Source organism: Pseudomonas sp. 2hn, from assembly GCF_019646095.1.
GTDB classification, from domain to species: domain Bacteria; phylum Pseudomonadota; class Gammaproteobacteria; order Pseudomonadales; family Pseudomonadaceae; genus Aquipseudomonas; species Aquipseudomonas peradeniyensis.
Genome location: NZ_CP081016.1, coordinates 2151747 through 2208912, shown reverse-complemented (window position 1 = coordinate 2208912; position 57166 = coordinate 2151747). Strand labels below are relative to the sequence as shown.

Here is a 57166-nt window from a genome sequence, read left to right as displayed (position 1 = left end):
CTTGAGCAACAGGGCTGCCGCGGTCATGACCTCGACACCGCCCGGTACCCAGGACATGAACAGTGCGAGGAAGGGCTTGCCGGTGAGCTGGGCGGCAAGCGCGGCCACCAGCAAGGTGGTGCAGAACGTCAGCGTGGTCACCACCAGACCCGCACGCACGTATCGCAGCACGTCCCCCAAGGTGATGTCGCGCAGGCGGATGCCGATCAAGCCGCCCAGCAGGATCAACGCCACCATCGCCACCGGGTCGGGTACATGCAGGTTGAACTGGGGCATGCCGATGTTCACCGCGGCGGCGCACACCAGCCCGGTCAGCATGTAGGGCGCGGGCACATCCAGACGCTCCAGCAGGTAGCCGGCAACCACCGCGACGAGCGCGACCGGCACGATGCGCAGGTAGTCGCCCAGGGTTCCCGCCGCATGCGCCGCGCTGTCGCCATGGCCACCGGCGATCAGGGTGACCACCAGCAACAGCGCGAGCAGGCGCACGATATGCACGAAGGCGATGCGTCCGGAGGCCGGCCCCTCTTCTCCCGACACCGTCATCACCGCCGCCATGGCGCCGGGAATCGCACTGAGCAGGCTTTCGATATGGCCCCACTTCTCCATGCGTCGCAGCCAGTTGTAGCCCACCAGGATCTGCGTGGTCATGCACACCAGCAGCCCGAGCAGGATGCTGACGTCGGTGAGCTCGTGCATCATCGAGGCGGTGACCGTGGAGCCGACGCTGATGCCGAGCAGCAACTGCACGGTGGCCACGAACGGAAACGGCATGCGCATGCGCACGCCCCACTTGCTCAGCGCCGTGACCGCGCAGATGGCGCCGATCAGTTCACCGAGCGGCAGCCCGGTGAGAAATCCCAGCCAGGCGCCCAGGGCCGCGACCGGAATGGGGATAAGGCTCTCGATCAAAGGTTTCATGGCATCGTCACCTGTCTGCAGGCATGACCGTCCCGACTGGCGGCACGGTCAGCAAAAGTGATGGAGGAACGGGACGGATCAGCGGCTAGACGACGGCCGCTTCGTTACCCGCCCAGTCGCAGCTTTCGTGGAACCAGCGCTCGACTTCGCCAAGGCGCAATTGCAGTTCACGCTCGTTGCGCCCGGCGACGATGGCGTTGAGGATTTCCGAGTTGGTGAACTCCATCGACCGGTAGGCGGTCATCCTGCTCGCCGAGATGCGGTACTCCAGCACGCCGTCCAACGGGCAGTCGCTCGGCACCTCGCGCAACAGGCCGACCCGCGGTGGAATGCTGATGTGCCCGACCATCTGCCGCGGCTCGATCATGGCCGCCGGACGATACTCGGGATCGCGCAGCGCGCGCAGGAAGCTCATGCGCGGATCCAGGCCCCAGGCATGGCTGATCTCCTGGTTGAAGAACACCCCGCCCAACCGCGAGGCGATTTCGCACAGGACGATCTCGCCCGCGTCGGTGACGAACAGTTCGAGGTGGAACAGCAGGGTCGGCTCGGAAGGCAGCACGTCCTCGACCAGCGCGCGGGCATAGCGCACCAGCTTGTCGCGCATCGGATTGCTGGCATCGAGCATGTGCAGGTCGTGGGCCTTGCCGCCGAGAAAATCCAGCGCCGAGGTCATCACCCGCACCGGCGACACCAGGATCGGCTTGCCGTCGATGTACAGGCCGTTGACGATGTAGTGGCTGCCCCGCACGTAGCGCTCGATCATCAGGTTGTGGAAGGTGGTGGCGCCGCGCGCGGCCAGCCACTGGCGCAGCTGCGGCAGGTCCCTGAGCACTTCCACGCCGTTCGAGCCACGCCCATCGCGCGGTTTGACCACCACCGGGAAGCCGTGCTGCTCACTGAACTGGATCGCCCCGGTGGCGTGGGTCAGCGGCGCCATGTCGGCGACGGCGAAACCACGGTCGCGGGCCCGCTGCTTCATGAAGAACTTGTCGCGATAGAACATCGCGCGCCCCTCGGCGCCCTGGCTGACACCCAGCCGGTCATTGATGCGCGCCGCCCGCAGCACGTCGATTTCGGCCAGTGCCACGCACAGCGGATCACGCATCTCGCGGGCCATGTCATGGACATCCACCTCGACCAGCGCGTTGTCGTTGAAATAGTCGAACAACCGGTACGCCACTTGTTCGCCAAGGTGCGCGGTGATTTCCTGGGCGCGGGAGTTGCAGCTCAGCAGCATGCCTCCCGGCCCTAGCGCGTCGGCCCAGCTTTGCGCGCTGTGCTGGAGAATGATCTTGGGGGGACAGAAGACGATCAGCTGCATGGGGCGTTCCTTGCGTACTTGCATGAGTCAGAAAGTGACCAGGCACCAGGGCTAGGTTCCACTATGATTCTGCTGAGGAGTCGGTGGCCGATGCCAATACCGATTCAGTCGTTATTGATACTCCTCGCCTTGCCCGCGCAGGCGGTTTGCAAGGCGCGCGAAAGCGCTGCCATGTCGGGGAACATGGCAGGCGACTTTCATGCGGGATTCAGCCGGTCAGATCAGGCAGGCGGCGCAGTCGCGCATCACCTCGGCCTTGCGCTGCAGGTACTGGGCAAAGACTTCGCGGGCCGTGGTCCTGTCCACCGCGATGCCCATGGCCTTGACGAAGGCCTCGACCGCCTCGACCGCGTGGGCGAAATGATTGCTCTCGGTCCCCCCGGTGTGCACGGTGACCCAGGCTACGGTCTTGCGCACCTGCTCGGGCGGGACGCCCATGTCGCGCTCGAACCAGCGGGTGTACAGCGGATGGATGTACTCCACTTCACCGTGGGTGTAGACCTCATGCACCAGCGTGGTCAGCAGGCCCTGGAGCAGGTCGCGATCACGCAGGCGGCGGGCATCGGTCCAGTCCTTGAACGCCTGCGCGGATGGCAGGCAGTTTTCCTTGAGCAACCACTGGTCGTCGCCGCAAAGGGGCGTGGCCATGTTGTAGAACAGGTCGGCATGCAAGGTGTTGCCCAGCGCCCCCAGGTCCTCGTCGGTGATCCGCTGCAGGCTGCCACACACCTGGTAGATCTGCTGCGCCGCGGCGCTGCCCTGCTCGGAACGCGCCAGCAGGGTCAGGCGATTGGCCAACCCGGAGACGCTGGCGGCCGAGTTGTTGGTCTTCGACCAGCTGGCGAAGAACTTGCGCAACGCCGCGGCGCCATGGCGGCGCGAGGTCAGCACCTGGAACGCCTGCTCGATGTCGACCAGCGCGGCCTCCTGGTTGCGGAACTCATCCCATAGCGCCTGTTTCAGCACGCCGGCAGGCATCTCCTGCAACACCGGTTCAATCACATTCAGCAACTGGCTGTGCACGGTCGGCAAGTTACTCACGGTCATCTCACTCTTTTCCTTGTTGGATGATGATGTAGCGCGTTGAGGAAACGATTCATTGCAATGGCTGGACCGCCGGCCCACGGACCGGCGCCACCCGCCAGCTGCCCCGCGCGATCAGCAGCGGCAGCAGCTGGAACACCACGATCAGGGCGACGCAGCCACCCCACCCCCAGCGTTCCCAAAGCCCGCCGGGCACGAAGGCGCCGAAGCTGCCACCCAGGTAGTAGCAGCTCAGGTACAGACCGACCGCGGCAGATTTCTGCCGGGGTGCCTGGGCGGTGATGAAGGCATTGGCAGCGGCCTGGGCGAGAAACACGCCGGTGGAGCTGAGCGCCAGGCCCAGCACGATCAACCACAGCGACGGGGACAGGGTCAGCGCCGAGCCGGCGATGCCCAGGTAACCGGCCACCCGCACCAGGTCGGCATGGGGCCGCGCCTTGCTCAGGCGTCCGGCCAGCGGCACCACCACCAGCGCCAGCAGGAACACGGCGTAGATGGCACCCAGCGCGGCGGTGCCCAGGGCAAACGGGGCCTCGCTCAGGTGCAGGCCGACGTAGGTGAAGGTCGCGACCTGGGCAAACAAGACGCAGAACCCCACGGCATAGGCCCCCAGCAACGGCCTGCTGGCGAGCTCGCCAAGCGCCAGCGGCTCGCGCCTGGCTGCGGGCGGGTTGCGCGGCAACAGCAGCGCGATGCCCAGCGCGACCGCCAGGCTGAGCCCCGCCTGGACCGTCAATGCCACGCGCCAGTCAGCAAGCTCGGTGACCAGTCCGGTGAGAAAACGCCCGCAGAAACCGCCGAAGATCGTGCCGGCAACATAGACGCTGGTCATTTCGGTCACAGCACCGCCCTGCCAGCGCACGCCGATGTAGGCCACGCTGGTGGCGAACACCATCGGAATGAACAGCCCCTGCACCGAACGCCACAGCAGGAATTCGCCATAGCTGCCCGCCCACGCCGCCAACAATGCAGGCAGCGCCAGCAACAGCGCCGCCCCGGCGATAACCCGGTGCTGCTCGCCGCGCGCCGTCAGCCAGCCGACAAAAGGCGCGGTCAAGGCCACGGCAAGGATGGTCACGGTAATGCTCCAACTGGCCTGGCGCAGCGTTACCGGAAAGGCCCGGGTCAGTTCCGTGAGCAGGCCCTGGGTGGAATAGAGGTTGAGAAATGCGGCACATCCGCCAAGAAATAGGGCAATTCGGGGGAAATCGGCGGGAAAACGCATACAAACACTCGTAAAAAATTGTTACAGGTTTATAAGGTAGGACGAACTTTGGATCCAATACCTATTCCCGACCGATTGATACTCAAGGAAGAACATGATGGATTTGCGCCGTCTGCGCTGTTTCCTGGTGGTCAGCGAGGAATTGCACTTCGGCCGAGCGGCAGCGCGCCTGCACATGGCCCAGCCGCCGCTGACCCGACAGATATCGGCACTGGAGACGGAGCTCGGGTTTCGCCTGTTCGACCGCAGCACGCGCAACGTCAGCCTTACCACCGCGGGCCGTCACCTGCTGCCCTACGCCCGCGGCGTGCTCGAACAGGTCGACCTGACCACGGCGATCACCAGCAAGCTGGCGGCGGGTTCGGCCGGCCAACTGACGGTCGGCTATGCCAGTTCGATCGCCCTGTCGGACACCTTCAGCCATACCATCCAGGCGTTCTGCTCGAAGTACCCGGATGTGCAGCTGAATGTGGAGGAAGGTGCTTCCAGCACTCAGTGCACGCAACTGATCGAAGGCCGCCTGGATATCGGCATGAGCCGCATGCGCCCATCAGGTGACGATCCTCAGGTCCAGGCCATCTGCGTGGACAACGAGCCGCTGGTCGCGGCCGTTCCCAGCGACAGCCCCCTCGCCCAGCAGTTGCAGGTCAGCCTGGCCGAGCTCGGCGAACTGCCGCTGATCACCTTCCCCCCGGACTACGGCTCGGGCTTGAACGAAATCATCCTCGGCCTGTACCGCCGCCACGGGCTGACGCCGCGCCCGGCGCCAAGCGGTCGGCAGATCACCTCGATCATCGCCCTGGTTGCCGCGGGTCGTGGTGTCGCGGTGGTACCGCAGTGCACCCGGACCTTGGTCAGGCGTGGCGTGTCCTACCTGCCGCTGGCCGAGCCCGGCGCCTGCGCGCCGCTGCTGGTGCTGACCCGCAGGCACGAGCGCAGCCCACTGGTGCGGGCGTTCGTCGAGGTGATCGAGCAGACCTTGCGCGGCGGTCTGAGCGGGTAGACGAAAACTTCGTGGGAGCGGGCTTGCCCCGCGATAGCGTTCGACCTGCGTCCAACGCTATCGCGGGGCAAGCCCGCTCCCACTAGAGACCTGCGTGAGGTCTGCGTCCCACCGACCTCAACCCGCCTCGCGATAGGGATTACGCGGATCCTGCGTCCAGTTCATGTACGGCTTGCCGGTGTCCTGCGCCTGCATGTCGATGCAGCCCTCCACCGGGCAGGTGATCTGGCACAGGTTGCAACCGACGCACTCGGCTTCGATCACGCTGTAGGCGTGGGTGCCGTCGGCCTTCAGGGTGCTGGCGATGGCCTGGTGCGAGGTGTCCTCGCAGGCGATGTGGCAGCGCCCGCAGCCGATGCAGGCGTCCTGGTCGATGTGCGCCACCGACTGGTAGTTGATGTCCAGGTACTTCCAGTCGGTGGTGTGCCCCACGGCCTGGCCGCGAAACGCCTCGAGGTTGCGGTGGCCGTGCTGGTCCATCCAGCGCGCCAGGCCGTCCTTCATGTCGTCGACGATGCGAAAGCCATGCAGCATCGCCGCCGTGCACACCTGCACCGCGCCGCTGCCCAGGGCGATGAACTCGGCGGCGTCGCGCCAGGTGCCGATACCGCCGATGCCGCAGATCGGCAGGCCTTGGGTCTCGGGATCACGGGCGATTTCCGCGACCATGTTCAGGGCGATCGGCTTGACTGCCGACCCACAGTAGCCGCCATGGGTGCTCTGGTCGCCGACGATGGGGTGGGCGACCATGCGGTCGAGGTCGACGCTGGTGATCGAGTTGATGGTGTTGATCAAGGACACCGCATCCGCCCCACCCCGGTGCGCGGCGCGCGCCGACTGGCGGATGTCGGTGATGTTGGGGGTGAGCTTGACGATCACCGGCAGCGCGCAGTGGGTCTTGCACCAGCGGGTGACCATCTCCACGTACTCCGGCACCTGGCCGACGGCGGCGCCCATGCCGCGCTCGGGCATGCCGTGGGGGCAACCGAAGTTGAGTTCGATGCCGTCGGCGCCGGTGGCCTCCACCAACGGCAGGATGAACTTCCAGGACTCCTCGATACACGGCACCATCAGCGACACGATCAGCGCGCGGTCGGGCCAGTCCTTCTTGACCTGGGTGATCTCGCGCAGGTTGATCTCCAGCGAGCGGTCGGTGATCAGCTCGATGTTGTTGATGCCCTGCACCTGGCGGTTGGCGCCGAAGTGCGCCGAGTAGCGCGACGACACGTTGACCGCCGCCGGATCCTCGCCCAGGGTCTTCCACACCACCCCGCCCCACCCGGCCTCGAAGGCGCGGACCACGTTGTAGGCTTTGTCGGTGGGTGGCGCGGAGGCCAGCCAGAACGGATTGGGTGCCTTGATGCCGGCGAATTCGATGGACAGGTCGGCCATTTACGCAGCCTCCACGTTGAGCATGAGTTGGGCATGGATGGCTTCGGCGGCCAGCTTGCCATGTTGCACGGCCTGGACGGTGAGGTCCTGGCCCAGCGCGGTGCAGTCGCCGCCGGCGTAGATGCCGGGGACCGAGGTCTGCATGTGCGCATCCACCTGGATGCGCTCGCCGTCGCGGGCCAGTTGCGCCGCCAGCGGGTCAGCCAGGCTTGCGTCGTCGAAGCGTTGGCCGATGGCCTTGAAGATCGCGTCGGCGGCAAGTTCGAAGGTCTCGCCGGTATCGCCCAGGCGTCCGTCGACCAGCTGGGTGCGTACGAAACGCATGCCGCGCACACGCCCGGCATCATCCAGCAGCACGGCATCGGGCCGGGCCCAGGTGTGCAGGCGCACCTGGTTGTGCTTGGCAATCTCCTGCTCATGGCCGGTGGCGCCCATGTCGGACACGCCACGGCGGTACACCAGGTTGACGTCGCGGGCACCCAGGCAACTCATCTGCACGGCCATGTCGATGGCGGTGTTGCCGGCGCCGAGCACCAGGCAGCGGTCGGCCAGCGGCAGCTGGGTGAGGTCGTCGGCCTGGCGCAGCTCGCGGATGTACTCGGTGGCGGCGAGCATGCCTGGCGCGTCTTCGTCCGGCAGGCCCAGCTGGCGCACGGCAGCCAGGCCCAGGCCGAGGAACACCGCGTCGTACTGGGCATGCAGCTCGCCCAGCGACAGGTTGGCGCCCAGGCGCTGGCCATGGCGGATCTCGATACCGCCGATGCCCAGCAGGAACTCCACCTCGCGCTGGGCGTAGTCGTCCACCAGCTTGTAGCGGGCGATGCCGTACTCATTGAGGCCACCGGCTTTCTCCCGCGCCTCGAAGATCACCACGTCATGGCCGTGCATGGCCAGGCGGTGCGCGCAAGACAGCCCGGCGGGGCCGGCACCGACCACGGCGATGCGCTTTCCGCTGGCCGGCGAGCGCTGGAACGGATGCTCGGTAAAGCCGGCGTGGTCCAGGGCGTAGCGCTGCAGCTGGCCGATCAGCACCGGCGCGCATTCCTGGGCGTTGTTGCGCACGCAGGCCTGCTGGCAGAGGATCTCGGTCGGGCACACCCGGGCGCAGCTGCCGCCGAGGATGTTGGCCGAGAGGATGCGTTCGGCGGCGCCCTGCAGGTTCTCGTCGCTGATGCGGTGGATGAACGAGGGGATGTCGATTTCGCTGGGGCAGGCATTGACGCAGGGCGCGTCGTAGCAGTACAGGCAGCGCGCGCTTTCGACGGCGGCCTGGCGGGCGGTGAGCGGGGGCGCGAGGTCGCTGAAGGCCTCGGCCAGCTGGTCGGCGCCGGCCCGGGGGCGCGGCAAGTGGTTCAGGGCGTCGATCACGGTTGTAGCCTCTCGCTTTTTTATGGGCTCAGGCGGCGGTCACTCGCCTGTCCGTTCTGAGGGATGGCAGTCAACAGGAGCATGTGTCTGTGTTGTTATCAGGGGGCGCTTTGCGCCCCTTTCGCGGCACAAGGCCGCTCCTACAGGGGATCGCGTTCTGCTGTAGGAGCGGCCTTGTGCCGCGAAAGGCCTCAGCGCTGAACCGGTGTCGGCCGCTGGTGCTCGGCCCGCCGCTCCAGCACCTCGTACACCGACGGATACGCCGGTCTTTTCACATAGCGCCCCGCGCCCGGCTCGGCGCGCAGGTCGCCATCGGCCCAGAGCACCTTGCCCTGGCTGATGGTGTGGCTGGGGATGCCGCGCACGGTGCGGCCTTCGAAGATGTTGAAGTCGACGCGCTGGTGATGGGTCTGGGCGCTGATCGTGCGCGTGCCCTGCGGGTCCCACAGCACCAGGTCGGCGTCGGCGCCGACGCGGATCGCGCCCTTGCGCGGGAACAGGTTGAAGATCTTCGCGGTGTTGGTGGAGGTCAGCGCGACGAACTCGTGGATCGACAGGCGCCCGCTGTTCACCCCGGCATCCCACAGCACCGCCATGCGGTCCTCGATACCTGCAGTGCCGTTGGGAATGCGGCTGAAATCGTCGCGGCCCATGGCCTTCTGCTCGGCGCAGAAGCAGCAGTGGTCGGTGGCGGTGGTGTGCAGGTTGCCCGACTGCAGGCCCCCCCACAGTGCGTCCTGGTGCTCGCGCGGGCGGAACGGCGGGCTCATCACGTAGCCGGCGGCGGTGGCCCAGTCCGGGTCGCGGTAGACGCTGTCGTCGAGCAGCAGGTGGCCCGGCAGCACTTCGCCGTATACCGGCTGGCCCTTGGCCCGGGCATAGGTGATTTCGTCCAGCGCCTCGCGGCTGGAGACATGCACCAGGTACAGCGGCGTGCCGAGGGTCTCGGCGATGCGGATGGCGCGGCTGGCGGCCTCGCCCTCGACCTGCGAGGGGCGCGACAGCGGATGCGCCTCGGGCCCGGTCAGGCCCTGGGCCAGCAGTTTTTTCTGCAGGTGATACACCAGCTCGCCGTTCTCGGCGTGCACCGTCGGCACCGCGCCCAGTTGCAGGCAGCGTTCGAAGCTGGCCACCAGGGTGTCGTCTGCGGCCATGATCGCGTTCTTGTAGGCCATGAAGTGCTTGAAGCTGTTCACCCCATGCTTGGCCACCAGCTCGCCCATCTCCTCGGCCACCTGCTCGCTCCACCAGGTGATGGCGACATGAAAGCCATAGTCGCTGGCGCTCTTCTGCGCCCAGCCGCGCCAGGTGTGGAACGCCTCGAGCAGTGATTGCTGTGGGTTGGGAATGACGAAGTCGATGATCGAGGTGGTCCCCCCGGCCAGGCCCGCGGCGGTACCGCTGAAGAAGTCCTCGCTGGCCACCGTGCCCATGAACGGCAGCTGCATGTGGGTGTGCGGATCGATGCCACCGGGCATCAGGTACTGGCCAGAACCGTCGAGAACTTCACAATCAGTGGGGGTTTCGAGGTGGCTGCCAATGGCGCGGATCAGGCCATCGACACACAGGACATCTGCACGGTAGCTCTCTTCATGGGTAACCACGGTGGCGCCACGGATCAACAGGGACATGCCGTTTTCCTCGCAGGCTGACCGGTCTTCTGGCCGGTTCTTGGAATTGTTTCGGGCCGGGCGCTGGAGGCGATTCGCTCAATCCTGTCAGGCCTGACAAGAATCGAGGCTAGTATCTGATCGGATATTGATCAAGAAAAAATCTATGCAAATGTCTTATTTTGTATCTTGTTGATTATTAACGATAATTTGTCGAAATCACCAAAATGTGACACCCCTTCACCATTTTGACGCACTTGACAGGAAGCCAAATTGGTCAAGATTTCCTATGCAAAATCAGCTGTTTGTTTCCTGGCTGGATGGCGCAGGCCGCGCCGGTGGTTTTCCAGGTTGCACCCGTTTGAACCACGCGGGTGATGGACCAGCCAGACGGACGGCGTAGCAGGGTGCCCACCCCACCCTCGTCGTCGTGCTGAAGAATGCCTTTGCAAGACAGTGAGTTACCTCCGGTCGGCGGCGGCCGCCGGGAAGGCGCGGGCTTTCCCGGCACGTTTGTTGAAAACGCAGGCCACAACCGCCTGGCCGGGCCGGAGGTGCAGTACTGCTGGTGTGTGTACTCCGGCCATCGCGTCAGCCCGATGAGCGACAACTACAAGAAAAAAGACCTGGAGAACCCCATGCAACAGAGCAGATCGCAAGTGGTCGAGCAGCATGGCCTGTTCGAGCTCGACGCCGGCAGCGACGTCCTCGACAGCCCCCGCTACAACCACGACATCGCCCCGACCAAGGTGCACCAGCGCACCTGGAACAAGTGGCACATCACCGCGCTGTGGGTGGGCATGTCCATCTGCGTGCCCACCTACACCCTCGGCGGCGTGCTCACCGCCTACTTCGGCCTGAGCGTGGGCGAGGCGCTGCTGGCGATCCTGCTGGCCAACCTCATCGTGCTGATTCCGCTGACCCTCAACGCCTTCCCCGGCACCAAGTACGGCATTCCCTTCCCGGTGCTGCTGCGCGCCTCGTTCGGCGTGTTCGGCTCCAACGTGCCGTGCCTGATCCGCGCCGTGGTGGCCTGCGGCTGGTTCGGTATCCAGACGATGTTCGGCGGGCTGGCCATCCACCTGTTCCTCGGTTCGCTGTTCCCCGAGTGGAAGGCACTGGGCGGCACCGGCGAGGTGATCGGTTTCATGCTGTTCTGGTCGCTGAACCTGTGGGTGGTACTGCGCGGCGCCGAATCGATCAAATGGCTGGAGACGCTGTCGGCGCCGCTGCTGGTGGCGGTCGGAGTCGGCCTGCTGTTCTGGGCGCTGCCGCACATGTCGATGAGCGAGCTGCTGGCGCAGCCACCCAAGCGCCCCGAGGGCGCCAGCGTGGTCGGCTACTTCTGCGCCGGGCTTACCGCCATGGTCGGCTTCTGGGCCACGCTGTCGCTGAACATCCCCGATTTCAGCCGTTACGCCAAGAGCCAGAAGGACCAGATCCTCGGGCAGATCTTCGGCCTGCCGCTGACCATGTTCCTGTTCGCTTCGCTAGGCGTGATCATGACCGCCGCCTCCGCCTCGCTGGTGGGCCAGACGGTGTCCGACCCGGTGAGCCTGATCGGCCATATCCAGAGCCCCGGCTGGGTGGCCCTGGCCATGGCGCTGATCATCATCGCCACGCTGTCGACCAACACCGCGGCCAACATCGTCTCGCCCACCAACGACTTCCAGAACATCGCCCCGCGCCTGATCGGGCGCAGCCGCGCGGTCTGGCTGACCGGCTTCATCGGCCTGGCGCTGATGGGTCACGAGCTGCTCAAGAAGCTTGGCTGGATCGTCTCCGACCTGAGCCTGGAGAGCGTCTACTCCAACTGGCTGCTGGGCTACTCCAGCCTGCTCGGGCCGATCGCCGGGATCATGGTGGTGGACTACTTCCTGGTGCGCCGCCAGCACCTGGACCTGGCCGGGCTGTACCGCGACGACGTGTACCCAGCCTGGAACTGGGCCGGGTTCGTCGCCTTCGGCGTGCCGGTGGCGCTGACCGTGATGGCCATCGGCAACAGTAGTTTCAGCTGGTTCTACGACTATGGCTGGTTCACCGGCTCGCTGCTTGGCGGCGGGCTCTACTACGCCCTCGGCGGCCTCGCGGTGCGCGGGCCGGCGCGGCTGGCGAAACCTTTGCCGTGATGCTCCCTGTGGGAGCGGCTTCAGCCGCGAAGCAAGCGACGCGGTGGATGGCACCGACTTGGCCGGTGTTCGCGGCTAAAGCCGCTCCCACAGGTCCCTGCTTAATCGATAAGTGATGTGCAGTGCCATGAGAGCCGACTTGCCGGCGAACAGGGCCGAAGAATAAAACAGCCTGAGGAGACACCCATGACCACCCTCGCCAAGGAAGTTCTGCAATCGAGCAAGCACCACATCGACAGCGCCCGCCTGTGGCAGTCCCTGATGGACCTCGCCCGCCTCGGCGCCACAGCCAAGGGCGGCGTCTGCCGCCTGGCGCTGACCGACCTCGACCGCCAGGCCCGCGACCTGTTCGTGCAGTGGTGCGAGGCGGCCGGCTGCACGGTGAGCATCGACGCGGTCGGCAACATCTTCGCCCGCCGCCCCGGGCGCAACGCCAAGCTGCCGCCGGTGATGACCGGCAGCCATATCGACACCCAGCCCACCGGCGGCAAGTTCGACGGCTGCTTCGGCGTAATGGCCGGGCTGGAGGTGATCCGCACCCTCAACGACCTGGGCGTGGAGACCGAGGCGCCGCTGGAGGTGGTGGTATGGACCAACGAGGAAGGCTCGCGCTTCGCCCCCTGCATGATGGGCTCGGGGGTGTTCGCCAGCAAGTTCACCCTAGAAGAGACCCTGGCCAAGCGCGACGCCCAGGGCGTGAGCGTCGGCGAGGCGCTGAACGCCATCGGTTATGCCGGCAGCCGCGTCGTGACCGGCCACCCGGTGGGCGCCTACTTCGAGGCCCACATCGAACAGGGCCCGATCCTCGAGGACCAGCGCAAGACCATTGGCGTGGTGCTCGGTGCCCTCGGCCAGAAGTGGTTCGACCTGACCCTGCGCGGTGTCGAGGCCCACGCCGGCCCCACCCCCATGCACCTGCGCAAGGACGCCCTGGTCGGCGCCGCCGCCGTGGTCGAGGCGGTCAACCGCACCGCCCTCGCCCACCAGCCCCATGCCTGCGGCACGGTCGGCTGCCTGCAGGCCTATCCCGGCTCACGCAACGTGATCCCCGGCGAAGTGCGCATGACCCTGGATTTCCGTCACCTCGAAGGCGAGCAACTGGACGCGATGATCGCCGAGGTGCGTCAGGTGATCGAGGCCACCACCGCCAAGCACGGATTGAGCTACGAGCTGGTGCCCACCGCCGACTTCCCGGCCCTGTACTTCGACAAGGGCTGCGTCGAGGCGGTGCGCGACTCGGCGCGCAACCTGGGCCTGGCGCACATGGATATCGTCAGCGGCGCCGGGCACGACGCGATCTTCCTCGCTGAGCTGGGCCCAGCCGGGATGATCTTCGTGCCCTGCGAGGGCGGCATCAGCCACAACGAAATCGAGAACGCCGCCCCCGCTGATCTTGCGGCCGGCTGCGCGGTGCTGCTGCGGGCGATGCTGGCGGCCTCGGAGGCGATTGCCAGCGGGCGGTTGGCGGCCTAGCAAGCGAGAAAAGGACTGCGTGGGAGCGGGCTTGCCCCGCGATGCAGGCAACGCAATGCATGGCACCGGCGATGCCGGTGCCGGCCCCTTGGCGCAAAACTCCCGCGCGCGGCGGTATACTCGCCCACCTTCGAACCGCGTCCGGGAATCCGCCATGCAGCAAGTCCTGCTCATCGTCGATGTGCAATCCACCTTCAGCCCCTCCGAGAAACTGGTGGATGGCATCCGCGTGTTGTCGGCGCACATCCCCACCATCGCCTCGATCGAGCTGCACGACGAGCAGGTGACCCCGTTCCAGCGCCAGCTCGGCTGGCACCCGGCCGCTGAGGACGTGGCCCTGGTCGAGGCGGACAAGGTGTTCGTCAAGCATGGCTATGGCCAGACCGCCGAGACACTGGACTACATCAAGCGCCTGGGCGTCGAACGCGTCCTCGTGTGCGGCCTGCAGACCGAAACCTGCGTGCTGGCCGCAGGCTTCGCCCTGTTCGATGCGGGCCTGACGCCAACGCTGGTTACCGACCTGACCATGGGCTCTTCGCTGGACCGCTCCGGGCAGTTGGGCATCGACCTGTGGAAACACCACTTCGGTCATGTCACCACCGCCGCCGAGGTACTGGCCGGGCTGCGCGACCCACGAGGCAACCCATGATCGCCAAGCGCGTATTGATCGTCGAGGACGACGCCGATAGTGCAAGCATTCTGGAAGCCTACCTGAAGCGCGATGGCTTCGAGGTGGACATCGCCGAGGACGGCGCCCGCGGGCTGGCCCTGTTCCGCCAGCGCACGCCGGCGATCGTGCTGCTGGACATGATGCTGCCAAAAATGTCCGGGCCGGAGCTGCTGACCGAGATCCGCCGCGGCGCCGACACCCCGGTGATCATGGTCACCGCCATCGGCGACGAGCCGGACAAGATCGGCGCCCTGCGCTACGGCGCCGACGACTATGTGGTCAAGCCCTGCAACCCCAAGGAGGTGGTGGCCCGGGTACACGCGGTGCTGCGTCGCTACGGCGCATCGGCCGACAGTCGCCAGCGCCTGGAATGCCTGGGCGTCTGGGTCGATGCCGAGCGTTTCGTGGCCGGGGTGCGGGCCGGCGATGGCGAGGAACAGGTGCTCGACCTGACCCGCTCGGAACTGCTCCTGCTCGCCGCGCTGCTGCGCACTCCGAGCAAGGCCTTCAGCCGCGAGGAACTGCTCGAATTGTGCATGCCCGAGAGCGATGCGCTGGTGCGTATCATCGACACCCACGTGCTCAACCTGCGGCGCAAGCTCGCAGCCCTGGGCGTCAGCGGCGTGCTGGTGACCGTGCGCTCCGTTGGCTACCGGTTCCGCTGACCACCATGAGCAAGCGTCCGCTGTGGCTGTGGGTCGGCCTGAGAATGACCCTGCTCGCCGTCGGCGCGGTGATCACCATCACCGTGTGCATGTACCTGTACTTCTGGATCAGCGACTTCCTGGTGCTGCAGTCGATGCGGCCCGAGGACCGCGCCGCGATGCTGGCCGGCCTGGCCGATGTGCCGCGCAACGAGTCCCGGCTGTGGCAGTTGCTGCAGACCTACTACGACATCCACGACTTTCTCCCCGGTCCCGGCAACAGCATCGACTGGCTGGTGCTGTACGGTTTCGTCATCGTGGTCATCCCGTTCACCCTGATGGTCGGCCTGTACCTGTCCAGGCCGCTGTCCCGACAGTTCCGCCAGATCGCCGTAGGGGCACGGCGGGTGGCCGAGGGCGACCTCAGCGTGCGGGTCAGCCAGCACCCTCGCCAGCCCAAGGAAATGCAACGCCTGTGCACCGACTTCAACAAGCTGGTCGAACGCCTGGCGCTGTACGAAAGCGAAGTGGCCGAGTCGAGTTCCAACCTGGCCCATGAACTGCGCACCCCGCTCAATGCCGCCCTGGGCCGGGTGCAGGGGATGCTCGATGAGGTGTTCCCGCTGTGCCCCGAGCAATTGCGCCTGGTGCAGAACCAGCTGTACAACCTCAATACCCTGGTGGGCGACCTGCACCTGCTGTCCCTGGCCCATGCCGGGCAGCTGCCCCTGCACATCAGCCTGTTCTCCCCGGCCAGGCTGGTCGAGGAGCGCTTGGCCTGGTTCGCGCCACAGTTCGAGACCGCCGGGATGCAGTTGTACACGGCGCTGGCCGATGACGTGGTGATCGAGGCCGACCCGGCGCGGGTCGGCCAGCTGATCAACATCCTGATCGAGAATGCACTGAAATATGCCTCAGACGGCCGCGAGCTCAGCGTCGTCGTGCGCCAGATCAAAGGCAGTGTGCAACTGGAATTCCTCGATCGTGGCCAGGCGGTCGAGCAGAAGGACCTGGGCAACATGTTCGTGCGCTTCTGGCGCGCGGAGCAGTCGCGGGCGCGGGTCAGCGGCGGCGGCGGCCTGGGCCTGTCGATCGCCCAGGCCATCTGCGAGGCCCATGGCGGTAGCATCACCGCGCAGCGCCGGGCCGAGGGCGGGCTGGCGCTACTGGTGACATTGCCCCTGGTCACGACAGCCTGAAGGCTTCACACGTTGCCCTGTAGGAGCGGCCTTGTGCCGCGAAAGGGCTGCGCAGCACCGCAAACCCGCACCCGATCACCAACGCAGCAGTCGAGGCCCTGCCAACGCCCCGATTACGGTCGGCAACAACATTCCCAGCAGGTACCACAGCCCCCAGAACGGCACCGCCATTTCCGGGCAGTGCAGGCAGTACACGAGGGTCGCGGTGGAGCCGGCGAGCAACCCGCCGGCTGCGCCGGCCTGGCGCAGCCGGGTCGGCGCCAGACCGCGCAGGGCCCAGAACACGGCGGTGAACACGGGTGCCGAGAGCAGGGTGATGTTCAACGCGCAGGTGCGCCAGGTGCGGCCGAAGATCAGGTCGGCGCGGGCTTCCACTGGCGCGCCGGCCAGGCTGACGGCTGCCCCCAGCCATACCAGCAGCAGCGGCAGGCCGAGCCCCCCCCACAGCGCGCCACCGCGCACACCTGGCCTGGCCAGGCGCTGGGTCAGCCACAGGGCCAGCAGGCCCAGGCTGGTGGGCAAGGCCAGCTTGGCCCAGAACAACGGCGTGCGCGCCACCTCGGCCAGATCGCTGCGCACGCCGTAGATGGCCAGGGTCATCAGCAACGCGCCCAGCATGCCAGCCAATAGCGCCAGCAGCAGGCGTCGCGCCAGCGCATGACGATCCACCGGCTCTGCGGCGGTCGCCAGAAGGCTGATCAGCTCATCGGTCTTCATGGTCGTCTTTACCTCGAATCAACCTTCCCAGGGCCTTGAGCCCCCGGTGTATGCCCACCTTCACCGCCGAACTGGACAGCCCGGTGATACGCGCGGTTTCCTCCACCGACAGCCCTTCCAGCTTGACGTGGACGATGGGCAGGCGCTGGCGGTCGGGCAACTGCCCGAGCAGCTTGTTCAGGTCCCGGCTGGCCTGGGCCGGCTCTTCTTCGCCACAGGCGAACAGCTCGCTGTCACCCTCCAGCGGTTCGTGGCGCGCCTCGCGCCGGGCCTGGCCGCGCCAGTGGTCGGCCAGCTTGTAGCGGGCAATCGCCTGCACCCAGGCGGTCAACGGTTGCTGCGCCTGGTAGGTGTGACGGGCATTGTGCACCGCCAGCAGCACCTCCTGCAGCAAATCCTCGACCTCAGCCGGCCGCCGCGCCAGGCGCCGACGCAAAAAACCGCGCAGGTGCACCGCCAGCGCCGCGAGGAATTCGCGATAGGCCCCGGCGTCACCGGCCAGCCCAAGCAATAGCAAGGCCTGCAGCTGTGACTCGCGTGCGCTGAGCACATCCTGTGGGTTAGTTCGTTGCATCGGCCGCCAGGGTTACACCGTCTGTGGGTTTCTTTTTTATCCAACCATCGCCGCAACGCCCTGCGCAAGCACCGACGCCGCTTCCTTACCTTAGGTGGCCGGCGCAGGTGGCGAAAAATATTTTGCAGGCGCTGTAACCGCCTCGCCCATCGCCGCGAACTACTCCATGAGCCGCCGGTACCTCGCCACGGCCCCACCTTCTGGAGACGACACCATGAAAACCCTCGCCCTCGCCACTGCAGCCCTTGCCCTCGCCTCGCTGGCAGGCGCGGCACTGGCCGACGACACCACCAAGGCGGCCACCATGGAGAAATGCTACGGCGTTGCCATGGCCGGCAAGAACGACTGCAAGGCCGGCGCCGGTACCACCTGCGCCGGCAGCGCGAAAAAGGACTACGACGGCATGCACTGGAAAAACGTGCCGACGGGTACCTGCACCTCGATCAAGACCCCCAACGGCATGGGTTCGCTGACCCCGATCAAATCCTGAGCACAGGCCATCGACCATGAACGGAAATACGCCGATGGGCGCAGGGCTCGGCCTCAAGGCCGAGCACTATGACCAGGCCTGGGCCTGCCACGCCGAAGGGTTGTGGTTCGAAGTCCATCCGGAAAACTACATGGTCGGCGGCCCTCGCCTGGCCTGGCTGGCGCGGATGGCCGAGCGCCATCCGCTGTCGCTGCACGGCGTGGCACTGTCACTGGCGGCGGATGCCGAACCTGACGCCACGCACCTGCGGCGCCTGCGCACCCTGATCGACCAGGTACACCCGGCCCTGGTGTCGGAACACCTGGCCTGGTCGACCTGGCGCGGCCAGTACCATCCGGACCTGCTGCCCTTTCCACGCAGCGACGAGGCCCTGATCCGCATCGCCGACAACATCCAGCGCACCCAGGATGCCCTGGGGTGCCGCATCTCCATCGAGAACCCCAGCCACTACCTGCACCTGCAGGGCCATGACCTGGATGAGATCGACTTCCTCGCCGAGCTGGTGCGACGCACCGGCTGCGGCCTGTTGCTGGACGTCAACAATGTGTACGTCAGTGCTCACAATCTCGGCTTCGATGCCGCCGACTACCTCGCCCGTTTCCCTGCCCAGGCCATCACCGAGATCCACCTGGCCGGACACAGTCACGACGCCCAGGGCGCACTGCTGGTCGATTCCCACGATGCCGCCATCGCCGCGCCGGTATGGTCGCTTTACCAGCTGTTGATCGCCCGCATCGGCCCGCGTCCGACCCTGATTGAACGCGACGGCAACATCCCCGCGTTCGACGAACTGCTCGCCGAACGCGCCCTCGCCCAGGCCACCCTCGACCTGGCAGGAGCCTTGCCATGAACCTGCGTCTCGGACAGTTCCAGAATGCCTTCATCGACGCCCTCTATCAGCGCCCCGCGCCTGAGCTGGGGACGCTGACAGTGCAGCCCGCGTTCGCGGTGTACCGCAACACGGTGCTGGCCGGTTGCGTCGAGGCCCTGCGCGCCAACTTCCCCAGCGTCGAAACCTTGGTCGGGCAGCAATGGATGCACGACGCCGCTGCGGAATATGCCCGGCAATCGCCGCCCTGTGATGTGCGACTGATCCGCTATGGCGCGGCGTTTCCGGCGTTTCTCGAGGTGCTGCAGCCCGTCCATGGGCTTTGCTATCTGGCGGATGTCGCACGGCTGGACTTCGCCTGGTGCGAAGCGTTCAGCGCCGACGACGACCCCTGGCTGACATTGGCCGACCTGGCCGGCATGACCGCCTCGGACCTCGAACTCAGCCACTTGAGCCCACGTACTGGCGTACGCTGGCACTGGTTCGACCAGCATCCTGCCTACAACCTCTGGCACCACAGCCGCGACGGCAGGGCCTGGCCCGAGGATCAGCCTTGGGTGGCCGAGGGCGCCCTGCTCAGCGGCGACCACGAAGGCGTCGTCCACCAGCCGTTGAGCTTGGGGGGATGCACCTTCCTCGATGCCTGTGCCGCCGGCTGCACATTGGACAAAGCCTCACAGCTCGCCCTGCACGCCCAACCTGACCTGGACTTCAGTGACCTGCTTGGCAGGCTGCTGAATGCCCGGGCCCTGCGCCCGCTCGCCTTCACCTGAGGAAAACGCCATGGACATCAGCCACGCCAGCCCATCGCCCCACGGCCTGCGCCTTTACTGGAACCGCGTCGCCGAACAACTGCAGCGCCTGCTCGGCGACAGCGTCCTGTGCCTGGTCGCCCGCCTGGGCATCGCCTCGATCTTCTTTCTTTCCGGTCGGACCAAGGTCGAAGGCCTGCTGAGCATCACCCCCGGCACCTACGAGCTGTTCAGGAGCGAGTACGCCTTGCCGCTGGTGTCACCGTGGCTGGCGGCGCACCTGGCGACCTACGCCGAGCACCTGTTCCCGCTGTTGCTGGTGCTCGGCCTGTTCACCCGACTGTCGGCCCTGGCCCTGCTGGGCATGACCCTGGTGATCGAGATCTTCGTCTACCCGGATGCCTGGCCCACCCACCTTTCCTGGGCCGGCCTGCTCCTGCTGCTGATCGCCCGGGGCGGCGGGACACTGTCCCTGGACCGGGTATTACGGTTGCGCTAAAGAAAAAGGGTCGCCAAGCGACCCTTTTCCCAACGCGAAGCGGCTTGGCTCAGAGCCCTGCCGCCCGCGCCCGCGCCGCGTGCAGCTTCTTGTAGCTTTCAACCAGGCGCAGGTGGCGGTCCAGCCCTTCGAGCTGCAGGTTGGTTGGCGTCAGCCCATGGAACCGCACGCTGCCATCCACCGAGCCCAGCACCGCGTCCATCCGCTCGTTGCCGAACATGCGACGGAAGTTGTGCTCGTAGTCGGCCATCTCCAGCTCATCGTCCAGCACCACCTCCAGCACCACATTCAGCGCCTGGTAGAACAGCCCGCGCTCGACGGTGTTGTCGTTGAACTGCAGGAACATCTCGACCAGCTCCTTGGCCTCCTCGAAGCGCTGCAGCACCAGGTGGATCAGCAGCTTCAGTTCGAGGATGGTCAACTGGCCCCACACCGTGTTGTCGTCGAACTCGACGCCGATCAGCGTGGTGATGGTGGTGTAGTCGTCCACCTCGGCGTTGTCCAGACGCTTGAGCAGCAGCTTGAGCGAGCGGTTGTCCAGCTTGTGCAGGTTGAGGATGTCGGCACGGAACCCCAGGGCGCGGTTGGTGTTGTCCCAGATCAGGTCCTCGACCGGATAGATCTCGGAGTAGCCCGGCACCAGGATGCGGCAGGCGGTGGCGCCGAGGTCGTCGTACACGGCCATGTACACCTCCTTGCCCAGGTCCTCGAGGATGCCGAACAGGGTCCGCGCCTCCTGCTGGTTGGAGTCCTCGCCGTGGCCCGAGAAGTCCCACTCGACGAACTCGAAGTCGGCCTTGGCGCCGAAGAAGCGCCACGACACCACGCCGCTGGAATCGATGAAGTGCTCGACGAAGTTGTTCGGCTCGGTCAGCGCGAGGCTGTCGAAGGTCGGCTGCGGCAGGTCGTTCAGGCCCTCGAAGCTGCGGCCCTGGAGCAGTTCGGTGAGGCTGCGTTCCAGCGCCACTTCGAAGCTCGGGTGGGCGCCGAACGAGGCGAACACGCCGCCGGTGCGCGGGTTCATCAAGGTCACGCACATCACCGGGAACTCACCGCCCAGCGACGCGTCCTTGACCAGCACCGGGAAGCCCTGCTCCTCCAGGCCCTGGATGCCGGCGACGATGCCCGGGTACTTGGCCAGCACCTCCGGCGGCACGTCCGGCAGGCACAGCTCGCCTTCGAGGATCTCGCGCTTGACCGCCCGCTCGAAGATCTCCGACAGGCACTGCACCTGCGCCTCGGCCAGGGTGTTGCCGGCGCTCATGCCGTTGCTCAGGTACAGGTTCTCGATCAGGTTGGACGGGAAGAACACCGTCTCGCCGTCCGACTGGCGCACGAACGGCAGCGAGCAGATGCCACGCTCCTTGTTGCCCGAGTTGGTGTCGTACAGGTGCGAGCCGCGCAGCTCGCCGTCGGGGTTGAAGATCGCCAGGCAGTGCTCGTCGAGAATCTCGGCCGGCAGCGCGTCCTTGGGTCCTGGCTTGAACCACTGCTCGTTGGGGTAGTGCACGAACGCCGCGTTGGCGATGTCCTCGCCCCAGAACTGGTCGTTGTAGAAGAAGTTGCAGTTCAGCCGCTCGATGAACTCGCCCAGCGCCGAGGCCAGCGCCGCTTCCTTGGTCGCGCCCTTGCCGTTGGTGAAGCACATCGGCGACTGCGCGTCGCGTACATGCAGCGACCAGACGTTGGGCACGATGTTGCGCCACGAGGCGATCTCGATCTTCATCCCGAGGCCCGCGAGGATCGCCGACATGTTGGCGATGGTCTGCTCCAGCGGCAGGTCCTTGCCCGGGATGTAGGTACTGGTATCCGACACCGGCATCAGCAGCGCCTGGGCGTCGGCATCGAGGTTGTCGACCTGCTCGATGATGAACTCGGGGCCGGTCTGCACCACCTTCTTCACGGTGCAGCGGTCGATGGAGCGCAGGATGCCCTGGCGGTCTTTTTCGGAGATGTCCTCGGGCAGCTCGACCTGGATCTTGAAGATCTGGTTGTAGCGGTTCTCGGGGTCGACGATGTTGTTCTGCGACAGGCGGATGTTCTCGGTCGGAATATCGCGGGTCTGGCAGTACAGCTTGACGAAGTACGCCGCGCACAGGGCCGACGACGCCAGGAAATAGTCGAACGGCCCCGGGGCCGAGCCGTCGCCCTTGTAGCGGATCGGCTGGTCGGCGATCACCGTGAAGTCATCGAACTTGGCTTCGAGACGAAGGTTGTCGAGAAAATTGACCTTGATTTCCATGCGCAGGGGTACCAAAAGCGGGCGGGAACGGATAAATGGCGGGCATTATCCGGGATTTTTGCCGGGAAGTGTTGGCTGGCGACGAGTTGGAGGTCGGCCGCTCACCTGCAAGCGGTAGGCAAGCCTTTCAAGATGTTCGACGTTAGCGTTGCAGCGAACACCTGGCGGTCCTCACTCGGCCAATACCCCTATACCCGAAGGCCATAATAGGAATGGCCCCAGGCCCGAATCCGCCGCGATACCTACTCCGCCCGAAAACTCCAGACGATTTCGACCACCCGCGACGCCAGGATCAGATAGACCAGGCACAGGATCACCTGCAGTACCGTGTGGTAGGGCAACTTCGCCAGGCGGTGCAAGGTATCGCTGACATTCAGCAGAAACAGCAGCGCCGACACCAGGATCAACCCCCAGCCGGTGAAACTGAACACCCACAGCCCCAGCAGGACCTGCTGGTTGCCGTGGATCGCCTCGGTGCCTGCGGCGAACAGCAGCGCGCACACCAGCAGGTTCTTGAAATTGTCGAAGACCTTGGCACTGAGGTCGGCGTCGAGCAGTGCGAGGTACTTTTGCCAGAGTCTGCGCATGGGGCTCTCCCACGGAAGCGGTCGTCAGCGCAAGTCTAGGTGTTCGGCGTCTCTTGGATCGAACGCCTGGCGTTTTTCTTGACGATGGCCTTCATCCGCGTCGCGGCCCGCTGTACGGTCGCCATCTTCTCCGGGCGTTTCATGCCCCGCCATTTGCGGATCTCGTCCCGGGTACGGCCGCAGCTCACGCACAACTCGCTGTTGAGCTGGCACAGCGAGACGCAGGGGTTGTCGATGTCTTTGGCCATGGGGCGCTCCACTGTCGGGCGCGCATGATAACGGTTCGGCTATCGCCCTTGAACCGACCAATCCCCGAGTGGGCGCTTCGCCCCCTGCGCCGGTGGCTCGCCATTTCCCGCTCAAGCCCTCTAAAATGCCACTTCCAGCCTGAACGGAAGCAAGCCATGCCCGCCTCACTGATACGCCCGTCCCCTGCCCCACTGCTTGCGCCTGGGGAAACCGTGTTGCTGTTCGACGGCGTGTGCAGGCTGTGCAACGGCTGGGCGAGGTTCGTTATCCGCCATGATCGCCACCTGCGTATCCGCCTGGCCACGGTCCAGTCAGCGCAAGGCCAGGCCCTGCTGGCCTGGGCAGGCCTGCCGGTGACAGCCTTCGACACCATGGCGGTGATCCGTGATCGACACTACTGGGTACGCTCCGAGGCCTTCTTCGAGGTGGTGCGCCAGCTGCCCGGCGCCTGGCCGCTGCTGCGCGTGCTGCGCCTCTGTCCCCGCAGATTGCGGGACTGGCTGTACGACCGCGTGGCGCTCAACCGCTATCGGCTGTTCGGCCGATACGACCAATGCCTGCTGCCCAGCCCGGACCACCAGCGTCGTTTCCTCGAGGAGCAGCCATGAACCGTCTGAACCAGGTCCATTGGCTGGCCCGGGCCAGCCTGGCCTTCATGTTCGCCTACCATGGGCTGGTGCCCAAGCTGATCATTCTCAGCCCCGGTGAACAGGTGCTGCTGCAAGCTCACGGACTGGCGCACGCCACCTGGTTGTCCCAGGCCGCCGGCGTGGCCGAACTGGCGCTCGCCGCCCTGCTGCTGGTGCAACGGCTGGCCTGGCCGTTACTGGTCGGCGCAGCGGTACTGCTGGGCCTGCTGGTGGATGTGGCGGTGATGCAACCCTCGATGCTGGTGGATGCCTTCAACCCGGTTTCGCTGAATGTGGCGGGGATGGCGCTGTGTGCCGTGGCCTGGCTTTCCCGCCAGGACGCCGCAAGCCAGTCCCCCGCGAATATCCCGGGCCATTGCTGAGCGACTGTTGCCTCAGCAACACCCCACTGCTGCGCCACCAGCACCCCCGCTCGCAGCCCCTGTAAAACCGTAGCCTGATCCCTGGCACGGCGATTGCGATACCTCGGTATCACCCGCCGTGCACAAGGTTCGCCATGCCCCCATTCAAAGCCCTCACCTGGCTGGTCTCGCCCCTGGCCCTGCTCGCCTTGTGGGCCGTGGTCGCCGACGCCGGACTGTTCCCGGCCAACCTGCTGGTGCCACCCCTGGAGGTCTGGCGCAGCTTCGCCGACTTGCTGGCCACGGGCGAATTGCAGGAACACCTGGCCGGCAGCCTGTCGCGCCTGTCGCTGGGCTTCGCCGCCGGCGCCCTGGCCGGCCTTGCGTTCGGCACGGCCATGGCCCTGTCGGACACGGTCGAGGCCTATTGCGCGCCGCTGTTCCATACCCTGCGGCAGATCCCCAGCATCGCCCTGATCCCGATGCTGGTGCTGCTGCTGGGCATCGACGAGACCTTCAAGGTGGTGATCGTCGCCAAGACCGCGTTCTTCCCGGTGGCCCTGGCCACGGTCGAGGGCATCCGCGCCATCCCCCGCAGCCACTTCGAGGTGGCCGCGGTGTACCGCCTGCGCTGGCCGACCCTGGTCGCACGCATCGCCCTGCCCGCCGCGGTGCCGGCCATCGTCACCGGCGTGCGCGTGGCCCTGACCCGCGCCTGGGTGGTGCTGGTGGCCTGCGAGTTGCTGGCGGCCGACAGCGGCCTGGGGCAGATGATCGAGATGGGCCGGCAGATGCTGCGCATCGATGTGGTGATGGTGGGCGTGGCGATCACCGGGGTGATCGGCTTTGCCCTGGACTTCTCGCTGCGCCGTGTCGAGCGGCGTCTGTCCGGCTGGCAAGCCGGGAGGTGATGATGAAACTGCGCAACCTGCGTGGCCTGCTGCTGCCACTGCTGCTGATCGGCGCCTGGGAACTGGCCTCGCGCCAGGACGCCGCCGGCGCCTACGCTTTCGTGCCACTGGCAACCATCGGCCAGGCCCTGGTGGAACTGCTGGGCAACGGCGAACTGCTGGTCAACCTGCTGGCCAGCCTGGCCCGCACCAGTGCCGGCCTCGCCCTGGGCATCCTCGGTGGCGTCGCTCTGGGCGCGCTCATGGCCCTGTCGCCCCTGGCCAACCGCCTGGTGGCACCGTTGTTCCACGCCCTGCGCCAGGTGCCGATGCTCGGCTGGATCCCGCTGATCGCCCTGTGGCTGGGCAACGGCGAAGCGTCCAAACTGCTGATCGTCAGCCTGGCGGCGCTGTACCCGATGGTGCTCAACACCTTCGAGGGCCTGCGCCAGGTCGATGTGCGCCATCGCGAAGTCGGCCAGGTACTGGCGCTCGGGCGCTGGCAGCAATTGCGCCTGGTCCTGCTGCCCGGCGCCCTGCCGAGCATCGCCACCGGTGTACTGCAGGCCCTGGCCTTCGCCTGGGTCACGGCGGTCGGCAGCGAGCTGTTCCTCGCCTCCGGCGCCGGCCTGGGCAACCTGATGATGAACGCCGAGGCCGGCGCACGCATGGAGATCATCGTGATCTGCGTGCTGTGCATCGGCCTGTGCGGCTACCTGATGACCTGGCTGTCCACCCTGCTCACCCGCCGCCTGCTGCGCTGGCGCCCCACCCGTTGAAAGGCCCGACCATGAACGCCATCGCCCCATCCTTTCCCGCCCACGTGCAGACCGGCGCGCTGAGCATCCGCAACCTGAGCAAGACCTACCCGCTCAAGGGCCGGCCCGTGCCGGTGCTGCAAGGCATCGACCTGGACATCCGCCCCGGCGAGTTCGTCAGCATCCTCGGCGCCAGCGGCTGCGGCAAGTCCACCCTGCTGCGCCTGATCGTCGGCCTCGACCCGGACTACCAGGGGCAGATCCTGCTCGACGGCCAGCCGCTGAACGGCCCGGGCCTGGAGCGCGGCATCGTGTTCCAGGACCACCGCCTGTTCCCCTGGATGACGCTGCAGCAGAACATCGCCCTGGCCTTGAAGAACCATGACCTGGGCACGGCGCAGAAGCAGCGCCTGGTCGAGGAGCACATCGCCCTGGTCGGCCTGCGGGGCTACGAGCAGGCCTATCCGCACCAGCTCTCCGGCGGCATGGCCCAGCGCGGCGCGATCGCCCGGGCGCTGGTGAACAAGCCCAAGGTGCTGCTGCTCGACGAGCCCTTCGGCGCCCTCGATGCCCTGACCCGCGTGCGCCTGCAGCAGGAGCTGCAGCGCATCTGGGTGCAGGAGCGCTGCACGGTGATCATGGTCACCCACGATATCGAGGAGGCCTTGTACCTGGGGGACCGGGTGATCGTGATGGAGGCCAATCCGGGGCGCATCGGCGAGCAGGTGCAACTGGAGCTGGCACATCCGCGACAACGCGATACGGCGCTGTTGCTCCAGCACAAGCAGCGCCTGCTGGCGCAACTGGTCGGGCATTGACTCACCCCAGCCAGCGCACCAGGGCAAAGCCGGCGAAGGTCATCAGCAGCGAGCCGAGCACATGGGCCAGCACCGTGGCCATTGCCCAGCCGGCGCGGCCGTGCATGAGCATCGACAGCACTTCGGCGGAGAACGTCGAGAAGGTGGTCAGCCCGCCGCAGAAACCCGTGGTGATCAGCAAGCGCCAGGCCGGATCGAGATTGGGGAAGCGCAGGAAGAAGGCCATTGCGCCGCCGATGACGAAACCACCGACGAGGTTGACCAGCAAGGTGCCCAACGGCATGCCGGGAAACAGCGAATTCAGGCGCAGGCCAAGGATCCAGCGCAATACGCAACCGGCACTGCCACCGACGACAACGGAAATGAACGAGAGGTACATCGACAAACTCCAGGAAAGGTCCGAAAGACCCCCATGGAGAGAGACAGGCACAGGCCTACGCGCCCTCCAAAGGGGTTGCGTAGGCATCATCAGCGCTGAGGCGGTTCAAGGAGGAATGCCATCTCCTGAGGGGCGATGCTACGGGGCGACACCTTCGCTTGGCAACATTTCGATGCAAAAATGCAACACACACCTTCGCCTGCACCGTTAGAATGGCCGCCTGGCGTGTGCTGCGTGCGCCCGGGAGCCTTCCCGAATACGGAGAACATTCATTTGTTTTCCGTGAGATTTATACATGTTGCACGCATGCCTCCATTCCCCATGGCCCTTCCTGCCCCGTGTCTTCACGGCGTGGGTTGTTGCGCCGCATTCCCTATCCTTCTTCTCGCCCTTCGCCGCAGTGGCCCGTCTTGTCCGGAGCCAGCGTCCCGCCGTGCCCGTTGCCCGCCGCGCCACTGCCACCGCGAGGGTGATGCCATGAACGAGGAGCGTTACATGACCGCACCCCTTCCACCCGTCAAGCCGCGCTCGATGCTGCGGCACCTGCTGGCCACCGAGGCGGCCGGCGGCGTCTTGCTGATGTTCACCGCCGCGCTGGCCATCGTCATCGCCAACAGCCCCTGGGCCAGTGCCTACCAGCACCTGCTGCACCTGCCCGTCGGCCCGGTGCTGACCGACAAGCTCGGCCCGATGACCGTGCACATGTGGATCAACGATGGCCTGATGGCGATCTTCTTCCTGCTGGTGGGCCTGGAGATCAAGCGCGAGCTGGTCGACGGTCGCCTGGCCAGTTGGGAGCAGCGCCGCCTGCCGGCACTGCCGGCACTGATGGGCATGGCCGTGCCGGCGCTCATCTACCTGGCAGTGTCCCGTGGCGAGCCGGGCCTGGCCGACGGCTGGGCGATCCCGGCCGCCACCGACATCGCCTTCGCCGTCGGCGCCCTGGCCCTGCTCGGCCGGCACGCGCCGCTGTCGCTCAAGGTGATGCTGGTCTCGGTGGCGATCATCGACGACATGGGCGCGGTGGCAATCATCGCCGTGTTCTACACCTCGTCGCTGAACCTGCTGGCCCTGGCCGGCGCCGCCGGCATCGTCGCCGTGCTGCTGGCCTGCAACCGCCTGCGCGTGGTCAGCCTGTGGCCCTACCTGATCGGCGTGGCCGCGCTGTGGTACGTGACCCTGCTGTCGGGCGTACATGCCACCATTGCCGGCGTGGTCGGCGCCCTGCTGATCCCCTACAGCACCGGCGACAGCGAGGCCCGCGAAGCCAGCCCGCTGCTCAAGCTGGAGCATGGCCTGGCGCCCTGGGTCGGCTTCCTCATCGTGCCGGCCTTCGGCTTCGCCAACGCCGGTGTCTCGTTCGGCGACCTGGGCCTGAGCGACATCTTCGCTCCGCTGCCGCTGGCCATTGCCCTGGGCCTGCTGCTGGGCAAGCAGCTCGGCGTGTTCGGCGGCGTGCTGCTGGCGGTCAAGACCGGCCTGGCCAGCAAGCCCCATGGCGCCAGCTGGCTGCAGATCTACGGCGTGGCGATGCTGTGCGGCATCGGCTTCACCATGAGCCTGTTCATCGGCGAGCTGGCCTTCCCCGGCCAGGCCGATAAGATCGACGCGGCCAAGATCGGCATCCTGCTGGGCTCGCTGCTGTCGGCGGTGATCGCCTGCCTGATCCTGCGCTTCGCGCCCAAGCCGGCGGATTGATGCAAGCGCTCGGGGCTGCCTGGCAGCCCCGTTTGATCTACTGGTAACTGAACCTGCGTGGGAGATTCTATGGCGAGAGGCAAATTTTCAACCGAAAAGCTCTCTCTCGCCATTTTCCAGCATCCGGCCACAGTCCGGCGCGCGTGAGAAATCTCTCAAGCGTGGAGCCACTCCAAGTAGTTTGAAGATGGGCTGCGCAGCAGCCCCCAGTTTCAGCTGGGTAGCGTGGCACCCCCGGTGTATATCTCAGGCTTCCAGTCCGTCTCATGTCTCATAAGGCCGAAAGCCAGCCGGGCCAAGCGGCGAGCAAGAATTACGAACGCCTGAGTGGTTTTCTTCCCACGCCCCAAGTGGTAAGCGTGGAATGCCTTCCAGGTCGCGGTTCGACTGCCGCTCATCGAAGCGTTATACAACAGTCTACGAACCTCCGAGTCCCCTCGCTTACTCAACTTGCCTCTACCTGACCATTTGCCCGATTGGGCAACCGTCACATCCATTCCAAGGTAAGCGACAAAAGCATCGCTGTTGGCGAACTCACCACGCATGAAGGACATAACCAAACCAACGGCAGTAAGAAAACCGACACCAGGGAGTTGTTGGACGCGACGCAGTTGATCGTTGAGTCCGGCGTCCTTGACCTCCTTGCGCAATCTTTTTTCTATCGCAAGTTCTGTGCGTTTGAGTGTCCGTTCGATCTTTTTGAGCTCTGCGGCGAACATCTTGTCACCCGAAAAGCTCTCCCGCAGCATGCCGCGGACTTCCACCAGCTTGGCGCGGCGGCGCAATAGCATCTGGATCTGCCGATGCCCTGATGGTGGGGGCGTCCAGACCTTCAAGGAGCTCCGTTCGTTGCTCAAGTAGCGCGCCAGCAAAGATGCATCCTGGGCGTCTGTTTTGGCCCGAACAGCAATGCTTTCCCTGTACTTGGCCAACCTGAAGCCGTCGACCACATACACTGCAAAACCTGCAGCATGAGCCTGCTCGGCCATCTCCATGTGGTAGGTACTGGTCGCTTCAATGGCTAGCGCCGAGCCTGCCGGCAATGTTTTGAGCCAAGCCTTGATGGACTTCGGGGTATTGGGGATGGCGAAGGGTTTTGTATCGGGAGCGCCTTGTATCACCAGTTCATCTTTGGCGGTATCTACGCCTGCTTCGATTGGTGTCTTGGGCATTGCCATGAAAAGCGGCTCCTTGTAGCGTAGCGAGACTTGAAGGGCACACTCTGGCGCAGGCTTGCATCTATCGTCGTTTGCAAACGAGGCATTCCTTATCGGCGCTTGAGTGCTGAAAGGAGGAGGGGTGATTTCTCCCACGGTCTGTACTGCTGTGAACAGTCAGAAGCGAGCTATGTCCCTCCTCCTCCCTTCAAGTCCTACCATACAAGCGGGCTTGCCCCGCGATCATTTCTACAGCACCACGCGGAACCTGCAGACCACCTCACCCCCGCACCACCGACACCCCACCATCCACCACCATGGCCGCCCCGGTCATGAAACTCGATGCCTCCGACGCCAAAAACAACGCCGCCTCGGCGATCTCCTGCGGCCGGGCCAGGCGCTTGAGGGCATGCAACCCTTCGACATGGGCCCGGGCCTCGGGGCTGTTCATCGCACTGCGGCCCATGGGCGTATCGGTACCGCCGGGCAGCAGCGCGTTGGCGCGTATGCCACGGCTGCCCTGCTCCGCCGCAATGACCTGGACCAGGCCGACCAGCCCGGCCTTGCTCGCCGCATAGGCGGCCATGCCCGGCATGCCCACGCTGTGGCCGACAAAGGTCGAGGTGAAAATCAGCGAGCCGCCGCCACGGGCCAGCAACGCCGGAATCTGCGCCTGGGCGCAGAGGAAGGCGCTGGTGAGGTTGGTGTGCAGGGTGTGTTGCCAGCCCTCCAGGGACAGCTCGGGGACGGCGGCCAGTTCACCGAGGGTACCGGCATTGTTGAAGGCGATGTCCAGGCCACCGAAGCGCGCCACCGCCACGTCCACCAGTTCCCTGGCCAACGCCGCATCGGTGATGTCGCCAGCCACGGCCACAGCCCGGCCTTGTCCGGCCGCCGCGATGTCCGCCGTCAGCTGCTCGAGTTCGGCCTGGCGCCGGGCCGTGAGCACAAGGTTGGCGCCGTGCCGGGCGAACAATGTCGCCGCGGCTCGGCCGATACCGGAGCTGGCGCCGGTGATGATTGCCACTTTGCCTGCCAGTTGCATGATGAGTACCTCGTCCTGAAGGTGATTTGCAGGGTGCGCGGGTACTATTGGGTGCGGTACGGGGGGATGCTCTCCGTTTCTTGCGGACTGTGGTCAGCCGACAGCAAGATGAAGATTCGACGAGTCAGCGGGAGCACTGGTCAAGGGCGAGGCAAACTGACTGCCTCAGGTGAAGATGGGAAACGGCGGACAGGAGCGCTGCGCCCCTCCCCTGATCTGGCCACCATCTGGCGCCTGCGCAAGCTTACGTGCAGTCATCGACCCCATGCCCAGACATCTGCGGCACCACTACCGACACCTCGCTACGAACTCCCGCGCGAATCTCTTCGAAGGCCTTCTTTGTAAGGAGGCACTTAGCATGGCGCACGAACAACGCTTGCTCGGATAGTTGGGTCAACAGATTCAACTTACGCCTCTCTTCCTTCTGCTGATACTGTGCCAAGCCACGATCAACCCGAATGCCAGCCAACTCCTTCTTGGTCATGATGATTGCGTAGTTGATCCTTCTCAGCCACTGGGTATCCAGATCCTTGTGCCCAGCATAAGCCTCCTGCCGCGCAAGCTTGATCTGCGCCCGCATTGAAGCGATCTCGGCAACCAGGGTCGCTTCGCGACTGAGCATTTCGATCACTCGGTGACCTCTGTACTCCATTTTGTCCCTGCACTGGGTTGCAAGGCCAACGAGTACCTCTTCATCCATCATTTCTCCTCCTGCGACGATCGGATTGCGCACGGTGCGCATCCCAGCCTCAAGTTGTTCGATGGCCTGGGTACAGTAATGCAAAGCTTGTACTCGCCCTTCCTTTTGTATCGCCCACTCCTTACATGACAGGTGCGATCGTCTGTCCGACCAGAGCCACACTGGATGGCTGTTGCAGCAGCCCGCGCGGCAAGCGGAAGCCTTTGAACGGTTGTTGAGTAATCGGGTTGAAGGCCTTCTCTGCGCTGAGCCGGTAGCGCATCACACCATCACCAGTCCTGAAACTCAGATCCACGCTGGTCGCCGTCCGCCCATTGAGCGAACCGCGACTGAGCAGGCGAAACATGGACCATGGCCCTCGATACTCCAGGCTGCTGCTGTTGCCGTTCTGCCTGAGCAGCGTCAGGTTGCTACGCACATGTTGCCCAAGCGTATTGGGCCAGATGATGCCGGTGATCTGGCTCGTGCCATGGGTGTAGGAAATCAACTGACCGTCCAGATCCAGCAGGCTGGTGCGCTGGTTCGCACTCAGCCCCAACGGCTCGATACTGAACTGCACACTCAAGTTGCCGCGCTGATCGAAGAACGTTTCACGAATGCGGTCTGCCAGTTCCAACTGCTCGATCACATCGCTGCGGATCAGGGACTGCCCCTGCTGGCCGGTTTGCAGGGCTTCGAGGTTGTCCTTCAGGAACACCTTCAGATACTGCTCATTGAACTGCTTCAGCCGGCCCTTCGGCCCGAAGAACGCCTCGAAGTCATCCAGGGACGCGTCGGGCGCCCTGGCCACGAAGGGGTATCGGCCTGCCAGGCGCTGCTGGAAGAAGCTGTACACCTCGGCGTCCCAGCGCCGTTCCAACTCGCGCAGGGCTTCAACGTTCAATACCTGCGCCGTTTGATCAGCCACCTTTCGGACCTGGTGGTTGATCGGCTCAGGCAAGCCGGTGGATACCCGCTGCAAGGTGCCGATGGGGTCATGCCCGGTCATCGAGAAACGCTGATGCACGGCCTGCAGTGCAGCCTTGCCTCGGTCCGGGCTGTCCTGCACCGCCTTGGCGTAGTCGTGCACGGCTGCGATAGCAGCCAGGGTTTCATCGTAGTAGCTAGGCTTCTCTGCCGTTACCTGCAGCATCGCGCTCAGCCCGGCAAAGGCCCTTTGAATAGTCCACGCCTGCTGATGCTCAGGCTTACGACTTGTCGGTGGCACTGTCTTGACTTCATCTGCCACCTCAACAACGCCAGTCGATGAGAGCGACGTGTTGTCCCTTACCGTATCGAGCAATCGATGCAGCGGCGCCGCAGGCCCCGTCAACTGCTGCAGGATCGCGACACCATGGTCCAGGTCACGGAAATCAGCCACGCTGAAAGCGTTGAGGGCACGGCGCCAACTGTCAATGTAATCGGCGCTGTATAAGTTGCGCAGCCGTTCGCTTAGCGCCTCCCTGTCGGCTTCCGAATAATCGAGCTGGCTACGCTCGCCCAGCGCCCATTGGTCAATCATCGCCAAATCGGCGAAGCTCTGACTGCGTGGCTCGAAGTACTCCTTGAAACCTTTGGCAGTGAGCATCGGCGCTAACAGCACATCATTACCCTTACTGACGCCCATGGACGGCTGATACACCACGTCGAAGGCAGGCCCAACCTGATGACGCAAGTCCAGCCCGGTGTGCAACTGCTCCCCGGCCTGTTGTTTCAGGCCGGCGTAAACCCGCTCGGGTAGCGGCACCTTGCGCAGCGCTGCCTGCGCCACGGCGACACGTTGGCTGTACTGCGGCAGGTCGGTATCGGCGTAGGCCAAGGCGTACTTAAGGTGCCGCATGAGGTCGCGCTGCAGTTGCCCCTGGCCAGGGAATTTCTGCTGCCATTGTCGGGCCATCCACTCTTCGACCCATTCGGTGCGGCGGTTCTGACGGTCTTCCAGCATGCGGTAAACCCTGAGAGCAGCCATTTGCTGCTCACTGCCTGGCGGCGCCGCATCCATGGCATCTATCACACCACTGGCCAAGGCCGGCAGGAACCGCTTGGAGAGCAAGCTGAGATATGCCTCATCGACACGCGGGCCTATAGCGCGCCCCTGATACAGGCCAAAATCGGAAACACCCGGCCATGCAGCGCGGTAGTCGCCAAAAACCGATACCGCATCGCGAATCTGGTCCAGCGGCTCCAGCAGGTTGCGTCCGGTAGGATCCAGACGCTGGTCCACCTCGTGATGGCTGTACTCCCTGCTTTTGGCAAGCACGTTGGCGGCTTTGTCGCCATTGATGTCGAAAAAGCGCTGCCAGCCGGCGATGGCGACACAAAAAGCCAGCATGCCTACCCCTGAGCCCACCCATAGGAGTTGGCGCTTACTGCGTGCCACCTTGATGTTATCCCCAGCAAGTCCGGCTTCCTTATAGATGACGCGCCCGAACGCATGCTGGACGAAGTACGGCAGCGCCTTGGTTTGCGCCTTGCCCTCGAGCAGAGGGAGCTTCGTCTTGTAGGGTTGCGCGGCCTCGCGCACGAACGCATTGAGCATGTCACCTTGCTGGCTGACCGAGGACCAGTACACTCCGCGTACCAAGGCTGGCGTGGTGTAGCGATCACTGGCCAGCGCTTCTTTCAGGAATTCCAGCAGTATTGGGCGTAAGCCGATCAGTTGGGCATGCAATGAGAACAGGCGCGCGCGCTGCGGAGCACTGTCCAGCGCATCGAGCCGATCCACCACCTGCTCGAACAGCTGGCTGATCAACTGTTCGTAGTGATCGCCATACTCCTCCAGCCAAGCGTCGAACGTGCCGATCGCATCCAGCTTGAACGTGAAACCGAGCATTTTTTCCCGCATGGAGACGGAAAGCCCGGTATAGAGCTGGTCGAACCCGTCCAACAGATCGAACTTGGTCAGCACCACATACAGCGGCAGTCGCGAACCCAATTGACTACTGACCTCGTACAGACGGGCGCGCAACACATGCGCCAAGGCAATGCGCTGCTCGGGGGTGCCATGCAATAGCGCGGGTAAGTCGACTACCAGCAATATGCCATTGAGGGCTCTCTGGCTGCGGCTGCGCAACAACCAGTCCAGCAGGTGCTGCCACAGCCTGGCCGAAGTTGCAGGTGGCACTTGCTGTGTGGCTGATTCGTCGACGGGCGAGCCTGCCGGCGACTCCTGCCTGATGAACGCCCCTGGCGGATCGATGATCACCGCATCATTGCTGACCCACCAACCTATCGGAAAGGCCAGCGCTTGGGCCTGCATGCCCCGAGCCTGTGCCTTGTCGATGCGGGTCAGGGAAAAGCTTTGTTCTGTGCGATCGATGAAGCTGGTCTTGCCAGCATGCTGGTCGCCTATCACCAAGTACCAGGGCAATCGATACAACGCACGGCGCCCGCCTGCGCCATCGAGAAATCGCGAAAGTCCTTGGTCCAAGGCTTTCTCTTGCGCCTGAACCAGCGGCAATACGCTGTCCAGCTCAGCGGCCACTGCGTGCTTGCGCTCAGCCTGCAGGCGAACGTATCGCCTGCGCAGCACCACTAGCCAGCACAACATCGGCACCAGCACGAGCACCAGGCTGGCCAAGCTGCGATGCGCCAGGCTGGCCAGCGGGTGCTGATCACGCCACATCCACTGCGGCCCGAGCCACCAGATGGCGACCAGCATCAGCACGGTACCCAGCACAAGCAGCAGCGGCATGGCCAGGCCGATCCGAGTCATCAGGGGCAAACCCCAACGTTTCCATAGCTTCCATAGTTGATTCATGAGGGGGGCCTAGTCCTTGTTCTGATCAGCCAACACATGAGCAGAGGCATACTGTTGCAGTCGTTGAAACACCTCTGGCTCCCAAACGGCGGCCGTGGTGTGCTGCATGGTCCGTGCGACGCTGGCGCACAGGGCCTGAGCCAGCCAGGACACGCCTCGCGCTGCCAAGAGATCGGCCGCAATGACGGTGGTATGGCAGCGCTCACGCGGAGCACGAAGGTTCGCCTGCATGGCCTGCAACTTGAGCAAAACCGGCTCTACCCCACTTGCGTCCAACTGACCGGCCAACTCTTCGCGCAGGTCTGCGAACTCGTGGGCAGATTCGACTTGCGCTTGCCCAGCTGCGCCTCTGAGCCAAGCCATGCTTTGATCGTCCACGAACGACCTGCCGTCGCTGAAACACAACTGCTGGAGCGCGGGCATGCGTTGGACGAATCGGGCAGTCGCTGCGCGGATTGCCTCAGCTACCTCCCCCATCGCCAGCCGTGTCGCCGCACTGGCCGCGAGGAAACTGCCGCGTATCCAAAAGGGGCAAGCCGTCACGCTCTTTTCGATCCGCTGAAGCAACGCCGCGCTGATCGCAGTGCCAGCAATCGCCTCTTCATAGTCGATGGCGATATCCACTGGCACCGCCATCAGTTCCGTGCGATTGCCTTGCTTGATCTGAGGCGCCGCCTGGATATGGGACCACAGGCCGAATCGACGCAACTGGTAGCCCGTCGGGTCGTAGGGGTCTTTTTGATTGATCATCTCGGCCATGGCCAGCACGGCCCGTCGTGATTCGCGCTCGTTGCCTAACGACACACGTGGCATTGGGGTGGCAATGACCTCAGCCAGCGGTGCAGACTTGGTGGCCGCCGCCGACGACTTCGCCGCAGCAGGCTCGCCAGCACCGCTCGCCTGCTCCGCCTGCTTGCGCAGCAGTCGATCTACATCATTCAGAAAGGCTCCATCCAACTGAGCAACGGCTTGCTGCTGTTGCAGGCGCCGCAATGCCTCTTGAGCTACGGCCGCATGAGCTGGGGTGAATGTGTAGCGGTCCAGGCGCGGCAGCGCTTCGTTCAAACGATCGAGCACAAGGCCAACCAGCTTGCGCTTGCCCAGAAAACCTTTGGGGCCAGGCTTTGGATGCGCAACCTCCCAATAGCGCTCGACCATGCCGGCCAGCAACGCCAAGGTAAAACCCCATCGCTCCCAACATCCACTGCGAAGCCACGCAGCACTCAGGTGCGCGACGATACGCAAGTGCTTGCACTGCTGCGCCAGATACTGTCGTGAGGCTTCCTCGATATAGGCCCAGTCGATGGTGGCTGCCTGCAGCCCGCCCAGCTTGACCATTTCCTGGTCAATGGCCTGATAGGTTTCGTCCTCCACATCGAACAGACCGACCGGTGCCTGCGCATCGATGGGTGCGAGCAGCCGGACAATTTCCTGTGCGTTGACCTCTGCTACCAACGACATGTTTTGCGCGCCTCGTCGATGAGTGGGTCCAGGCCTTGAGCATCGAAGACCAACCCGTCAATGGAGGGGTTGTCGCTTTGGACCTGAATGCGATGGGCCCCAATCAGTTGCTTGATCTGCTCGATTCCGGGCAAGCCCCGGCCCGCATCGAGTACCTGACCGTTCTCCGTCACCTGCCAAGGGGTTGCGACGGTGGTACTCCGCTCCCCCTGCAATCGCACCGTCACCCGACCAGCATCAACGGGTTGCGCGGCGACCAGTTGCAGCCTGGAGATGTTCTGCAAACAACTGATCACCAGGTAGGGATGCGACGCGGCCGAAGCGATTGCAGGTGCAGAGATCGTCAGCCCGTCGTCTTCAGGCGTGAGTCGAAACGTTAGGTCGTCAGGATGGCGTCCTGCTTCGTGAGTCAGCACCCGGCGCACCGTGGGTGAGTCCTGTTCTGGCGGCGACCACTGCATGGGCACCGAGTGTGCAGGCGTTCCGGCGGCTTCATCAAAACACGCCAAACGCTTCAGGTTGGACACGATCCGCGAGCAATCCTGATCGGAATACACGGGTATTGGCATACACCCGAGCACCAGCCAAAGACTTACGCCACAAGTTTTATTACCAGGCATCGCAAGTAAACACCTTTCATATAGTGCATATGACCTATTCAAATTAGCGGATCTGAAACAGCCCTCTCAGGCACTCAAATTTCCGCAGACGGCAAGAGCCTAGCCCATCGGAACAGCAACAAACAAAAAAATATTTTCTTACACTTCCATGCTCGACGACATGACAAAACCAAGCGCAATGTTTTTACGCGACGCACAACCAATCCCGCACCTTGTTTACACATCCGACAAGTAACTAGGAAACTTCCCACACACTAATTTGTAACTAAAAATCCAATACGGACAACTCTTACTAGAACACGGAGAGATTCTGCGATGGCAAAATCCACAGGATCGGTTGCACCCAAAGAACGCATCAACATCAAATATGTACCCGCCACCGGCGATGAACAGGCCGAAGTAGAGCTGCCGCACAAGATGTTGGTAATGGGCGACTTCGGCCTGGATGACACCCGTTCGCTGGAAGACCGATCGGTCATGCGTATCGATAAACACACCTTCAACAACGTGTTGAACGACGCCGATGTCAGCTTGGCCATGTCGGTACCTTCCATGCTCAGCACGGCCGCCGACGCGGAGCTGGCGGTCAACCTGCAGTTCAGATCGATCAATGACTTCGGGCCAGACGGCATCGCTCGCCAAGTACCAGAGCTCAGCAAGCTTCTGGAGCTGCGTGAGGCGCTGGTGGCACTGAAAGGCCCGCTGGGCAACGTACCCGCTTTCCGCGAGCAGTTGCAGCACCTATTGAACAACGAGCAGGCCCGCAAACAACTCGCCGAAGAATTGGACCTGGTGCTTGAGGCGCCAAAAGAAGACTGAGACAACGGAGCGTCCCCATGCCAAAGCCAACCAGCACCTCCCTCGCCGCTGAACTATCTGGCGAGACATTGAGCCATGCCACTCTGCTCGATCAGATCATGGCGCAAACAAAGCTAGTTCCCGCTCAAGAGGGCTATCAAGTCGCTCGTCAAGGCGTATCGGCCTTTATTGCAGAAATACTCAAAACTGGTGATCCAGATCAACTAATCAATAAACATCGCGTCGACCAGATGATTGCAGAGCTGGATCGAGTGCTCAGCAAGCAAATGGATGCCATTCTTCATCAGCCGGAATTCCAGGCACTCGAGTCCTCGTGGCGCAGCCTCAAACTTCTGGTGGACCGCACGGACTTCCGCGAGAACATCAAGCTTGAAGTCCTGCATGTCAGCAAAGAAGACTTGCTCGACGATTTCGACAATGCCGCCGATATCACCTGCAGCGGTATGTACAAACACGTTTACACCGCAGGCTATGGGCAGTTCGGTGGTGAGCCGGTGGCGGCCATGCTGGGGAACTACAACTTCGGCCCCTCTTCGACAGACATAAAGTTACTGAGCTACATGGCCTCTGTCGGCGCCATGTCGCATGCCCCGTTCCTGGCCGCCCCCTCCCCCGATTTCTTCAACCTGAGCAGCTTTGAAGAGCTGCCAAACCTGAAGGAAATCAAAGACATTTTCGCAGGGCCGCGACATGCCAAATGGCGCGCCTTCCGCGAAAGCGAAGATGCCCGCCACACAGCGCTGACCGGGCCACGCTTCATGCTTCGCTCGGCCTACCACCCCCAGGAACAGCCGATCAAAAGCTTCAACTACGAAGAACATATCGACGGGCGACACGACAATTACCTGTGGGGCAATTCCGCCTTCCTGCTGGCCAGCTGCATCAACGACAGCTTTGCCCGCTACCGCTGGTGCCCGAACATCATCGGCCCGCAGTCCGGTGGCGCCGTGGAGGATCTGCCTGTGCATCTCTACGAGGCGCTTGGGCAGTTGCAAGCGAAGATCCCAACCGAGGTGCTGATTTCCGACCGCAAGGAATTCGAGCTGGCCGAAGAAGGCTTCATCGCGCTGACCATGCGCAAGGACAGCGACAACGCCGCGTTCTTCTCAGCCAATTCGGTACAGAAACCGAAGAACTTCCCCAAGACCCCGGAAGGTTTGCAGGCTCAAACCAACTACAAGCTGGGCACACAGCTGCCTTACCTGTTCATCGTCAACCGGCTGGCCCATTACATCAAGGTGCTGCAACGCGAGCAGATCGGCAGCTGGAAGGAGCGCCGCAACCTTGAGTCCGAGCTGAACAAATGGATCAGGCAGTACGTCGCCGACCAGGAAAATCCCTCGGCCGACGTCCGCAGCCGCCGTCCCCTACGTGCTGCGAAGGTCGAGGTTTCAGACGTTGCCGGCGATCCGGGTTGGTATCAGGTTTCGCTCGCAGTGCGCCCGCACTTCAAATACATGGGCGCGAACTTCGAGATCTCCCTGGTAGGCCGGCTCGACACCCAATGAGCGGATTTTTCGACCGTTTGGTTGCCGATCAGTCCGTGATCCGGGCGCCGTCCAGGCAAGAGAACGCATCCCACAAGTTCGCCGCCATCAAGCGCCACTTGGAAACGTTGCTCAACGCTCGACAGGGTTGCTCACAGAGCAGCCCTGAACTGGGCCTGCGCGATTTCAACGGGCATGACGTGAGCAGTGGCGACCTCCTTAAACAAGTGAGCGCCGACATACGCCGCACCATCCAGCGTTTCGAGCCTCGCGTGCAGGTACGTTCACTCAAAGCCGTGCCCGCTTGTCACGCCCCTCAGGAGCTGCAATTCAGGCTGGACTGCCAAGTGCAGGTGAATAACCACACGGAGCAGTTGCAACTGGAGCTGCTGGTCAACGGCCATAACCGCCATACCCGAGTGAGGTAATCGATGTCGCTCAAAGATCGATTCAGCGAAGAGTTACGCTATCTCCATGAACTTGGGGACGACTTCGCCCAGGACAATCCACAACTTGCCCGGCTGCTGGGCAAGAGGGGTAGCGACCCCGATGTGGAGCGCTTGATGGAAGCCTTCGCCTTTCTGACGGCGAAGCTGCGCCTCAAGTTGGAGGACGACCTCCCAGAGCTGACGCACCCCATGTTGCAACTGCTGTGGCCCAACTACCTTCGCCCGCTGCCGAGCGCCACGATCATCCAGTTCACACCGTGCAAACAGGCGCTCAGCCAGTCGCAACGCGTGCCAAGGGGGGCACGCCTGCTCTCCAAGCCTGTCGACGGAATTCCCTGTGAGTTCCGCACCTGTACCACCGTGGACATTCACCCGTTCGAGATCGACGCGGTGGCCTCAACCCAAACGCTCGACAGTTCAGTGGTTCGCATCGACCTACACACCTTGGTCGAGCGCCCATTGAACACGCTCGAATGCACCAGCCTCGACTTTCACCTGAGCGGTACCACCCAAACAGCGCGCACACTGTACCTATGGATCGCTCACTATCTCAGCCATGTCAGCGTGACCATCAATGATCAGGCCCTCAGGCTGCCGGCCAGCAGCATCGTCTTCCCAGGTTTCAGCCCGGACGACGCGTTGTTGCCTTATCCGCAGAACGTCTTCGACGGTTACCGGATCCTGCAGGAATACTTCATTTTTCCTGAGCGCTTTCACTTCTTCGCCCTGACGGGCCTGGAGAAGATCTGGCCTGGTCAGACGACTCAGCAAGTGGGTCTGGATTTCCACTTCACCCGTCAACTACCGGACTCGCTGCGCATTGGCAAAGCGGATTTCAACTTGTTCTGCGCCCCTGCGGTAAACCTGTTCAAGCACAGCGCCGAGCCCATTGACCTCTCCAACGAGGCCGCCCAGGTCGAGCTCACACCCAAAGGCGCCGAACGCCACGCCTACGAAATCTTCAGTGTCGATCAGGTGATCAGCACCCGTACGACAAGCGACGGAAGTCCTGGTAAATACCTGCGAACCTTCCGCCCCTTCGAATCGTTCGCCCATGAGATCGAGCATATTCAAGGGCGCACGGCGCTGTATTACCGCTACACCCTCGAAGACTCACTGCGGGGTGATGGCGTCACGCATCGCATCGCCTTCGTGCGTGCCGACGCCAATACCTATATCGGTGAGCTGGAAACGGCGTCCATCGACCTGACCTGCACCAACCGCGATCTGCCCCTGGCTCTGGGCATCGATGACATCAATGTGCTCTGCGAAGTCACCCCGCCGCTGACCACCTACACCAATATCTGTGCACCGACCCGCCCCTATCGGCCGGTGCTGGACGGCCAGTTGCAATGGGCCTTGATATCCAACATGTCGCTCAACTACTTGTCGCTGCTCTCAGCCGAGCCATTGAAGGCGGTTATTCGCGCTTATGACTTCGCGGCCTTGCACGACATCCAGCAGACACGCACCACCCGCAAACGCCTCGACGGCATCCGGGATATCCAAACGGCGCCTCTGGATTGGCTGATCAAAGGGCAGCCCATTCGCGGCCTGCGCACGCAACTGAAGCTCGACCAGGCAGCATTCCTCTGCGAAGGCGACCTGTACCTGTTCGGCTGTGTGCTCGCGCACTTCTTCGCCTTGTACTCCAGCATCAATTCCTTCCATCAGCTGGAAGTGATCAACATCACCAACAACGAGCACTACACATGGCCCATCCAGACCGGCAAGCAACCGCTGATCTAGCCGACAAGTTGCTCGCGGGCGCGCACCGGTACAACTTCTACCAGTTGCTCGAGCGCCTTCACGGGCTTCACGGAGACGATCTTGAACCCCGTTGGCCCAGCGAAGAAGCCCGCCTGCGCGTGCGGCTTGGCAGCGACCCGCGCCTGAGCTTCCCCGTTTCGGACATCTGCAAGGCCGAACGCATGCCCGAGGCACAAGATCGCTATCGCGTGTGCACCACGTTCATGGGTCTGCACGGCACTGATTCGCCTTTGCCCTCCTATTATCTGGAGCAGGTGGCATACGAGCATGCACAGGGTATCGGCGTGCGCCCGGCGTTCTTCGACTTCTTCAATCACTACCTGCTCAGCCTGCTACACCGCATCTGGCGCAAGTACCGCTACTACATTCGTTTCCAGCCGGGTGCCAGCGATGGATTCTCCCAGTACATCTTTGCCCTGCTCGGGTTGAATGACAAACAGCTGCGCGGCGACACGGCGTTGCCCTGGAGCCGGCTGCTCAGTTTCGCCGGCGTCATCGCCAGCCGCAGCCGCGCACCGGGCACCGTCGCCGGCATCATCGCGCACTGCTTCGACCTGAAGCAGGTGCAGATTCGCGAGTTCGAAACCCGCTTGGTACCTACGACAATCCTGCAACAGGTAAGCCTTGGCCGCAGCAATGGTGAGCTGGGCAACTCCTTCATGGTCGGCAGCCGCACGCGGACTCGCAGCAGCAAGTTCACCATCGTGATCAGCGAGCTCGACCAGGCACAGCTGCGTGACCTGTTGCCCAGCGGCATCAACTTCAACCGCTTGCGTGCCCTGATCGACTTCCTGCTGCGCGACGGCTTGGCCTACGACCTGGAGCTGCGGCTGAAGCAGCACGCGCTGTCGCCCTTCTGCCTGCACCCCAGCCGTGGCGCCCAATTGGGCTGGACCAGCTTCGTCGATGACCACCACGGCCAGATCAGCCCCGTCGTGCGGTTCCGGGGGCGCTCATGAGCACATTGATCTTGAGCATCACCAACCTCGACCAGTTGCAGCACAACGTCACCGCCCGGCACGAATTCGATCGTGCAGGTGGCACCGTCGGCAGCGCGGGAACCACGTGGCTGATCAATGATCGTGAGCAGGGCGTGGCGCCGATCCATTGCGAGATCCGCTGGATCGAAGGCGGCTTCTGCGTGATCGACCGCTGCGAGCGCACCTACCTGAACGACAACCTCGATAGCCTGGGGCCGCTATCGGCCAGGCGTTTGCTCGAGGGTGACCGGCTACGTGTTGGCGCTTATCGACTGTTGGTTCAGCTTTCACAAGCTGATGCCCGTTCGCTGGAAGAGTTGTTAACCACTGACTTGCGGGTGCTCGACCGACTCATCCTGGATGCACCCGCGCAGCGTTGGCTGCACAGGCCCACGGCTGCCCCAGTCGTCGCTGAGATCTGCTCGGTCTTCGATCCGGGCATGGGCAACGATCCCTTGGCTGCCCTGGAAGCAGTGACGCGGCCAGTGCAAGAGAACCCGCTGGATCGACTGATCTCAGGAGAACGCTCATGACGCGTCATTCACTCATGGCCGGCCTTCTGGCAACACTGATCGGGGCCTCGGGCTGCACCGCCCTGAGCAAAATGAGCCAAGTGGCGATGGACCCCTCGATACCCGTCGGCGCGACCAAGGATCAGCCCACCGAAATCGCGTTCAGCATCAACGCCAGCCCCACGCTTAACAGCAACCCCAACAGCCTGCAAGCAGCGACTGAGCAAGAAAGCAGCCTGGAACCCAGCCCCTACGCGGTCAGCTTGAGCGCGGGCGATCCCTATGCCCTGACCGAGAAAGTCGGGACCCTGCTCGAGTTTCTTCACGAGCAATTCCCGGCCATCTCGCCCGTCGAACTGCCAGAGGACGAGGCCGATGAGCCGGCTCGTTCTCCCTTGGAGGAAAGTACGCCGGGCCACTACGAAGAATCGAATGTGGTGCTGACCTTACCGCGTACAACCACAGTGGCCCCCGAGCCGGCCGCCACCCCAATGGCCATCAAGATCCTGCAACTACGCGACGACTCGCTGCTGCGCAACAGCATCTATGAGCTGTTGGACAAGGACCCCGCCAAGGTGCTGCGCAGCACCTACATTCGTGATGACGACTACCTGCTACGCCCCGGGCAATTCAAGTTCATTCCGTTTGCCGCTATCGAGGCCGAGACCCGGTTCATCGCGGTGATCGCCGACTACCGCCACCAGGAAAACGCGACCTGGAGCCAGGTACTGCGCATTCCACCGCGCGGCCAACACATCATCTTGTCGGTCTTGCTCAACGACACGCAGATCCTGCTCAAGGAGGAGGACTGATGGCGCCTGCAACCCTGCCCTTCTCACTTACTCACGCTGACATGGAGCGCTCATGAGTTCACGTAATCCCGTCCTGTGGCCTGAAGGCCTGTTCGTCAAACCGCAGCATTTCCAGCAGGCTGGCCGTGCCGCTGAAGCGGCCCTGCATCAACGCCTTGGCAGCCTGAACGCAGCCTTCTATGGATTCAGCGAGCTGCAACTGAACGACGAATACTTGAGCCTGGGAAAGATCGCCATCACCCGCGCACGCGGCATCATGCCGGACGGCACGGTGTTCGATATCCCGGCAGATCTGCCACCGCCGCCGCCGCTGGAAATCGAGGACAACGGCGCGAAAGACAGCGAGATCTATCTCTGCCTGCCACTGCGCACCGAGGGTGGCCGAGAGGTGAGCTGGCCCGACAATGCCGCCAACTTCCGCTACAGCGCACAGGCTCAGGAAATCAAGGACACCCATAGCGCCGACGGCGACTTGGCGCAGGTCGATCTGGCAGTGCCCAACCTTCAGCTCAAACGCAAGGCCGATGACAGCAGCGCCTACACCCGCCTTGCCATGGCACGCATTCTGGAGCGCCGGCCCGATGGCAGCCTGCAACTGGATGAAGGGTTCTACCCGACCAGCGTCTCGGTACGGGCGGTGCCGGCACTCCAGCGTTACCTCGAGGAGATCACCAATACCCTGCGCGAGCGCTCGCGCAACCTGGCTAGCCGGATAGGCGCATCGGGCCAGTCCGGTATTGCCGACATCCGCGACTTCAACCTGCTGCAGGCCATGAACCGCTGGTGGCCGTGCTTCCAGCACTTGGCCAGGCAGGGGCAGACACACCCCGAGCAGTTGTACCTGCATATGAGCCAGGCCTGTGGCGAGTTCGTAACCTTCACCGACGAAAGCCGGCTGCCTCCGGAATTCCCTGCCTATCAGCACACGGCTCTGCGCACGTCATTCAAGCCACTGCAGGACACCTTACGCCGCGCCCTGGGTACGGTCCTGCAACCGCGGGCCATCTCGCTGCCGCTGGACGCGCTGGATTACGGTGTGATGACGACAACGCTCGAAGACCGCCGCCTGATCGATGACGCGGACTTCATTCTTGCCGTGCGCGCGGACCTGCCGCCGCCAACATTGCGCCGGCTGTTCCTGCAGAAAGCCAAGGTCACATCCCTGGAGACCTTGAATGACCTGGTGCATAAGCAGTTGCCCGGCATTGCGCTACATCCGCTGCCTGTGGTCCCTCGCGATCTGCCCTTCCATGCAGGGTTCAGCTACTTCGAGCTCGACCGCCGCGACCCGGCCTGGGTCTGCATGAAAACGGCCAACGGTTTCGGGATTCATATCGCGGGGGAGTTCCCCGGGCTTGAGTTGCAGTTCTGGGCGATCAGGAGTGAGTGAGATGCAAGAGAACCACCTCGCACGCAATGAAACCGAATCAGCTCAAGCTGAGCAGTTGCCATCGATGCTTGGAAAGTCTTTACCCACTGACGCCGTGGCCTGCGAGGCAACCACACCAAAGCCCACCCCTGTTTACAAGGGCTACCCCGCCGATCCCGACTTTCAGCTACGGGGCGGCTACGACAACCTGATGCTGGACGCAGCCACACCACTGCTTGGCCTGGTCATGCGTCTACGCACAATCGATGCGCTGCCCAACATCAAGGAAGTGCACCAACAGGTACGCAACCAGATTGAAAACATCCAGCAAGAGATGCGTCAGCATGGCTACGAGACCACGCAACTTCTGGCGTATTCGTACGGCCTTTGCCTGTTCATCGATGAAGCCGTGATGGAGAGGCCCTGGGGGCAGACCAGTTACTGGAGCCAAGAGCCCCTGCTCAGCATTTTCCACAGCGAAACGTTCGGCGGCGAAAAGATCTTCACCGTTATCTCGCGCCTGATGCAAGAGCCCCAGCGCTACAAGGACGTGCTGGAGTTCATGTACTTCACCCTGTGCCTGGGACTCAAAGGCAAGTACGCCCTCGCGCCCAAAGGCGAAGAAACGCTGAACACCCTCATTCACCAACTCCACGGAATCATCCGTGAACTACGAGGGCCCACGCCGACAACGGTCTGTGACCCCTACACCAACGTTGCCCCGCGCAACTTCCGCATGAATCGGCAGTGGCCCTGGTGGAGCCCATTGGTGATTTCCGCCATCGCCATGGCCACCGCCTACGGCATCTACAGCTACCGCCTGCACCTGATCACCAGCGAGGTGCTGCAGTCGCTCAACGGCATCTTGCAGCAATGAACAGCCGGCAGTCGGCACAACCGTATTCAACGAATTGACGCGGCGTTTGCCGCGTTGAAAAAGTCCATCGATTCCGATGGCCACGCTGCCGCTCATGCGCGTGCTTATCCACATGGACGCAGGAGAAACTGCCATGCCAACACCCGCTTACATCAAGATCGAAGGCCAGACCCAAGGCAACATCACCGCGGGCGCCTTCACCTCCGATTCGGTCGGCAACGTGTTTGTCGAGGGCCACGAAGACGAGATTCTGGTGCAAGAGATCAAGCACCAGGTGACCGTACCTACCGACCCGCAAAGTGGCCAACCTGCAGGCCAACGGGTCCACAAACCCTTCATCTTCACCAGCGCCCTGAACAAGGCGACACCGCTGATGTATCAGGCCCTGTCCAGCGGCGAAATGCTGCCGACCGTTGAAGTCAACTGGTACCGCACTTCGGTAGAGGGCAAGCAGGAGCACTTCTTCACCACCAAGCTGGAGGACGCCACCATCGTCGACATCAACACCACCTTGCCTCATGCACAGAACAAGGAGAACGCTGACTTCACCCAGTTGATCGAGGTCTCGATGTCGTACCGCAAGATCACCTGGACACACGTCACCGCTGGCACCGAAGGCTCCGACGACTGGCGTAAACCCGTCGTCTAACCCGGCTGAACATCCCTGGCAGGCAGGCCCTGCCGGGGGCGTTTGAACTCTCGGACGGCGGAAGGACTTTTCATGCCCAGCCAATCTGATTTGCGATACACCTTTGAGTCACTCGCTGGCAATGCCGAGTTTGAAGTGGTCTCGTTTGAACTCAAGGAAGAAATCAGCGCGCCTTTCACCCTTGAGCTGGAATTGATCAGCTTCGAGCCCGACATCGATTTCGGCCAACTGCTGGATAAACCCATCGTATTCACGATCTGGGATGACAATGGTCCGCTGCGCCACGTGCATGGGCTGGTCAGCCGATTCAGCCAGGGTGAAAGCGGCTTTTACCGTACCTACTACCACGCCTTGGTCGAGCCCATCCTGGCCCGCGCCGGACTGCGCTCGAACTGGCGCATCTTTCAGCAAAAGACCGTCCCGCAGATTATTGAACTGATGCTTCAGCGTCAGGGCATCGATCAATACGAGCTTCGCGCAAGCCTGGACCACCAGGTGCGCGAATTCTGCGTGCAGGCGGGCGAGACCGACCTCGACTTCATCGCCCGATTGGCGGCTGAAGAGGGCTTCGTCTATCGCTTCGAGCACAGTGAAAAACTGCATAAGTTGATCATCACGGATCAACTGCAATCCCTTGGGTTGATCAGCCATGACGCGCTCAAGACCGACAACGATGACCTCTTCGATGGCGAGGACGTTATCGATCCCAACACCGTCCTGTATCAATCCAACAGTGGCGGCGATCAAGCCAGGCCTTGCCTAAGGCGCTTGCGCTACAGCGAGCAGGTCCGAACCTCGCGACAGGTCCAGCGCGACTACACCTTCACTCACCCGGCGTATCGCCAGGAACACCGTGCTTACGGCCCTTTCCTGGAACACCAGTCCACCGAGTACGAGCGCTTCGACTATCCCGGCCGCTACAAACGCGATGTCGTGGGCAAACCGTTTACCGAAAACCGGATCACTGCCCTGCGTCATGATGTGCGCATTGCAGAAGTTCAGGGCGATGACGTCAGGCTGCAGCCTGGGCTCAGCTTCACGCTCACAGGCCACCCACGTGATGATCTGAATGCGCATTGGCGCGTGAACAGCGTGGTTCACAAGGGCAGCCAGTTCACCAGTCTGCAGGAAGAAGCCGCTGGCCTCGACCAGAGCACGCACTACGAGCAAACCGCTCAGCTGGTACCCGGCAGAACCGAGTGGCGCCCTGCTCCGCTCAAAAAGCCCCGCGTCGACGGTCCTCACATGGCTACCGTGGTCGGGCCGTCCGGTGAGGAGATCTATTGCGACGAATGGGGCCGGGTCAAGGTCAGCTTTCCCTGGGACCGGGAGAGCAACAACAACGAGTTCAGCTCCTGCTGGGTCCGGGTATCCCAAGGCTGGGCAGGTGGCAGCTGGGGCTCGATGGCCATCCCGCGGATCGGCCAGGACGTGATCATCCAGTACGTCAACGGCGACCCCGACCAGCCGATGATCACCGGGCGCACCTATTGCGGTAACCAGTTGCCGCCGTATGACCTGCCCGATCACAAGACCCGTATGACCATTAAAAGTCAGACTCATAAGGGGGATGGTTTCAATGAGTTGCGTTTCGAGGATGAGTTGGGTCGGCAAGAGGTGTTCATCCATGCCGAGAAGGACCAGAACAACGTCGTCAAGCACAACGAAACCACCTTTGTCGGCAACAACCGCAGTGAACAGGTCGATCATGACGAGACGCTCAGTATTGGGCATGACCGCAGCCAAACGGTGGGCAATGATGAGCGGGTCCGGATTGGCCAGGATACGTTTGTCGATATAGGCCGAAATCAGAAAATAAACATCGCCAAAGACCGCATAGAGGCCGTCGGCAATCATCGCCACGACCAGATCACAGCCAATCACCACATCAGCGTCGGCGGCAATCTTGAGCAGCAGGTCGAGGGCCATGCAGAGCTGGAGGCGGGACTGGAAATCCGCAGGCGCACCCGACGCTACGACCTTCGAACAGCGGAAGCTGTGATCATCCAAGGGCCTGGAGGCTCCATCCGGATTGATGACACGGGCATCACCCTGGACAGCCCGAACCTACACATCAACGGCGTCCTGCTCCAATCTCCAAGCGGTAGCACCAACCCCTTTTCCATCAGCAGCGCACCCATCACTGGCAAACCTCTGGACCGCCTATGCGGGCGGCGCCCCGATGGCACCTGCCCGTTGCCCGACTGCCGCTGTATCAAAGGGCCAGTCCAATGAATACAACACCCTCGCATCTGTCCGGCGAATCTCTCGGACATCCTTATCGCTTTTTGCTGCTCATGACTTGCGAGCTCGAGTACTGGGCCTACCGGCCCATACCGCAAGAAGGCGAATTGGTGCCGGCCTATGCTCCATCAGTACTCGACCTCATCCATAACGTCAGCCGAAATACTCAACATGCATGGCTATGGAAGCGCAGCGCGCTGGACGACCGCCACGAATTTGGCCCTTTGCTGGTCGACGTTTCAGAAGCGCCCGAACTGCTTGCCCATGCAATCACCACCTGGATGCCCGTTGGAGGGGCCATAGCACTGGATAGCGAAGCTTGCCTCGCAGTGCTAGCGGACCACTTCACCAGCCTTACTCAGGTCACGCTCCCGGATCAGGGAGCAGCCAATTTTTACTTCAAGCCGGATCATCTTGCAGCCTGGCTCGATGCATTGGACGGCGATCATCGCGCCACCTGGCTTGGGCCTGTGTCGTCACTGGCCTGGCGAGTCAACTGGGGGCCGGCCCATGAATGGAAAACACACGAACGCACCCCGACTACTGCCCGCCTGATATCGCAAGCACCGCTGCGCCTTCGCGTACATGAACTGGACCGGCTGCACGCAGGTATACGCGAGCACTTCATCCTCACGCTGGCGCACGAAGTCTTGGCCATGCCACCCCATGCCGCCCAAACGTTAGCCGCCATTAGGAAATGGATTGAAGCCCTGTTGCCGCAGCTGAAGTCACTCAACTTTCGCGACGAGGAAACCGCAGGTCAGTTCATTCGGCTGATGGCCGGGCACATGTGGCTGATGAGCAGTGACCAGGCTACGAAGATCTACACCAACCTCAACGAGTCGCCCCAGGCCCGTCTTCGCGAGCTGCACGCACTGGTCCAAATCAAGGAATCCCCCCATGACTAGCCCCGCCGTCGGCAGCGCCACCTCCGGGCCCGCCTGCAGCCCACGCGTGCCCATCCTGCCAGTGCGCTATGCAATCGTGCCGCGTACGGGCGATGCCCCTGCCTGTCGCTACGCAGGCGCAGGCTTCAACCTGGAACAAGGCTTCGCCCCGCTGCAGCACTCGTCCTACACCCTGCGCGCACTGCGCCCAGGCTACATCTACGTGTTCATGAAAGGTTCTCAGGGCGAAAAACTGGTCATTCATGAGTACGACGGCGAAGGACGCTACCAGGAGCTGCGCTACCAGGGCCTGGAAGGCTACCACTTGCGCGAACGCTACCTGTCCAGCCAGAGCATGGGCTGGGTATGGGCCGACACCCGCCCGGACACCGCCAAGGAAGTGTGGATTGGCTACAGCCCGCACCTGTGGACCAACGCCACGACTGCCCGCATCACCGCTTCAGCAGCCCTGCGCAAACGGCATATGCGCCAGCTGGACATGGCCGAGCTGATTGCCGGCAACCCAGCCCCCTCCACCCAGCCCCATGTACTGCCGCTCAGTGCGCTGCAAAACTGGGTCGAAGACTACAAACCGACAAGCCGGCGTATGTCCCTGACCTGGAGCAGCCACGCGTCCACAACCACCTTGTCCGTCGGTAGGCTCAACGCCATTGCCCGGGACTATCCCAGCACCCAGCCGAAAGTACCGGTGGTGGTGGCGCTGGCGGATGCTGAAGGCGTGGCCCTGGACCTGAGCCTGTCGGTCTCGGCCTACCAGCACCAACTGCACGACCTGATGCCCGCCGAGCAACTGGAACACACCAAACCTGCACAAGGCTCCGAGCAGGCAGGCGTACCGGCGTGCTACCAGCTCGATGCCGAACGGCTCAGCCAGCAGAGCCGTGATTTTCACCATCGCAACCTGGTCGCCCTGTTGCTGAACAAAACCCTGGAGACGATGTATCCAGCGGATATGCCCACTACCGAAGTGGTCGAGACAAGGCTGCAGTCCACCCGCACAGGACGCCCTCTCCCCCCGGCCGAGGCACGTTATCGGGCCCTCACTCACGAGGACTATTCCCCGAACGGTGCGCGTTTGGCGCTGCGCATCGATACCGACAAATACCTGCAGTTCCTCGCCGAACGTGATGAGCTGGAACAGCGTATTGCAGGCCTGCGCAACCTTGCCCTGCAAGCCAGTCATGATCACGACGCGTGGCTGGCCACGGCCGAAGCTGCGCATATCGATGACCCCTACAGCCTGGCCGCCGCACTGGCGTGCTATGACCGCAACGAACGCATCTCGGCCCGTGGCCTGGAAATCGCCCTGGCCCTGCTGATTTACCCGATGGGCCAGCCGGCACCCGGTACCGAAGACCAAGATCGGCGCTTCAAACGCCTGGAACAGTGGCTGGACCAGCACGACAGCCCGCTCTACACCGCCCTGGCGCCGTTCAACCCCTTCAAGGACAAAGCCGATGCGGCCGGCAGTGTGCTGGGTGGCAGCGACAATGTCATCGAAGGGCTGGCCGGGCGTTTTCCGGCCATTGCCGACATCACCGATCTCACGGCCCAGTCCGTCAACGCCGTGGTGCTCAAACGCCTGCGTGGCCAGACCCGCTGGGATGCCAGCCATACCCTGCGTCAGCAAGTACTGCTGGCGGCGCGTGAGGCCAATGCCGAGAAAGCGCTGGGGCTGTTGGCGGCGCGTTACCAGATCACCGACCAGGCCATCCGGGAAAACCCGTTCAGCCAGGAGGTGGAGCGGTATTTGAAGAGCGGCATGGCGCAGGTTGAGGAAATGAAGCGGCTGCGTATTTCGGGCAATCGGACGGTGGCGGTTGAGCTGACCACCACTGCGAGGGTTAAACCCAACTTGCTCGGGTTGCTTACGTCGGGCGGAGGCGGTGGTCTGAACGCCGGAATGCTGTGGTTCAACGTGATCTCGCTGAAGACGGCTTATAACAGCCTGCAGAAAAGCAATGCGCCGGAATACACCTTGGGGTTTGCGGCATCGATTTTCGGGGTGATCGGTGCGGCTGCGGCGACATTGGTTAGCGTACGCGCAACGCAGAAGGCGGTGATGCTGAGATTGAGTTCGACGGCGCCGGGGATGGCGTTTGGTAACGGCGTAATCAAGTTTTTGGGGAGCAATCTGTTTGCACGATTATCCGGTTACCCAGCAATTTTTCTAGGATTCGCTTCAGACTTTCAAAAATCAAAAAGACAAAAACGACACGGCAACACTGAAGCATCTGATTTGACACTTTATGGCGGAAGCGCTGTCGCGGCAGGCTCCGTTTTAGTATTGGAGGGCGGACTCGCGATTGCGGGAGTAACATCAGTTGTACCCTTTGCCGGATGGGGCGCAGCAGCACTTGTACTCTTGGGAGCAGTGATCATCGCTGGAGGCTTATACCTTCACGCCAAGTCGTATGAACACCTCCATACCCCTATCGAACTGTGGGCAGCAAGGAGCATATTCGGCAATCGTAAAAACGATGGAGAGGTTCATCCCGAAGTCGTTCTGGATCATGAAAAAAAACTTCCTACATTCCCGTCTCTGCAAGACGAACTTAAAGCCTGGCACGATGAGCATTACGGACCAAGGTTAATAACCGCAGAAGAAGCGCGATCCTTTGGTATAACCAGGGTCGACAGTGGTTGGCATGAAAATAAATATTGGGCACCAGCAAACTGGACTGCCATCACCCATAACGAAGTCACCACTACACAACCCACCGTGGAATTCACAGTATTCCTACCGGGCTTCATCGTAGGCACAAGCGAATGGTCAGGTAGCTTGAGCAGTCTTCGTGAAGACGGAGAAATGATCGTCTTTCCACTTACCGCTATTTGCTACGTCGTAGGCGCCGGCTTAATTCTGAACTTTAAAAATACGGTCAACAACCAAAACCATGCCTCACTGCATCTAGCCTATATTTCCAACCAAGGCTTGAGTGGAGACAACGAGGTTACTTCAATTTTTCGTCTCGAGCGCTAATCATGGCAGTCATATGGATATTCAATAAAAACTCAAACTCCGGATACAAACCAGCAATTACCGGACAGCTAGAAAATTTGTCCGCAGACACATTAACCTTGCGAAACCCGTGGGTATCCGACTCTGTATTTATGGCAAAACTATACACTGCCATGACACTAGCCCTGGCTCTTTTCTTCTATCCCGACATTGCAGACCCCGAATACAGACCCATACTACTAGAACGCGTCGAGTCCGTAATGCAGTATATTTTTGCACCACTAATATTCACACCATTCCTCGCCTATAGAATCTATTTCATAAAAAACCTTTCAAACTTCCATTTCAGCCGCTCAACCCAAAAAATCCTATACCAGCGCGGTAAAAAACTTATCACTTTTGACTGGAACAAGACCTATGGTGGCGTATTCAAACGCACTGAATTTGGAGGCTCATCCTTTAGCACCAGTTATGCACTTGCCTTCGCCCCACCTAGAGAGGATGGCAGCCTGCACCAGAAAGATTGCTTATGGGTCGACAGCAACGAACCCACTGAATCCGACAGCAAACACGTCGCCGAAGTCTGGGAATACCTTCGCCAGTTCATGAACCACGGCCCGGCCAAACTCCCTCCTCCCGGCGAACCCAACTGGTGGCACCGGCCACTTCATGCCATCTGCCTGACCCCGGCAGAAGCCTGGCGCCACTACGCCCCCTGGCGAACCGGCGAGCCCGGAGAACTGCAGGGCAAGAAGAACTGGCAACTGCCGTTCTGGGCCGTGTTGTTCCCTTACAACCTCGGCCTCGCCCTCTGCTGGTATGGCGTCTGCCGACTCTTCAATGTCCGGGCAGCACCGCCTCCGCCTGAGGCCTTCGAGCAACCCCCAGTGCGCTCAACCAAAAGGCAGCGTAAATGACCGACGTTTCTGCCAACAGCGCCACCTCCGGCCCTGCCTGCAGCCCACGCGTGCCCATCCTGCCGGTGCGCTATGCCATCGTGCCGCGTACAGGCGATGCCCCGGCCTGTCGCTACGCAGGCGCAGGCTTCAACCTGGAACAAGGCTTCGCCCCGCTGCAGCACTCGTCCTACACCCTGCGCGCGCTGCGCCCAGGCTACATCTACGTGTTCATGAAAGGTCCTCAGGGCGAAAAACTGGTCATTCATGAGTACGACGGCGAAGGACGCTACCAGGAGCTGCGCTACCAGGGCCTGGAAGGCTACCACTTGCGCGAACGCTACCTGTCCAACCAGAGCATGGGCTGGGTATGGGCCGACACCAGCCCGGACACCGCCAAGGAAGTGTGGATCGGCTACAGCCCGCACCTGTGGACCAACGCCACGACTGCCCGCATCACTGCTTCAGCAGCCCTGCGCAAACGGCATATGCGCCAGCTGGACATGGTCGAGCTGATTGCCGGCAACCCAGCCCCCTCCACCCAGCCCCATGTGCTGCCGCTCAGTGCGTTGCAAAACTGGGTCGAAGACTACAAACCGACAAGCCGGCGTATGTCCCTGACCTGGAGCAGCCACGCGTCCACAACCACCTTGTCCGTCGGTAGGCTCAACGCCATTGCCCGGGACTATCCCAGCACCCAGCCGAAAGTACCGGTGGTGGTGGCGCTGGCGGATGCTGAAGGCGTGGCCCTGGACCTGAGCCTGTCGGTCTCGGCCTACCAGCACCAACTGCACGACCTGATGCCCGCCGAGCAACTGGAACACACCAAACCTGCACAAGGCTCCGAGCAGGCAGGCGTACCGGCGTGCTACCAGCTCGATGCCGAACGGCTCAGCCAGCAGAGCCGTGATTTTCACCATCGCAACCTGGTCGCCCTGTTGCTGAACAAAACCCTGGAGACGATGTACCCGGCGGATATGCCCGCTACCGAAGTGGTCGAAATAAGACTGCAGTCCACCCGCACCGGACGTCCTCTCCCCCCGGCCGAGGCACGTTACCGGGCCCTCACTCACGAGGACTATTCCCCGAACGGTGCGCGTTTGGCGCTGCGCATCGATACCGACAAATACCTGCGGTTCCTCGCCGAACGCGATGAGCTGGAGCAGCGCATTGCAGGCCTGCGCAACCTTGCCCTGCAAGCCAGTCATGATCACGACGCGTGGCTGGCCACGGCCGAAGCTGCGCATATCGATGACCCCTACAGCCTGGCCGCCGCACTGGCGTGCTATGACCGCAACGAACGCATCTCGGCCCGTGGCCTGGAAATCGCCCTGGCCCTGCTGATTTACCCGATGGGCCAGCCGGCACCCGGTACCGAAGACCAAGATCGGCGCTTCAAACGCCTGGAACAGTGGCTGGACCAGCACGACAGCCCGCTCTACACCGCCCTGGCGCCGTTCAACCCCTTCAAGGACAAAGCCGATGCGGCCGGCAGTGTGCTGGGTGGCAGCGACAATGTCATCGAAGGGCTGGCCGGGCGTTTTCCGGCCATTGCCGACATCACCGATCTCACGGCCCAGTCCGTCAACGCCGTGGTGCTCAAACGCCTGCGTGGCCAGACCCGCTGGGATGCCAGCCATACCCTGCGTCAGCAAGTACTGCTGGCGGCGCGTGAGGCCAATGCCGAGAAAGCGCTGGGGCTGTTGGCGGCGCGTTACCAGATCACCGACCAGGCCATCCGGGAAAACCCGTTCAGCCAGGAGGTGGAGCGGTATTTGAAGAGCGGCATGGCGCAGGTTGAGGAAATGAAGCGGCTGCGTATTTCGGGCAATCGGACGGTGGCGGTTGAGTTGACCACCACTGCGCGGGTTAAACCCAACTTGCTCGGGTTGCTTACGTCGGGCGGAGGCGGTGGTCTGAACGCCGGAATGCTGTGGTTCAACGTGATCTCGCTGAAGACGGCTTATAACAGCCTGCAGAAAAGCAATGCGCCGGAATACACCTTGGGGTTTGCGGCATCGATTTTCGGGGTGATCGGTGCGGCTGCGGCGACATTGGTTAGCGTACGCGCAACGCAGAAGGCGGTGATGCTGAGATTGAGTTCGACGGCGCCGGGGATGGCGTTTGGTAACGGCGTAATCAAGTTCTTGGGGAGCAATCTGTTTGCACGATTATCCGGTTACCCAGCAATTTTTCTAGGACTCGCTTCAGACGTTGAAAAATCCGACAGACAGAAACTACATGGTAACCCTGAAGCATCTAACTTGACACTTTATGGCGGAAGCGCTGTCGCGGCAGGCTCCGTTTTAGTACTGGAGGGCGGACTCGCGGTTGCGGGAGTAACATCAGTTGTACCCTTTGCCGGGTGGGGAGCAGCAGCGCTTGTACTCCTGGGAGCAGTGATCATCGCTGGAGGCTTATACCTTCACGCCAAGTCGCATGAACACCTCCATACCCCTATCGAACTGTGGGCAGCAAGGAGCATATTCGGCAATCGTAAAAACGATGGAGAGGTGCATCCCGAAGTCGTTCTGGATCATGAAAAAAAACTTCCTACATTCCCGTCTCTGCAAGACGACCTTAAAGCCTGGCACGATGAGCATTACAGGCCAAGGTTAATATCCGCAGAAGAAGCACGATCCTTTGGTATAACCGGGGTCGACAGCTGTTGGCATGAAAACAATTATTGGGCACCAGCAAACTGGACTGCCATCACCCATAACGAAGTCACCACTACACAACCCACCGTGGAATTCACAGTATTCCTACCGGGATTCATCGTAGGCACAAGCGAATGGTCAGGTAGCTTGAGCAGTCTTCGTGAAGACGGAGAAATGATCGTCTTTCCACTTACCGCTATTTGCTACGTCGTAGGCGCCGGCTTAATTCTGAACTTTAAAAATACGATCAACAACCAAAACCATGCCTCACTGCATCTAGCCTATATTTCCAACCAAGGCTTGAGTGAAGATAACGAGGTTACTTCAATTTTTCGTCTCGAGCGCTAATCATGGCAGTCATATGGATATTCAATAAAAACTCAAACTCCGGACACAAACCAGCAATCACTGGACAGCTAGAAAATTTGTCCGCAGACACATTAATCTTGCGAAACCCGTGGGTATCCGACTCTGTATTCATGGGGAAACTATACACTGCCATGACACTACTACTAGCCATTTATTTTTACCCAAGAATTGCAAACCCTGAATACAGAGACATGTTATTAGCAAGC

At 62.7% G+C, this 57166-nt stretch carries 51 protein-coding genes and 1 riboswitch (2 of these 52 only partly in view); of the genes, 32 read left to right on the top strand and 19 right to left on the bottom strand.

What is annotated here, in order from left to right; translation table 11 throughout:
* From K2O50_RS10130 to K2O50_RS10115, 4 genes are all read right to left on the bottom strand, one after another.
* Positions 1-921, bottom strand: partial view of an AbrB family transcriptional regulator gene (locus tag K2O50_RS10130; protein ID WP_050706398.1) — the 5' portion only. It extends 123 nt beyond the left edge of the window; only the first 921 of its 1044 coding nucleotides appear in the window; the start codon lies at positions 919-921; its stop codon lies beyond the left edge, outside the window.
* An 85-nt stretch (positions 922-1006) separates the two neighbouring features.
* A complete protein-coding gene (locus tag K2O50_RS10125) occupies positions 1007-2245 on the bottom strand; it encodes an acetyl-CoA carboxylase biotin carboxylase subunit family protein (protein WP_050706397.1) in 1239 nt (412 codons plus the stop codon).
* 216 nt (positions 2246-2461) lie between these two features.
* Complete coding sequence (locus K2O50_RS10120) at positions 2462-3292, bottom strand: hypothetical protein (protein ID WP_050706396.1); 831 nt, start codon at positions 3290-3292, stop codon at positions 2462-2464.
* Positions 3293-3341: 49 nt separating this feature from the next.
* Positions 3342-4514 (bottom strand): MFS transporter, encoded by a 1173-nt coding sequence (locus K2O50_RS10115; protein WP_050706395.1) that lies wholly within the window; start codon positions 4512-4514, stop codon positions 3342-3344.
* Between the two features lie 94 nt (positions 4515-4608).
* Between K2O50_RS10115 and K2O50_RS10110 the strand changes: the two genes are divergently transcribed.
* On the top strand, positions 4609-5517 hold the full coding sequence (locus K2O50_RS10110; RefSeq protein ID WP_050706394.1) for a LysR family transcriptional regulator: 909 nt from the start codon (positions 4609-4611) through the stop codon (positions 5515-5517).
* Positions 5518-5634: 117 nt separating this feature from the next.
* Here K2O50_RS10110 and preA read toward each other — a convergent pair whose 3' ends face one another.
* From preA to hydA, 3 genes are all read right to left on the bottom strand, one after another.
* Positions 5635-6909, bottom strand: a complete 1275-nt coding sequence (gene preA, locus K2O50_RS10105; protein WP_050706393.1) for an NAD-dependent dihydropyrimidine dehydrogenase subunit PreA — start codon at positions 6907-6909, stop codon at positions 5635-5637.
* Positions 6910-8277, bottom strand: a complete 1368-nt coding sequence (locus tag K2O50_RS10100; RefSeq protein ID WP_050706392.1) for an NAD(P)-dependent oxidoreductase — start codon at positions 8275-8277, stop codon at positions 6910-6912.
* Positions 8278-8468: 191 nt separating this feature from the next.
* Positions 8469-9908, bottom strand: coding sequence for a dihydropyrimidinase (hydA, locus tag K2O50_RS10095; RefSeq protein WP_050706391.1), 1440 nt, complete (start codon positions 9906-9908; stop codon positions 8469-8471).
* A 617-nt stretch (positions 9909-10525) separates the two neighbouring features.
* Between hydA and K2O50_RS10090 the strand changes: the two genes are divergently transcribed.
* The 5 genes from K2O50_RS10090 (at position 10526) to K2O50_RS10070 (ending at position 16002) form a co-directional block, all read left to right on the top strand.
* Positions 10526-12016, top strand: a complete 1491-nt coding sequence (locus K2O50_RS10090) for an NCS1 family nucleobase:cation symporter-1 (protein ID WP_050706415.1) — start codon at positions 10526-10528, stop codon at positions 12014-12016.
* Positions 12017-12202: 186 nt separating this feature from the next.
* A complete protein-coding gene (locus tag K2O50_RS10085; RefSeq protein ID WP_050706390.1) occupies positions 12203-13489 on the top strand; it encodes a Zn-dependent hydrolase in 1287 nt (428 codons plus the stop codon).
* A 154-nt stretch (positions 13490-13643) separates the two neighbouring features.
* Positions 13644-14138: an isochorismatase family protein gene (locus K2O50_RS10080; protein ID WP_050706389.1), complete on the top strand. Its 495-nt coding sequence runs from the start codon at positions 13644-13646 to the stop codon at positions 14136-14138.
* Positions 14135-14824: a response regulator transcription factor gene (locus K2O50_RS10075; RefSeq protein WP_050706388.1), complete on the top strand. Its 690-nt coding sequence runs from the start codon at positions 14135-14137 to the stop codon at positions 14822-14824. The genes K2O50_RS10080 and K2O50_RS10075 overlap by 4 nt, the downstream gene beginning before the upstream one ends.
* Positions 14825-14829: 5 nt before the next feature.
* Entirely contained in the window at positions 14830-16002 is a 1173-nt protein-coding gene (locus K2O50_RS10070; protein ID WP_050706387.1) for an ATP-binding protein, read from the top strand.
* Positions 16003-16077: 75 nt separating this feature from the next.
* Here K2O50_RS10070 and K2O50_RS10065 read toward each other — a convergent pair whose 3' ends face one another.
* Positions 16078-16719 carry a DUF1109 domain-containing protein gene (locus K2O50_RS10065; RefSeq protein WP_050706386.1) on the bottom strand — a complete coding sequence of 214 codons (642 nt, stop codon included), beginning with the start codon at positions 16717-16719 and terminating at the stop codon, positions 16078-16080.
* Positions 16706-17293, bottom strand: coding sequence for a sigma-70 family RNA polymerase sigma factor (locus K2O50_RS10060; RefSeq protein WP_050706385.1), 588 nt, complete (start codon positions 17291-17293; stop codon positions 16706-16708). The genes K2O50_RS10065 and K2O50_RS10060 overlap by 14 nt, the downstream gene beginning before the upstream one ends.
* 214 nt (positions 17294-17507) lie before the next feature.
* Between K2O50_RS10060 and K2O50_RS10055 the strand changes: the two genes are divergently transcribed.
* From K2O50_RS10055 to K2O50_RS10040, 4 genes are read left to right on the top strand one after another with little or no spacing between them, the layout of a single operon-like run.
* Positions 17508-17783 carry a DUF2282 domain-containing protein gene (locus tag K2O50_RS10055; RefSeq protein WP_050706384.1) on the top strand — a complete coding sequence of 92 codons (276 nt, stop codon included), beginning with the start codon at positions 17508-17510 and terminating at the stop codon, positions 17781-17783.
* A gap of 16 nt (positions 17784-17799) precedes the next feature.
* Positions 17800-18633, top strand: a complete 834-nt coding sequence (locus tag K2O50_RS10050) for a DUF692 domain-containing protein (protein WP_050706383.1) — start codon at positions 17800-17802, stop codon at positions 18631-18633.
* Positions 18630-19385: a DNA-binding domain-containing protein gene (locus K2O50_RS10045; RefSeq protein ID WP_050706382.1), complete on the top strand. Its 756-nt coding sequence runs from the start codon at positions 18630-18632 to the stop codon at positions 19383-19385. Before K2O50_RS10050 ends, K2O50_RS10045 begins: the two co-directional genes overlap by 4 nt.
* A 10-nt stretch (positions 19386-19395) precedes the next feature.
* Complete coding sequence (locus K2O50_RS10040) at positions 19396-19863, top strand: DoxX family protein (protein ID WP_050706381.1); 468 nt, start codon at positions 19396-19398, stop codon at positions 19861-19863.
* A gap of 49 nt (positions 19864-19912) precedes the next feature.
* Here the strand turns inward: K2O50_RS10040 and K2O50_RS10035 are convergent, their stop codons facing one another.
* From K2O50_RS10035 to K2O50_RS10025, 3 genes are all read right to left on the bottom strand, one after another.
* A complete protein-coding gene (locus K2O50_RS10035; protein WP_050706380.1) occupies positions 19913-22105 on the bottom strand; it encodes an OsmC domain/YcaO domain-containing protein in 2193 nt (730 codons plus the stop codon).
* Between the two features lie 242 nt (positions 22106-22347).
* Complete coding sequence (locus tag K2O50_RS10030; protein ID WP_050706379.1) at positions 22348-22692, bottom strand: hypothetical protein; 345 nt, start codon at positions 22690-22692, stop codon at positions 22348-22350.
* Between the two features lie 35 nt (positions 22693-22727).
* Positions 22728-22940 carry a DUF1289 domain-containing protein gene (locus K2O50_RS10025; RefSeq protein ID WP_050706378.1) on the bottom strand — a complete coding sequence of 71 codons (213 nt, stop codon included), beginning with the start codon at positions 22938-22940 and terminating at the stop codon, positions 22728-22730.
* Between the two features lie 156 nt (positions 22941-23096).
* On the opposite strand from K2O50_RS10025, the gene K2O50_RS10020 reads away from it, so the two are divergent.
* The 5 genes from K2O50_RS10020 to K2O50_RS10000 all read left to right on the top strand — a co-directional run bounded on the left by K2O50_RS10020 (position 23097) and on the right by K2O50_RS10000 (position 26398).
* Complete coding sequence (locus tag K2O50_RS10020) at positions 23097-23549, top strand: thiol-disulfide oxidoreductase DCC family protein (RefSeq protein WP_050706377.1); 453 nt, start codon at positions 23097-23099, stop codon at positions 23547-23549.
* Positions 23546-23953, top strand: a complete 408-nt coding sequence (locus tag K2O50_RS10015) for a DoxX-like family protein (protein ID WP_050706376.1) — start codon at positions 23546-23548, stop codon at positions 23951-23953. Before K2O50_RS10020 ends, K2O50_RS10015 begins: the two co-directional genes overlap by 4 nt.
* Positions 23954-24087: 134 nt before the next feature.
* Positions 24088-24843, top strand: coding sequence for an ABC transporter permease (locus tag K2O50_RS10010; protein WP_050706375.1), 756 nt, complete (start codon positions 24088-24090; stop codon positions 24841-24843).
* 2 nt (positions 24844-24845) lie between these two features.
* Positions 24846-25601, top strand: a complete 756-nt coding sequence (locus K2O50_RS10005; RefSeq protein ID WP_050706374.1) for an ABC transporter permease — start codon at positions 24846-24848, stop codon at positions 25599-25601.
* Positions 25602-25612: 11 nt separating this feature from the next.
* Positions 25613-26398 (top strand): ABC transporter ATP-binding protein, encoded by a 786-nt coding sequence (locus K2O50_RS10000; RefSeq protein ID WP_050706373.1) that lies wholly within the window; start codon positions 25613-25615, stop codon positions 26396-26398.
* 1 nt (position 26399) lies between these two features.
* Here K2O50_RS10000 and crcB read toward each other — a convergent pair whose 3' ends face one another.
* Positions 26400-26777 carry a fluoride efflux transporter CrcB gene (crcB, locus tag K2O50_RS09995; protein ID WP_050706372.1) on the bottom strand — a complete coding sequence of 126 codons (378 nt, stop codon included), beginning with the start codon at positions 26775-26777 and terminating at the stop codon, positions 26400-26402.
* A 73-nt stretch (positions 26778-26850) separates the two neighbouring features.
* Positions 26851-26912: riboswitch (Fluoride riboswitch) on the bottom strand.
* 360 nt (positions 26913-27272) lie between these two features.
* On the opposite strand from crcB, the gene nhaA reads away from it, so the two are divergent.
* Entirely contained in the window at positions 27273-28475 is a 1203-nt protein-coding gene (gene nhaA / locus K2O50_RS09990) for a Na+/H+ antiporter NhaA (protein ID WP_050706371.1), read from the top strand.
* Between the two features lie 212 nt (positions 28476-28687).
* On the opposite strand, the gene K2O50_RS09985 is transcribed toward nhaA, so the two are convergent.
* The 6 genes from K2O50_RS09985 to vasI form a co-directional block, all read right to left on the bottom strand.
* Entirely contained in the window at positions 28688-29653 is a 966-nt protein-coding gene (locus tag K2O50_RS09985) for an IS110 family transposase (RefSeq protein WP_050707628.1), read from the bottom strand.
* A 259-nt stretch (positions 29654-29912) separates the two neighbouring features.
* Positions 29913-30677, bottom strand: coding sequence for an SDR family oxidoreductase (locus K2O50_RS09980; RefSeq protein WP_050705303.1), 765 nt, complete (start codon positions 30675-30677; stop codon positions 29913-29915).
* Between the two features lie 244 nt (positions 30678-30921).
* Positions 30922-31419, bottom strand: coding sequence for a hypothetical protein (locus K2O50_RS09975; protein ID WP_162232964.1), 498 nt, complete (start codon positions 31417-31419; stop codon positions 30922-30924).
* A gap of 79 nt (positions 31420-31498) precedes the next feature.
* Positions 31499-35116, bottom strand: a complete 3618-nt coding sequence (gene tssM, locus K2O50_RS09970; RefSeq protein WP_050705301.1) for a type VI secretion system membrane subunit TssM — start codon at positions 35114-35116, stop codon at positions 31499-31501.
* Positions 35117-35125: 9 nt separating this feature from the next.
* Positions 35126-36577 (bottom strand): type VI secretion system protein TssA, encoded by a 1452-nt coding sequence (tssA, locus tag K2O50_RS09965; protein WP_050705300.1) that lies wholly within the window; start codon positions 36575-36577, stop codon positions 35126-35128.
* Complete coding sequence (vasI, locus tag K2O50_RS09960) at positions 36565-37104, bottom strand: type VI secretion system-associated protein VasI (RefSeq protein WP_052896462.1); 540 nt, start codon at positions 37102-37104, stop codon at positions 36565-36567. Before vasI ends, tssA begins: the two co-directional genes overlap by 13 nt.
* Before the next feature lie 408 nt (positions 37105-37512).
* Here vasI and tssB point away from each other — a divergent pair, with 408 nt between their 5' ends.
* The 16 genes from tssB to K2O50_RS09880 form a co-directional block, all read left to right on the top strand.
* Positions 37513-38016: a type VI secretion system contractile sheath small subunit gene (tssB, locus tag K2O50_RS09955; RefSeq protein ID WP_050705299.1), complete on the top strand. Its 504-nt coding sequence runs from the start codon at positions 37513-37515 to the stop codon at positions 38014-38016.
* Positions 38017-38033: 17 nt separating this feature from the next.
* On the top strand, positions 38034-39524 hold the full coding sequence (gene tssC, locus K2O50_RS09950) for a type VI secretion system contractile sheath large subunit (protein ID WP_050705298.1): 1491 nt from the start codon (positions 38034-38036) through the stop codon (positions 39522-39524).
* Positions 39521-39931 carry a type VI secretion system baseplate subunit TssE gene (gene tssE / locus K2O50_RS09945; RefSeq protein ID WP_050705297.1) on the top strand — a complete coding sequence of 137 codons (411 nt, stop codon included), beginning with the start codon at positions 39521-39523 and terminating at the stop codon, positions 39929-39931. The genes tssC and tssE overlap by 4 nt, the downstream gene beginning before the upstream one ends.
* A 3-nt stretch (positions 39932-39934) precedes the next feature.
* A complete protein-coding gene (gene tssF / locus K2O50_RS09940; RefSeq protein WP_050705296.1) occupies positions 39935-41701 on the top strand; it encodes a type VI secretion system baseplate subunit TssF in 1767 nt (588 codons plus the stop codon).
* Complete coding sequence (gene tssG, locus K2O50_RS09935; RefSeq protein WP_050705295.1) at positions 41665-42681, top strand: type VI secretion system baseplate subunit TssG; 1017 nt, start codon at positions 41665-41667, stop codon at positions 42679-42681. Before tssF ends, tssG begins: the two co-directional genes overlap by 37 nt.
* A complete protein-coding gene (locus tag K2O50_RS09930) occupies positions 42678-43235 on the top strand; it encodes an FHA domain-containing protein (protein ID WP_050705294.1) in 558 nt (185 codons plus the stop codon). Before tssG ends, K2O50_RS09930 begins: the two co-directional genes overlap by 4 nt.
* Entirely contained in the window at positions 43232-44026 is a 795-nt protein-coding gene (gene tssJ / locus K2O50_RS09925; RefSeq protein ID WP_050705293.1) for a type VI secretion system lipoprotein TssJ, read from the top strand. Before K2O50_RS09930 ends, tssJ begins: the two co-directional genes overlap by 4 nt.
* A gap of 52 nt (positions 44027-44078) precedes the next feature.
* A complete protein-coding gene (gene tssK / locus K2O50_RS09920) occupies positions 44079-45416 on the top strand; it encodes a type VI secretion system baseplate subunit TssK (protein ID WP_050705292.1) in 1338 nt (445 codons plus the stop codon).
* Between the two features lie 64 nt (positions 45417-45480).
* The gene (gene icmH / locus K2O50_RS09915; RefSeq protein ID WP_371263138.1) at positions 45481-46272 is read left to right on the top strand and encodes a type IVB secretion system protein IcmH/DotU; all 792 of its coding nucleotides are present in this window, start codon (positions 45481-45483) and stop codon (positions 46270-46272) included.
* Positions 46273-46405: 133 nt separating this feature from the next.
* Positions 46406-46921: an Hcp family type VI secretion system effector gene (locus tag K2O50_RS09910; RefSeq protein ID WP_050705290.1), complete on the top strand. Its 516-nt coding sequence runs from the start codon at positions 46406-46408 to the stop codon at positions 46919-46921.
* A gap of 72 nt (positions 46922-46993) precedes the next feature.
* On the top strand, positions 46994-49156 hold the full coding sequence (locus K2O50_RS09905; protein WP_050705289.1) for a type VI secretion system Vgr family protein: 2163 nt from the start codon (positions 46994-46996) through the stop codon (positions 49154-49156).
* A complete protein-coding gene (locus K2O50_RS09900; RefSeq protein WP_050705288.1) occupies positions 49153-50073 on the top strand; it encodes a DUF4123 domain-containing protein in 921 nt (306 codons plus the stop codon). Before K2O50_RS09905 ends, K2O50_RS09900 begins: the two co-directional genes overlap by 4 nt.
* A complete protein-coding gene (locus K2O50_RS09895) occupies positions 50066-53056 on the top strand; it encodes a T6SS effector BTH_I2691 family protein (protein WP_220690008.1) in 2991 nt (996 codons plus the stop codon). The genes K2O50_RS09900 and K2O50_RS09895 overlap by 8 nt, the downstream gene beginning before the upstream one ends.
* A gap of 2 nt (positions 53057-53058) precedes the next feature.
* The gene (locus tag K2O50_RS09890) at positions 53059-53952 is read left to right on the top strand and encodes a DUF6708 domain-containing protein (protein WP_082337836.1); all 894 of its coding nucleotides are present in this window, start codon (positions 53059-53061) and stop codon (positions 53950-53952) included.
* A complete protein-coding gene (locus tag K2O50_RS09885; protein ID WP_220690007.1) occupies positions 53949-56939 on the top strand; it encodes a T6SS effector BTH_I2691 family protein in 2991 nt (996 codons plus the stop codon). The genes K2O50_RS09890 and K2O50_RS09885 overlap by 4 nt, the downstream gene beginning before the upstream one ends.
* A 2-nt stretch (positions 56940-56941) precedes the next feature.
* Positions 56942-57166, top strand: the 5' portion of a protein-coding gene (locus K2O50_RS09880; protein ID WP_082337684.1) for a DUF6708 domain-containing protein. Its footprint extends 669 nt past the window's final position; 225 of the gene's 894 nt are visible here — the first part of the coding sequence; it begins with the start codon at positions 56942-56944; its stop codon lies beyond the right edge, outside the window.

Bases quoted from the DNA above. Each gene is read 5' to 3' on its own strand.
- K2O50_RS10125 (WP_050706397.1), bottom strand. From the start codon at position 2,245: ATGCAGCTGATCGTCTTCTGTCCCCCCAAGATCATTCTCCAGCACAGC.
- K2O50_RS10120 (WP_050706396.1), bottom strand. From the start codon at position 3,292: ATGACCGTGAGTAACTTGCCGACCGTGCACAGCCAGTTGCTGAATGTG.
- K2O50_RS10115 (WP_050706395.1), bottom strand. From the start codon at position 4,514: ATGCGTTTTCCCGCCGATTTCCCCCGAATTGCCCTATTTCTTGGCGGA.
- K2O50_RS10110 (WP_050706394.1), top strand. From the start codon at position 4,609: ATGATGGATTTGCGCCGTCTGCGCTGTTTCCTGGTGGTCAGCGAGGAA.
- preA (WP_050706393.1), bottom strand. From the start codon at position 6,909: ATGGCCGACCTGTCCATCGAATTCGCCGGCATCAAGGCACCCAATCCG.
- hydA (WP_050706391.1), bottom strand. From the start codon at position 9,908: ATGTCCCTGTTGATCCGTGGCGCCACCGTGGTTACCCATGAAGAGAGC.
- K2O50_RS10090 (WP_050706415.1), top strand. From the start codon at position 10,526: ATGCAACAGAGCAGATCGCAAGTGGTCGAGCAGCATGGCCTGTTCGAG.
- K2O50_RS10085 (WP_050706390.1), top strand. From the start codon at position 12,203: ATGACCACCCTCGCCAAGGAAGTTCTGCAATCGAGCAAGCACCACATC.
- K2O50_RS10080 (WP_050706389.1), top strand. From the start codon at position 13,644: ATGCAGCAAGTCCTGCTCATCGTCGATGTGCAATCCACCTTCAGCCCC.
- K2O50_RS10075 (WP_050706388.1), top strand. From the start codon at position 14,135: ATGATCGCCAAGCGCGTATTGATCGTCGAGGACGACGCCGATAGTGCA.
- K2O50_RS10070 (WP_050706387.1), top strand. From the start codon at position 14,830: ATGAGCAAGCGTCCGCTGTGGCTGTGGGTCGGCCTGAGAATGACCCTG.
- K2O50_RS10065 (WP_050706386.1), bottom strand. From the start codon at position 16,719: ATGAAGACCGATGAGCTGATCAGCCTTCTGGCGACCGCCGCAGAGCCG.
- K2O50_RS10060 (WP_050706385.1), bottom strand. From the start codon at position 17,293: ATGCAACGAACTAACCCACAGGATGTGCTCAGCGCACGCGAGTCACAG.
- K2O50_RS10055 (WP_050706384.1), top strand. From the start codon at position 17,508: ATGAAAACCCTCGCCCTCGCCACTGCAGCCCTTGCCCTCGCCTCGCTG.
- K2O50_RS10050 (WP_050706383.1), top strand. From the start codon at position 17,800: ATGAACGGAAATACGCCGATGGGCGCAGGGCTCGGCCTCAAGGCCGAG.
- K2O50_RS10045 (WP_050706382.1), top strand. From the start codon at position 18,630: ATGAACCTGCGTCTCGGACAGTTCCAGAATGCCTTCATCGACGCCCTC.
- K2O50_RS10040 (WP_050706381.1), top strand. From the start codon at position 19,396: ATGGACATCAGCCACGCCAGCCCATCGCCCCACGGCCTGCGCCTTTAC.
- K2O50_RS10035 (WP_050706380.1), bottom strand. From the start codon at position 22,105: ATGGAAATCAAGGTCAATTTTCTCGACAACCTTCGTCTCGAAGCCAAG.
- K2O50_RS10030 (WP_050706379.1), bottom strand. From the start codon at position 22,692: ATGCGCAGACTCTGGCAAAAGTACCTCGCACTGCTCGACGCCGACCTC.
- K2O50_RS10025 (WP_050706378.1), bottom strand. From the start codon at position 22,940: ATGGCCAAAGACATCGACAACCCCTGCGTCTCGCTGTGCCAGCTCAAC.
- K2O50_RS10020 (WP_050706377.1), top strand. From the start codon at position 23,097: ATGCCCGCCTCACTGATACGCCCGTCCCCTGCCCCACTGCTTGCGCCT.
- K2O50_RS10015 (WP_050706376.1), top strand. From the start codon at position 23,546: ATGAACCGTCTGAACCAGGTCCATTGGCTGGCCCGGGCCAGCCTGGCC.
- K2O50_RS10010 (WP_050706375.1), top strand. From the start codon at position 24,088: ATGCCCCCATTCAAAGCCCTCACCTGGCTGGTCTCGCCCCTGGCCCTG.
- K2O50_RS10005 (WP_050706374.1), top strand. From the start codon at position 24,846: ATGAAACTGCGCAACCTGCGTGGCCTGCTGCTGCCACTGCTGCTGATC.
- K2O50_RS10000 (WP_050706373.1), top strand. From the start codon at position 25,613: ATGAACGCCATCGCCCCATCCTTTCCCGCCCACGTGCAGACCGGCGCG.
- crcB (WP_050706372.1), bottom strand. From the start codon at position 26,777: ATGTACCTCTCGTTCATTTCCGTTGTCGTCGGTGGCAGTGCCGGTTGC.
- nhaA (WP_050706371.1), top strand. From the start codon at position 27,273: ATGACCGCACCCCTTCCACCCGTCAAGCCGCGCTCGATGCTGCGGCAC.
- K2O50_RS09985 (WP_050707628.1), bottom strand. From the start codon at position 29,653: ATGGCAATGCCCAAGACACCAATCGAAGCAGGCGTAGATACCGCCAAA.
- K2O50_RS09980 (WP_050705303.1), bottom strand. From the start codon at position 30,677: ATGCAACTGGCAGGCAAAGTGGCAATCATCACCGGCGCCAGCTCCGGT.
- K2O50_RS09975 (WP_162232964.1), bottom strand. From the start codon at position 31,419: ATGCGCACCGTGCGCAATCCGATCGTCGCAGGAGGAGAAATGATGGAT.
- tssM (WP_050705301.1), bottom strand. From the start codon at position 35,116: ATGAATCAACTATGGAAGCTATGGAAACGTTGGGGTTTGCCCCTGATG.
- tssA (WP_050705300.1), bottom strand. From the start codon at position 36,577: ATGTCGTTGGTAGCAGAGGTCAACGCACAGGAAATTGTCCGGCTGCTC.
- tssB (WP_050705299.1), top strand. From the start codon at position 37,513: ATGGCAAAATCCACAGGATCGGTTGCACCCAAAGAACGCATCAACATC.
- tssC (WP_050705298.1), top strand. From the start codon at position 38,034: ATGCCAAAGCCAACCAGCACCTCCCTCGCCGCTGAACTATCTGGCGAG.
- tssE (WP_050705297.1), top strand. From the start codon at position 39,521: ATGAGCGGATTTTTCGACCGTTTGGTTGCCGATCAGTCCGTGATCCGG.
- tssF (WP_050705296.1), top strand. From the start codon at position 39,935: ATGTCGCTCAAAGATCGATTCAGCGAAGAGTTACGCTATCTCCATGAA.
- tssG (WP_050705295.1), top strand. From the start codon at position 41,665: ATGGCCCATCCAGACCGGCAAGCAACCGCTGATCTAGCCGACAAGTTG.
- K2O50_RS09930 (WP_050705294.1), top strand. From the start codon at position 42,678: ATGAGCACATTGATCTTGAGCATCACCAACCTCGACCAGTTGCAGCAC.
- tssJ (WP_050705293.1), top strand. From the start codon at position 43,232: ATGACGCGTCATTCACTCATGGCCGGCCTTCTGGCAACACTGATCGGG.
- tssK (WP_050705292.1), top strand. From the start codon at position 44,079: ATGAGTTCACGTAATCCCGTCCTGTGGCCTGAAGGCCTGTTCGTCAAA.
- icmH (WP_371263138.1), top strand. From the start codon at position 45,481: ATGCTTGGAAAGTCTTTACCCACTGACGCCGTGGCCTGCGAGGCAACC.
- K2O50_RS09910 (WP_050705290.1), top strand. From the start codon at position 46,406: ATGCCAACACCCGCTTACATCAAGATCGAAGGCCAGACCCAAGGCAAC.
- K2O50_RS09905 (WP_050705289.1), top strand. From the start codon at position 46,994: ATGCCCAGCCAATCTGATTTGCGATACACCTTTGAGTCACTCGCTGGC.
- K2O50_RS09900 (WP_050705288.1), top strand. From the start codon at position 49,153: ATGAATACAACACCCTCGCATCTGTCCGGCGAATCTCTCGGACATCCT.
- K2O50_RS09895 (WP_220690008.1), top strand. From the start codon at position 50,066: ATGACTAGCCCCGCCGTCGGCAGCGCCACCTCCGGGCCCGCCTGCAGC.
- K2O50_RS09890 (WP_082337836.1), top strand. From the start codon at position 53,059: ATGGCAGTCATATGGATATTCAATAAAAACTCAAACTCCGGATACAAA.
- K2O50_RS09885 (WP_220690007.1), top strand. From the start codon at position 53,949: ATGACCGACGTTTCTGCCAACAGCGCCACCTCCGGCCCTGCCTGCAGC.